Consider the following 55,135-nt stretch of genomic DNA (forward strand, 5'->3'; position numbering starts at 1 on the left):
TGACGAGCTTTCGCCCGCTCAAGGCCGTACGCAGAAGGTCCGACTGGCTGGGCTTTTCCTTGCCGCTCAAGGTCCACGGCGGGGTCGGCTGCGTCTTCGGCTTGGGCGCGCTTTGCCCAGCCGAGCCCGCGCCCGCTCCTCCGGCGAGACCATAAAGACCCAGCAGATAGCTGTTGTTGATCACCGCCACGAAAGCCTCCGCGGGCCAGCTTGTCTCAGGCGCGGTAACGAATTGTTTAACCGCCCCACGCAACCGGCTAGCGCCAGCCACAGTTCCACTTCGTCTACAGCCTGATGTGGAGATGTTTCATGTCGCGCGTACGCTGGCTTTTGATGCGGCTGATCAGCCTGTACGGCTTGATGCCGCGCCCCTCTCCGCCCCGCCGACGGCCGCCCGTTCTTTTGGGAGACTGGCCGCCCCGACGGATAGGCTAACGCCTTAGCCCTTGAACAGCGACAGGATGATCTGCGGCGCCTGGTTGGCGATCGACAGAGCCTGGGCGCCGAGCTGCTGCTGCACCTGCAAGGCCTGAAGCCGCGCGCTTTCACGCGCCATGTCCGCGTCCACCAGATTGCCGACGCCGACTTCCAGCGAATCCATCAGCTTGGTGACGAACAGCGTGTGCTTTTCGATCTGCTTGGACTGAGCGCCCAGCTCAGCCAGCTTGCCGCTGGCGCTGGTCAGAGCCGTCTCGACGGCGTTGAGCGCCCACTCTGCGTCCGCCTGCTGGAGAAGGTTAGGGAACACGCCGCCAGCCAGCTCAAGCCCCAAACCCTCTAGGCTTAGATCCTGCCGGTTCATGGTGATGGTCTCCGACGCGTCCGCATTGGCCAGGAAGTCCAGCGGCGTCAGCCCCGCCGGCGTGGCGGGTCGCGTTCCGCCTACCTTGCCGTTCAGGATGTTTTCGCCGTCAAAGGTGGCGTTGTCGGCGAACGACTGCAAAGACTTCAGCAGCGACTGAAATTCATCGTTGTAGGCCTTGCGCGTCGCATCCGACGCTGACGGGTCGGCCGCCGCCGTGGCCTTCTGGCGAAGCTCCACCAGGATGTCGGAAATCTGCTGACCGGCCGCCAGGGCCACATCGGCGACCGATGTGGCGCGGTTCAGGCTGGTTTTGACCGATTCCAGCGCATTCATGTCGGCGCGCTGGTTCTGCGCGATGGCCCAGGTGGCGGCGTTATCCTTAGCGCCCTGGACCTTCAGCCCGGTGTTCACTCGGCTCTGGGTCACCGCCAACTTGGAGTTGGTGGCGTTCAGGTTCTGAAGCGCGATAAGCGCCGACGCATTGGTGATTACGCTGTTGGTCATGGCCATTCTCGCCTCAGATCCGATTCTGGCGAGTAGTAGTGACGCTGATTCCTGAGCGTATGGTTAACGGCGCAGCAACGCCTGTTAACGCCGCCGCCTTCCGTCGCCCAGACCGCCGCTCAGATCTCGGTCTTGATGATCTTGCCCACGTCATAGGCCGGGCTCTGACGCAGCTTCAGGACCTCTTCACGAGGGAACTGGCGAACCACCTCCCCGGTGACGCGATCCAGGGTCTTGTAGACGTACCCGGTCGACTCGCGCTCGATCGTCAATCGGTAACGACCTGCGTCGTCGTTATCTTTCTGCGCCCCCTGCACAGGTTGCTGCGCCTCGACAGCCCCGCCCTGCGGTTCGCGATCGAGGTAGGTTACGCTGGACACTCCCACGACATTGTCAGCCATATCCCTTCGCGCGGACCTGCCGCGCCTCCCGTATCGAGCGACACGAGAAAGGGGCGAACCTTGCGGCCCGCCCCCTTCCTAATCGCGCCGGATTAGCGGAACAGGCCCAGCAGGATCGAGCTGGACTGGTTCGCGATCGACAGCGCCTGCACGCCCAGCTGCTGCTTGGTCTGCAGAGCCGTCAGGCGAGCGCTTTCCTTGGCCAGGTCGGCCGCCACCAGGTTGTCGACGCCGACTTCCAGAGCGTCCTGCAGCTTGCCGACGAAGACGTTCTGACGGCCCAGCGACTTGGACTGGGTGCCCAGCGTCGCCAGGTTCGCGGTGAAGCCCTCAATCGCCGTCTGAACAGCGTCAGCGGTGGCGTAGGTGCCAGCCGTGACGCCCGAGGTGACAGCGGCGGCGAAGCCCACGTCATAGGTCGCGGTCGAATCCAGCCCCGTGCGGACGGTCGTGACCGTGCCGTCGAACAGATTGATGCCGTCGAACTTGGCACCGTCGATAGCCGAATCGATTTCTTCCACCAGCGCGTCATAGTCCGCCTGATAGGCCGTCTCGGCGGCGCTGCCGGTCTCGACGGTTTCCAGGGCGACGGCGATGCCCTTCAGTTCCTTGAAGGCTTCGACGACGGTGTCGCCGGCCGCCAGGGCGACGTCCACCAGCGATTGACCGCGCGAGACGGAGTTCTTGACGGCGTCCAGCGAGGCGATGTCAGCGCGTTGGTTGGTGGCGATGGCGAAGATCGCGCCGTTGTCTTTGGCGGTGGCGACCTTGAAGCCCGTGTTCACGCGGTTTTGCGTGACGTTGAGGTCACGGTTGGTCGCGTTGAGGTTTTGCAGCGCAACGAGGGCGCCAACGTTCGTGTTGATGCTGTTAGCCATTTTGGCTGTCCTTTGTCTTCAGACGATGTCCGACGCCATTTTGGCTGCCGGGAGCTTTCTGCTCGGAAAGACATGTCGCAAGAGGCGGACCAACACAGCGCCGCCTGCTCCAGAGGCCATCGCATTGATTCTTCGATCTTAAATTCTGGAAACCATACGAAAACACCCGGCACTTCCTGCCCCTAGAGGACGCGAGCGGCAATAAATGCCGGGCGACCCGGCAGAACTTGCCGCCCGGCCCCTCGGCTTGGGCGAACTCACGGGCGCGAACGCACCCATTCGTCGATCAGCGAGCGTTCAGCCTGAAGCGTCTCCACCGCCAGCCGCCGCGCCGCGTCGCAAGCGAGGATCTGCCCGCCGCGCCGGACATAGGCCGCCTCCAGATCCGCCGTCGCGGCCGTCTCGGGCAGCACAGCCAGGTCACAGGGCCGCGTCACGGCGTCAGGAAGGATCAGACGCGGCGGCGCAACCAGCGACGGCGGGCGCGAGGCGGCACAGCTCGCGGTCATGATCACGCAGGCGCTGAGCGCGAGCGGGGTCCAGAGGGGTATCGGCGTCATCGGCGGTCCTCGCTCGGGTTTCGGCCGTCGCGGTCGCCCGCGCCACGGCCTCGGCTTGCTGGTGAAAGGCGTCCAGAGCCTCGACCTGACGACCGCGCGCCGCGGCCTCCAGCGCGCGGGCGGCGGTCTGGGCCTCGGCCTGATCCGCGCGGCGCTGAACCGCCTCAAGACGGCGCGCCTGCAGGTGCAGCGGATCCCACCGCACCCCCAGACCTCGCCCGAGGATCAGCATCAGAACCACGACCAGTCCGAACGCCGCCAGCCAGCCCAGCGGCGTCAGGGTGCGAAGAAGGCCGCCGTTCATGGGTAGGCTCTCCGGTCCAGTTCGAAATGCGGACCGTCGCGCAGGCGCGGCCAGTCGCCGCCCCAGATCAACCGCACGCCCCGGGTTTTCGCCGCCGCCTTAAAGGCCTCGGCGATGCGCGGATAGAGCGGCCAGTCCCAGCGGACCTGCCCATCGACCCAGGCGGCCACATCGACCGCGTGCCCGGTCAGGTGCCGCGAGTTCAGCGTCCGGCTGGCCCCCGCCCGCACCAGTTCCGCCTGACGCGCCGCCGTGCGCAGGCCCTCGGAGACCATGAAGTCTACTGGCGTCAGCTCGATGGCCGCTTCGACGACCACGACCAGATCGGGATGCACCCCCTGCAGCGCGGCGCGGGAGCGCTGCGAAAGCCGGAAGCTCATGGCCGCCCGCCCGCGCGCAGGCGCATCATATTGACGATCTGCTGGGCGCTGGGCGCCACCAGATAGAGCAACAGCATCAGGGCGATCAGTCCCATCAGCCCATCAGCGATGCGCGGCAGGTCCGAGGCTTCCGCCCGGTTCACCGCCAGCCGCAGCAACAGCCACAGGGCCAGGCTGGCGCCATAGACATAGATCCGCCGCCACAGCCAGCGGCCCTCGGCCAGATCATGCGTCGGTTCTTTCGGGGTCGTCATTGGTCGTCCTCCGGGTCAAAGGGCGCGGCGGAGACCCGCCAATCGGCGCCCAGATGGTCGAAACAGTCGTCGGCGCTGAGCCGGTCAGGCGCGGACCAGGTCTCCTCATCCGGCAATTCGGGCAGAGGAGGCGCGGCCTCGTCCCACGGCTCCACGGTCTGGATGATGCGATGCAGGCGCTGGGGCATGACGTCACCCGATCGCCGTCAGCCGGACCACGCCGGGCGCGCCCGCGCCGCCTGCGCCCGCCGCCGTCACGCCCGCGCCGCCGCCGCCGCCGCCCCCGCCGTAAAAGCCCCCGTCGCCCCCGGCCCGCCCGGCTCCGGACGCCTGAGCGCCGCCCCCCGCGCCGCCGCCGCCCGCCCAATGCAAATCGTTCAGAGGCGCGGTCTGTCCGGCGTTTCCGGCTCCAGACCCGCCCGCCCCGCCGGTCGCCTTGACCGCCAACAAGCCCCCATCGCCCCCGGCGCCGCCCGATTGGACGACGTTGGCCCCGCCGACGCCGCCGCCGCCGCCGCCGCCGCCCGGTCCGTCGGGGCGCGCGGCGGACTGGCCCGCCATCCCCGTCGCCGTGACCGAGGAAGCTCCGCCCGCATTGGATGCAATCAGGCCGCCGCCGCCGGCGCCGCCAAGCCCCGACGCGGACGCGCCTCCGGCCCCGCCGCGCCCGCCCTCGCCGGTCAACAGCGTCACGGAGCCTAGGGCGATGCGGCTGTCCCCGCCCGACGCGCCTGCAGCGCCCGAACCAGAACCACCGCCCCCGCCTGCGCCAACGGAGATGCTCAATCCGGCGCCGAGCGCCTCGACAGGCCAAAGGGCGCTCATCACCCCGCCTGCGCCGCCGCCGCCGCCGCCGTGGCGGCTGGTCCCGGCTGGACCGGACAGCCCGGCCCCGCCGCCTCCGCCGCCGCCGACGCACACGGCCTCGACCCAGCGCGCCCACTCAGGCGGCGACCAGGCGCCGCCGGTCGTCAGCGTCGTCGTCTCGCGCCGCGTCGCGCCCTTGGCGAACCAGGCGCGGCCGGTGTGGCGGTCGGCCATCAGCACCTCGCGCCAGGCGCCGCCGTCCGGGCTGACCTTCAGCCGCAGGTCGTCGTCGCCGATCAGGCCCAGTTCGGCCCGGCCGCCCCAGCCGCTCTGGAACAGCAGGGACAGCACGTCCGCCGATGCCTGCTTGTTGAAGGTGAAGCGCAGATCGCCGTCGCCGCCGCTCTCGTTTTCTAGGGCGGTCCACAGGGCCTTGTTCGCCCGCACCGTCACCACGTTCGTCGCGTCCGCCGTGGCGTTGACGCCCAGGCGGGTGATCTGCTGCAGTTCGTCCGGCGTCGCGGTCTGAAGCGGCGTCCAGTCGCCATTACGGCGCACGACGATCTCTTCACTGTCCAGAACCACGGCCAGATGCCCGTCCGGCGTGGCCACGACCGTCCAGCCGCCCATCTCGTGACGCATCAGCGCCCCCGCCGCCCGGCCCGACCAGTCATCGCCCGTCGCGCCTTCCGGCAGGATGTAAAGGTCGCCGTCCGACGCGCTTGCCGGCTGGACCGCCGTGGTGCGGCTGACCACCGCCGTCTGGGTCAGGGCGTCCAGAAAGGTCAGCGCCTCGTTCAGGGTGACGTGCTTCTGCAGCTGTCCGGCCGCCAGATAGGGCAGGCCCAGCCGCGCGCTGGCGTCGATGCTCATGTTCAGTCTCCGTGGATCAGGAGACGTCAGTCTGTGCAGCCGCCCGACGCAGGCGGGTCGATCGGGCCGGGAGCTCGCCAAAGCCGGGAATTTTCAGGGATCGGCGCCTCCGGTCGCGATAGCCGCGCCGTTTCTGCGCGCGCAAAGGCCGCCTCGACAGCGCCCGGATCGGCGGCTAACCGGATCAGCCCTCTCCCGCCGTTCGCGATCTGCTGCATGACCCTGTTTCAGGCCCTGACGCGCCTGGCCGCCTTGGCCGTTCTGGCGCCGCCCGCCCTGGTCGCCGTCTCAGCGCTCAGCCGTATCGGGCACCGGCTGCCGGATCTGCTGACGCAGTTCACCGCCCCGGCCCTGATCGCGACGGGGGCGGCGTGCGTGGCCTTCCTGCTGCTGAGGCTGTGGGACATGGCGGCGCTGGGCGCAGTCATCGCCGGGCTGCTGCTGGTGGCGGTCTGGCCGCAGTGGGCGCCGCCGCGCGGGACGCCTGCCGATGGCGCCACAACGCTCACCCTCTATTCCGCCAACCTGTGGGCCCGGAACAATGATGCGGACGCGATCGCCCGCTCCATCGCCGCCGCAGACGCGGACATCGTCATGCTGATCGAGCTCGGCGACGGCCCCAACGCCCGACTGGACGAGGTTCTGGCGGGCTATCCCCACCGCGTCGCCACTCCGCGCAAGGATCGGCCCAGCGGCGCGGCGCGTTCAGTGATCGCCTCGAAACGGCCGCTGCGCCGCGTGCGCGACGCCGACGGTCAGGGGCTCGCCGCCCTAGTCGCCGAGGCCGAGACGGCGCTGGGCCCGATCAATCTGATCGCCGTCCACATGACCCGCCCCTGGCCCTTCCAGCATCCTTACGGCCAGATCAGCCAGGCCGAGCGGCTGGCCGGATTGCGCCACGGACTGACGGGGCCGATCGTCATCGCGGGGGACTTCAACAGCGTCTCCAGCGGCCGCATCGGCCGTCAGATCAAGGCGCAAGCCGGCCTGATCCCCGCCCCCGCCTGGCCCGGCACCTGGCACGCCATGCTGCCGTCGGCGCTGGGGATCACCATCGACCATGTATGGCGCTCGCCCGATCTGGCGCTTTTGGACCGGCGGCTGGGCGACAGGACCGGCTCGGACCACCGCCCCGTCATCGTCGAGCTTACGCGGGCGACGCAATAAGCGCCTTCAGCCGCGCCTCATGACCGTGGTCGGGGAAGTCGTCGGCGATCCAGCCGTCTTCAAAGGCCTTCAGGACGCGCCCTGTCTCAGGCCCCGGCTTCAGACCCATTCGCGCCAGATCACGCCCGCCGACCGGCAGCTTCGGCGGCGTCCAGTCGGCCGCGAGGGCCAGAAACGCCTGCATCCTCGCCGCCTCGCCGCCCGCCGCCCAGGCGCGCCTTACGCGATCCTCGAACGCCTGTCGCCCCTCGCGCCAGATGACGGCGCGCGCCTGGGCGTCGTTCATATCCGGGTCGAGCGGCGCGCGGGCGGCGGCGATCAGCCGGTCCTTCTGGGCGTTGGACAGCCGCAACCGGTTCGCCGATGCGCGCACCGTCTCAACGTCCGCCGGCAACAGGGCCGACAGTCGCAGCACCGGGTCCGGGCTGACGCCGACCATCGCCTCGAACAGCGTCACGCTATTAGACGGCGGCAAGATACGGCCCAGGACCCCGGCATCCTGCATCAGCCGCACCGCCAGGCGCGGATCGGGCGCGGCCAGCAGCTTGAGCACCTCCTTCGACACGCGTTCGGCCGAGAGCCGCTCGACCCCTTCGACCAGGGCGGCGCAGGCGGCCACGGCCGCCGCGTCCGGCGCGCCCCGCCCGTACCAGGCGAAGAAGCGGTAGAAGCGCAGAATGCGCAGATAATCCTCTTCGATGCGCTGTTCAGGCTCGCCGACGAAGACGATCCGCCCCGCCAGAGCGTCGTCATAGCCCGCGCCCGTCGGATCCAAGATCACACCGTCGGAGTCGGCATAGAGGGCGTTCAGGCGGAAATCCCGCCGCGCCGCGTCCTCGGCCCAGTCGTCGGTGAAGGCGACCGTGGCGCGCCGCCCGTCGGTCGAGACATCGCGGCGCAGGGTGGTGATCTCGAACGGCTGGCGCTCTGATATGGCCGTGACCGTGCCGTGCTCCATGCCAGTCGGCACGCTCTTCAGGCCCGCCGCCTTCAGCGCCCTGACCACCGCCTCGGGCGTCAGCACCGTGGCGATGTCCACATCGTCGATCGGCGCGCCCAGCACGGCGTTGCGTACGCAGCCGCCGACGAAGCGGGCGCAGTCCGCCCCGCCCGCCGCCGCCAGAGCCCCCATCACTGCACGCGTGGCGTCGGCCGTCAGCCAGTCCTGCCCCTCAAGGACGCGGCTCATCCCACGCGCTCGCTGGCGTCGGCCTCGGCGGCCCGGTGCGGCGCGGCCTCCTCGCCGTACAGCCGGTTGAACAGCCCCTTCAGAATGCCCGCCGTCGCGCCCCAGATGTAGCGCTCGCGATAGGGCATGGCCCAGAACCAGCGGCGCGGCCCGTTCTCCTGATCATAGTAGTCGCGGCGATGGTTCACCGGATCCATCAGGAAGTCCCACGGCGCCTCAAACACCTCGGCCACCTCGGCGGGCGACGGGGTGACAGCGGGCGGCGCGGTCAGCCAACCGACCACCGGCGTCACCAGAAAGCCAGTGCCCGTCTCATACGGATCGCCCAGCCCCAAGGGCTCGACCACGGCCGGGTCCAGCGCAATCTCCTCCCACGCCTCGCGCAATGCCGCGTCCAGCGCCGTCTCGCCCTCATCCAGCCGCCCGCCCGCAAAGGCGATCTGCCCCGTATGGCTGGCCAGACTGTCGGATCTGCGGGTCAGCAGGACGCTGGGCCCGTCGTCACGCGCGATGATGGGGATCAGCACCGCCGCCGGTCTCAGCTTGACCTGCGGCCGACTGAGATCGGGGTTCAGATCATAGTCGGACCGCACCGCCACACGCTGCGCGGACCAGTCTGACACCGAGTCCAGCCGCCGTTGCAGCCGGGCCTTCAAACCGGAACAGGTCAAAGCCCCGCCCCTTCCGGGCCCAGCGGGAACGTCACCCCGCCCGAGCGCACGGCCAGGCGTCCGTCCGCCTCCTGCGCCCGCTCGACCAGTTCATAGAAGACCGGCCGCGCGATCCGCGCCCACAGATCGCCGCGCACATGGACGCGCGGAGCAGGCTCGCCCGTCGTCGCATCCGTCTCGACGATGATGGCGTGGTCAGGACCGGCGGCGGCCTCGTCGCCCTGATCCGTGGTGAAGATCAATGCCTCGCCCTCTTCGCGCACGGCCACGGCGCGAAACGGCAGGTCCTCGACCGCGATCTTCAGTTTCTCGACCGGCGTGACCAGATGATAGCCGTCCGGATCCTTCCTCAGCACCGTCGAGAACAGCCGCATCAGCTCGGCCCGGCCGATGGGCGATCCTTCATGCATCCACACGCCGTCGGCGCGGATCAGGATGTCGATCTCGCCGCAATGGTCAGGATGCCACAGATGCACGGGCGGCAGCCCCCTGCCCGGCGCCTGCCGCGCGGCCTCGGCCACGCCTGTCAGACCCGAGGATGTCGGTGGGTTCGTCATGTCTGAACTATGGGATGCGTCGCCCTGCAAAGGAAGGCCGCGCCCGGCTCAGACGTCGGGTCGGACCGCTCCGACCGGCGCAGCTGCGGTAAAGGGCAGCCACATGACCCGGCGCTGATCCACCGGCCCCGGCAGCACGGCCTCCGGCGCCGGTTGAAACCCGAAACGCGAGAAATAGGGCGGATCGCCGACCAGCAGGATGCCGTCCAGTCCTAGTGTCTTCCCCTCTTCGATGCAGGCGCGCACCAGTTCGCCGCCCAGGCCGGTGCTGCGGCTGGCCTTGTCCACCGCGATCGGCCCCAGAAAGACCGAGCGCGCCTCGCCCGTCAGGATCGACCACAGCCGGACCGAGCCGATCAGGCGGCCGTCTTCATGCAGGCAGAAACCGGCCGCCAGCGGCGCCCGCTCGCGCAGACGCTCGGCCGTCTTGGCGAAGCGGCCGGGGCCGAAGGCGGCGATGACCAGGGCGTCGACCGCGGCCGCATCGGCCGGCGTCTCGCGCGTAATCGACCCCGCGATCTGCGGGTCGTCTGAAGAAGCGGAGGCGGGCGCGGCGTTCATGCGCGGCCCCTAGTCCCCCACGCCCGTCGAATCAATCGCGATCTTCGGCGCAACCGCGAGAAATCAGCCCAGTTTGGAGAAGTCCGGAGCACGCTTCTGGCTGAACGCCATGAAGGCCTCCATCGCCTCAGGGCTGCGCATCTGCGAGCCGAAGGCCTCAGCCTCCCGCTGCATGACCGTCCACAGCACCTCGGCGTCGCGCATCAGGGCCTTGGTCTTGCGGATGGAGTTGGGCGCCCGCGCGGCCAGCTTGGCCGCCAGATCCGCCGCCGTCGTCTCGACCTGATCGGCCGGAACCGCGCGGTTGGCCAGCCCCCAGGCCAGCGCGGTCTTGCCGTCGATGGCCTCGCCCAGGGCGAAGAGCTCGAACGCCCGCTGATGACCGATCGTGGCGCCCAGCAGCAGCGACGACGCCGCCTCCGGCGCCAGGGCCAGGTTGACGAAAGGAACGGACAACAGAGCGTCCTCGGCCACCACCACCATGTCGCAGTGCAGCAGCAGCGTCAGGCCGATGCCCACTGCCCGGCCGCGCACCGCCGCCACGGCGGGCTTGTCCAGTTCAGCCAGCGCCTTCAGGAAGCGGAACACCCCCATCTCGACCAGATCGCCCTCGGTCTGGCCCAGGGAAATGAAGTCGGCGATGTCGTTGCCCGCCGAAAAGGCATCGCCCTCGCTGCGGAACAGGATGACGCGCACGGCGTCGTCGGCCTTCGCCTTCTCTGTCGCATCGGCGAGCGCCGTATACATGGCCTGGGTAATGGCGTTCTTCTTGTCGGCGCGGTCGAAGACGACCGTCAGGACGCCGCCTTCCAGATGGGTCCGAATATGTTCGCTCATTGGCCTGTCTCCGAAAGGCTCCACCAGTCCACGCCGTCCCCGTCCCGCACGCGGCGGACCCGTCCCTGGCGTTCAAGATAGTTGAGGTGCGCCAGCGCCTCGCCGGTCGCCATGCCCAGCACGGCGTCGCTGACTGGCCGCGCGAACAGGGCGCCGAACACGTCCACGGCGCGGCACGGCGTCCGCAGAGTCTTCTCCAGCCGCTTCAGCGCCACTTCATGCCCGCGCATCAACGCCTCAAGCCGCAGGGTCACGCCATAGAACGGCTCTCCATGCGACGGCAGCACCAGCAGATCATCCGGCAGCCGTTCTTTCAGGCCCGCCAGCGACCGCAGCCAGTCGCCCAGCGGATCGGCCAGCGGCTCCGTCGGCCAGATCGAGATATTCGAGGAAATGCGCGGCAGGATCTGATCGCCCGCGATGAAGACGCCGTCCTTCTCACGCCATAGACAGACGTGTTCGGGACTGTGTCCCTCGCCGACCACGACGCGCCATTCGTCGCCGCCAAGGCTCAGGACCTCGCCGTCCTGCACCCGGCGATAGTCGCGCGGGAAATCCGGAACCATGCGGCTGAAACCGCCATATCCGTCGCGCCAGCGCGTCACCTGCTCATCCGACCAGCCCGCCGCCCGATAAAAGGCCTCGGCGCTCGCCGGAGGCCCCAGGGCCTCGTCGCCGATCAGCAGCCGCGCCGTCACATACTCCGTCCGCGACATCAGCAGCGGCGCGTCGAACCGCTCGCACAGCCATCCCGCCAGCCCGATGTGATCCGGGTGCATATGGGTGCAGATCACGCGCGTGATCGGCCGCCCGGCCAGCATGCCCGTCAGAGCCTGTGTCCACCTCTCACGCGACGCCTCCGTCGCCAGCCCGGCGTCGACGACGGCCCAGCCCTCGCCATCCTCGATCGCGTAGAGGTTGATGTGGTTCAGCGCCATCGGCAGCGGCAGGCGCAACCACAGGACGCCAGGGGCCACGACAGTCGCCTCGCCCGGTGCGGGCATCGGAAATGCGGGATAGGTCAGACCGCGTTCCGTGCGGGTTCCTGCAAGGGTTTCGCCGTCAGACAAGTCCGTCTCCAATCGCAACTATGGTTCTTATGACGGAATCCAGGTCGCGTCTATTCTTGACCCGGGGGCTTAGCGCGGTCAGGGATATGCAACTTTCTCAAGGAGCGCCCTCGTGTCCCGTAATGCTCGTACTATGATCGCTGTGACCGCGGCGGTCCTGATCTCCGGCCTGACCTCGCCCGCTTTCGCCCAGCGCTCTACCCAGGATCAGGACGGCGTCCGGGTCACCGAGGCCCAGAGCCGCACCTCGCGCAACCGCGAACGCCAACCGCGCAACCAGCCCAAGCCGCCCAGCGCGGAAGAAATTCAAGCCGGCGCCCAGGCCGTGCTGACGGCCACCAACACCGACTGCCAGATCACCGAGGCCACGCTGCGTGGCCAGTCCGCGGCCAAGGAGTCGCTGTACGAAGTCTCGTGCGCCTCCGGTCCGGGCTATCTGCTGCTGACCTCCACGCCGCCGCAGGCGACGGATTGCATGGTGCTGGCCTCCTCGGCCGAGCAGGCCCGTGCGCGCGACCCCAACGCCGATGTCGGCTCGCAGTGCACCCTGCCCGCCAACGACAACGCCATGGCCGTCTTCACCGCCTACGCCAAGGAAGCGGGCGTGGCCTGCACGGTCGACCAAGGCCGCATCGTCGGCGCCAAGTCGGGCGGCGCGGTGGTCTATGAAATCGGCTGCGCCGGCGTCGACGGCGCCCAGATCAACAAGGCCGGCGCCGGCTGGGAAGTCGTGGACTGCCTGGAACTGGCCTCGGCCGGTTCGACCTGCCGCTTCACCACGCCGCAGGAACAAGCCGCAACGGTCAAGGCCATGCTGGCCGGATCGGACGCCGCTTCGTGCGACGTGACCCAGGTCCGCTACATGGGCAAGAACGCCAACGGCGCCTTCTATGAAGCCGCCTGTAACGGCGCCGACGGCCTGATCGCCCGCGTGAACACCGAAAACGCCGTGCAGCAGGTCTATCCCTGCGCAACCGCCTCGCAGATCGGCGGCGGCTGCAAGCTGACGACCACGCCCCCGGCCGCGACGCCGAACAGCTGATCTTTGGCATCAGACTGACGTTTCAGACGCCGCCGGAGCGATCCGGCGGCGTCTTTGTTTTGTCCGCCCCTCTTCCCGAAAGCAGCGGCTCACCTTAGCCTTGCGTCCCATGCGCATCGCCACCTGGAACGTGAACTCGGTCAACGCCCGCCTGCCGACGGTGCTGGAGTGGATTCAGGCCGCCAATCCCGACGTCGCCTGTTTTCAAGAGATAAAATGCGTGGACGAGAAGTTCCCGCGCGAGGCCTTTGAAGACCTGGGCTACAACGTCGAGACGCACGGCCAGAAGAGCTACAACGGCGTCGCCCTGCTGTCGAAATTTCCGCTGTCGGACGTGCGCCGCGGCCTGCCCGGCGATGATGCGGACGAACAGGCCCGCTACATCGAGGCCCTGATCGAGGCGCCCCGACCGATCCGCGTCGCCTCCATCTACCTGCCCAACGGCAATCCCATCGGCACCGAGAAGTTCACCTACAAGCTGGCCTGGTTCGAGCGGCTTCAGAACCACGCGCGCGAGCTGCTGACGCTGGAAGAGCCTTTGGCCCTGTGCGGCGACTACAACGTCATCCCCGAGGCCGAGGACGCCAAGAACCCCGCCGCCTGGGCCGAGGACGCCCTGTTCCAGCCGCAGAGCCGCGAGGCCTTTCGCGCCCTGAAATGGCTAGGCCTGGCCGATTCCCACGAACTGGGTCGCGAGCCGCCGGGGACCTTCACCTTCTGGGACTACCAGGCTGGCGCCTGGCGCCGCGACCACGGCATTCGCATCGACTTCGCCATGCTGTCGCCCCAGGCCGCCGACCGCTTCCGCGCCATCGAAACCCACCGCGACGCGCGCGACATGGATAAGCCCAGCGATCACGTGCCCGTCGTCGTCGACCTGGATCTGGAGGCCTGATCCATGGGCGACACGTTCAGGGCCATTCTGCTTATCGCCCTGATCGCCGCCTTCCTGACCACCAGCGTCCTGCTGTTTTCCTGGTGGATGGAATCCGAGCGGCGGCTGCGACGCGCGATGACCAAGGCGCTGGGAGCGCCGGCCGACACCCTGGCGCTTTCGCCTTATGAAGGGCGCGCCGCTGGGCTCGACCTTGAGGGCGGCCAACTTGTCGTCCTGTGGAACCGAGGCGCCATGGGGCTGGTCTACGCCTTCGAAGAAGTGTTGGGGGCCGAAATCATCGTCGACAGCCATCTGGTCGCCCGCGTCCTGCGTGGCCAGAGGCGCAAGGAGATCGACCTGGACGCGCCCGACGCAGAACTGGTCGTGCTGCGGCTGATCTTCAGCGACCCGCACAACGCCGAGTTTGAGATCGCCCTGTGGAACGGCACGCACAACGCGCCCGCCTCGGAGGCCGAAAAGACCAGCGGCGCCCGTTCGCCGGGCGAGGGGCTGCGGCTGGGACGGCGCTGGTTGTCGCACGTCGAAGCCGTGATGCAACGCTGATCGCCCTTCACGGCTTGAGTCCGGGCGGCTAGAACCCCTCGTCCCTCCTTTGCTTCTTTCTTCAGGAGCCCCCGTGGCCCGCCTTTTCGACGCCTACATCATCGCCAACTGGACCGCCGCCGAGGGCAAGAAGCTGGGCGAACACACCCTGTGGGTCGGCGTCGCCAAGCGCGACGTGCGCTTCCGCCTGTATGCCGAGACCCACAACGTCGCCACGCGCGCCGAGGGCGAGAAGCTGATCGCCGACCTGCTGGCCGAACACCGCAAGCGCGGCGACCGCGTGCTGGTCGGCTTCGACTTCGACTTCGGATTCCCGGCCGGAACCGCCGCGCGCCTGAAGCTGGACGGCCGTCCGTGGGACGCGATGGGCAAGTTCCTGGCCGCCAACATCGTCGACAAGGCCGACAATTCGAACAACCGCTATCAGGTCGCGGCCAAGATGAACCGCCTGATGACGGACGAGCCCTGGCCCTTCTGGGGCGCGCCCGCCAGCCAGGCCCAGCGCTGGCTGACCACGACCAAGCCGCCCGAAGGCGCCAGCGCCGACATCCCCGAGTTCCGCGCCACGGAACTGGCCGCGCGCAAGGACAAGCTGCCGCCCAAGAGCGTCTGGCAGATGCACGGCGCGGGCGCGATCGGCGGCCTGACCCTGGTGGGCGTGCCCATGCTGCGCCGCCTGCTGGACACTCTGGGCGCCTCGGCGGCCGTCTGGCCCTTCGGCACCGGCTGGCGCGAGTTGACCGAGGCCGACATCGCGCCCCTGTCGGCGATCGTCGTCGAGGTCTGGCCGCTGATGTTCGAGGCCAAGCGCGGCGTGAGCGCCGAAGGCGTCAAGGAGTACAAGACCCAGGCTCAGGTCCGCGCCGCCGCCGAAGCCTTCGCCCGCATGGACGACTCCGGGGCCTTGCAGAAGGCCTTTGCGCCGCCTGCGGGCGCGGACGACGCCCTGATCGCCCAGGTCGAAAACGAAGAAGGCTGGATTCTGGGGGTCTGAGTCTTCCTTCTCCCCTTGTAGGAGAAGGTGGGCGCCGGAGGCGCTCGGATGAGGGGTGTCAGCGCATCGGTTGGGAAAGCCGTACTGACGCCCGCTCATCGAATTTCGAGAAGATGGAGTCGGCGCCCCTCATCCGTCAGGTTCCGCCTGCCACCTTCTCCTACAAGGGGAGAAGGAAACGTCAGCCGATCAGCACCCGCGCCGCCGCGCGCGCCTCGTCGGTGATCTCCGCGCCCGACAGCATCCGCGCGATCTCTTCCTGACGCGGGCCTTCTTCCAGAACCTCGATGGAGGTCCGCGTATGACCCTCCACATCCGCCTTGCGGACCTTCCAATGCGCATGACCGCGCGCCGCGACCTGCGGGCTGTGGGTTACGACCAGCACCTGCGCGCCGCGCGACAGGCGTTGCAGGCGCCCGCCCACGGCCTCGGCCACGGCGCCGCCGACGCCCTGATCCACCTCGTCGAAGATCATGACCGGCTGGCGCTGGTCTTCGCGGCTGGCCAGCGCCGCCTTCATCGCCAGAGCAAACCGCGCCAGCTCTCCGCCCGAGGCCACCGTATCCAGCGGGCCGAAGGCGGTCCCGGCGTTGGTCGCCACCTCGAACCGCACCGTCTCGACGCCCAGCGGGCCGCGACGTCCCTCGATCGGTTCGAGCGTCACGCGGAAACGGGCGCGCTCCAGCTTTAAGGGGCCAAGCTCGTCCATGACGGCGGCGACCAAACGATCCCCCGCCGCCTCGCGCGCCGAGGTCAGCAGCAGGGCGGCGACGTCATAGGCTTCGATTGCGGCGGCGACGTCGCGGCGAGCCTTGGTCAGGGCCTCCTCCCCGTCCTCGATCAGGCGCAACTGCTCGCGCAGGCGCACCCGCAGCGCCGGCAGGGCGTCGACTGTCGTGTTCAGCTTGCGGGCCGTGGCGCGCAGGGCGAACAACCGCTCCTCCGCCTTGTCCAGACGACCCGGTTCGAAGTCGAAGGCGTCAGCGGCGGCGTCGACGCAGGCCACAGCCTCGGTCGCCTCGACCAGGGCGCGGTCCACTGCTTCAGCGGCCTGGGCCAGTTTGACGATGATGGGGTTGTCGCCCTCGGCGCCCGCCTGCGCGGCGCGCTGGCGCGCGTGTTCCACTGCACGCAGGGCCGAAGCCAGACGCTGGCTCAACTTGTCCCCGCCCAGCAGGTTGCGCGCGTCGGCCAGGTCGGCGACCGCCTTTTCCGCCGCACCGAGGATGGCCCGTTCACCCGCCAGTTCCGTCTCTTCGTCCGGCTTGGGGTCCAGGGCGTCGAGATCCGCCAGATTCAGCGCAATTTCCTCAGCCTTGGCCGCCGCCTCGGCGGCGGAGGCCTCAAGCTCGTCCAGATGGGCCTGCGCCGCCTTCAGGCGCTCGGCCGCCCCCGCCACGCCTGTCAGCTGCGGCTGCAGCCCTCCGTAGTTGTCGAGCAGGGTCCGGTGCGTCTTCCAGTCCAGCAGGCCGACCGTCTCATGCTGGCCGTGCACCTCGACCAGCAAGGCGCCGATCTCGCGCAGGGCCGTAACCCCGGCAGGCTGATCGTTGACATAGGCGCGGCTGCGGCCGTCGGCAGACACCACCCGGCGCAGGATCAGTTCCTCGCCCGGCGCAACCTCAAAGCCGCGTTCGGACAGCAGGGCGATCAGGGCTTCATCGTCAGGCGCCGTGAAAACAGCCGTGGCCGAGGCCTGTTTGGCGCCGTTGCGCACCAGTCCGGCGTCGGAGCGCGCCCCCAGCGCCAGGCCCAGAGCATCAAGGATGATGGACTTGCCCGCCCCCGTCTCGCCCGTCAGCACGGTCAGGCCGTCCTCGACCTCCAAGTCCAGGGCGTCGACAAGAACGATGTCGCGGATCGAGAGCGTGGTCAGCATGGGCGATCTGATTCGAGGTTTCGCCGCATCCTAGCCGGAAACAGAACAGGAACGCAGCGACTTAATCACCGCGCGCCTGTTTTGCTGAGACCGGATCAGGCGCCGCCGGGGATCAGGCGTTGCAGCCAGGATTCGCGCTTGCCCTCAGGCTTGACGTCAAGGCCCTGACCCCGCTCGTTCAGCAGGGCGTAGGCCTCGGCGTACCAGGGGCTGCCCGGATAGTTGTGGCCCAGGACGGCGGCGTTGCGCGTCGCCTCCTCGGTCAGGCCCAGGCTCAGATTGACCTCGACCAGGCGATAAAGGGCCTCAGGCGTGTGCGAGGTGCGCTGGAAGGCATCGTTGTTGATCACCGCCTTATAGCGGTTCAGGGCGCCCAGCGGCTGGTTGGCGCGCTGATAGAAGCGGCCCACGGCCATTTCCTTGCCGGCCAGCTGGTCATTGACCATGTCGATCTTGACCCGCGCATCGGTGGCGTAGGTCGACCCAGGATAGCGGCGCACCACATCGCGCAGCCCCGCCAGAGCGGCCTCGGCGTAACCCTGGTCCCGGCCCACGTCGACGATCTGCTCGAAGTTGCAGACGGCCTTCATGTAGAAGGCGTAGCCCGCCGAGGGATTGCCGGGGAACAGGGCGATGAAGCGGTCGGCCGCTGCGATCGCGTCCTGATAGGCGTTGTTCTGATAATAGGCGTAGACCTGCATCAGGATCGCCCGGCGCGCCCATTCCGAATAGGGGTGCTGGCGCTCGACTTCCTGGAAATAGTCGACGGCGTCCATCCAGCGCCTGGACTGCAGCCGCTGATAGCCTGTGTTGTACAGGGCCTCGACCGGACGCTCTTCATAGGCCAGGCGCTGGCGGGGCTTGGTGCCCGAGCAGGCCGAGACCGTCAGGACCGCCGCAGCCGCCGTCAGCAGGATCAGGCCGGACCGGGATTTCGAAGCGAGCCGAGTGTTCGAAGCAGGCAAGTGCGACCTCATCAAGATGCCTTCGGGACGCGGACACGCGACACGCGCCCTCGTTAGCAGGATGCGTCCTCTATAACAGCGCCCGCGTCCAAGCCAATCGGCTGAAATCGAAGATACGTCCGGAACACGGCTGGACGCCGCCCCGTTCGCCGCCTAGAGAGCGCGTCCAGAAACGCCTTCGCGACTATTGGCGGGGCGATGACGGCGAAAGGATGACCGGTCAATGAAGCTGCTCGCAGGCAATTCGAACCGGACGTTGGCTCAGGCCATTGCGGCCCACCTGGACATGCCGCTGACCAAGGCTCAGGTGAAGCGTTTCGCGGACAATGAAGTGTTCGCCGTCGTCGAGGAAAACGTGCGCGGCGAGGATGTCTTCATCATCCAGTCGACCTCCTATCCGGCCAACGACAATCTGATGGAAATGCTGATCATGACCGACGCGCTGGTGCGCGCCTCGGCCAAGCGGATCACGGCCGTCATGCCCTATTTCGGCTACGCCCGTCAGGACCGTAAGACCGGGGGCCGCACCCCGATCTCGGCCAAGCTGGTCGCCAATCTGATCACCCGCGCGGGCGCCGACCGCGTCCTGACGATGGACCTGCACGCAGGCCAGATTCAGGGCTTCTTCGACATCCCCACCGACAATCTGGTGGCCACGCCCGTGCTGGCGCAGGACATCAAGGAAAACTATCCGCGCGGCGACGACCTGATGATCGTCTCGCCCGACGTCGGCGGCGTGGTGCGCGCCCGCACCCTGGCCAGCCGCCTGGACGCCGACCTGGCCATCGTCGACAAGCGCCGCCCCAAGGCGGGCGAGAGCGAGGTCATGAACATCATCGGCGACGTCGAAGGGCGCCGCTGCATCCTGTTCGACGACATCGTCGATTCGGGCGGCACGCTGGTAAACGCTGCCAAGGCGCTGATCGACCGCGGCGCCACCGAGGTTTCGGCCTATATCAGCCACGGCGTCCTGTCCGGCCCGGCGGTCGACCGCGTCACCAACGGCCCGCTGAAGGAGTTGGTGATCACCGACTCCATCGAACAGCCTGACGAAGTTTTGAACTGCCCCAAGATCCGCCGCGTGTCCGTGGCGCCGCTCATGGGCGAGGCCATTCGGCGCATCGCCAACGAAGAGTCGGTCTCCAAGCTGTTCGATTAAGGTTCGGCTAACCATTCCCTCGGCGATATAAGGGCGAATAGTCTAAGGCGTCACGCGCCTCGGACAGCCCTCCAAGTGCGTATCGCTTATTTCAAGGGAAGACCGCCGATGACCAAGGCCTTCTTGCGCCACGGCCTCTCTGTCGCCGCCGTCGCCGCAGCCGCCGTTCTGGCCAGTTGTTCGACGCCGGAACCGGAAGCGCCCCCGCCGCCGCCTCCCCCGCCGCCGCCTCCGGCTCTGGCGCTGAATCAGAGCGTGGCCGAGGCCGCATCGGTCTATGTCGCCTTTGTGCGCGAAGTCCGCTCGATCCAGGCCGGCTTCCCTGACGCCGAGACCATTCAGGCCGCCGTCCGCAGGGGCGCCGCCGTCGAAGCGGGCCAACTGTCGCGCGGCATGATCGCCTATGGGGCCATTCTGGCTCTGCAGTCGCCCGAATACGTGGCTGGAGTCCGCCAGTACGCCGTCGATCCGGCCCAGCGCCAACAGATGGTGGCGCGAATCGTCTCCGACCCGGCCTACGCCGCCACCCTGCCCGGCGCCGAATCAGCTGCAGGCCTGATCGCCAGCACCATGGGCAAGGACGCTGAAATGATGACCGCCCTGGCCGAAGCGGTCGAGACGGACGCCTATACGATTCAGGAGCGCACGGACCCGCGTCGTCGCTGGGCCACCCAGCCGGTCGCCGACCGCAATGGCCGGCTGGAGAGCGCCAAATCCCTGTCGGCCGTGCCTCGCCTGCCCTCGGCCGAGGACAGCGCCCGCCTGTTCGCCGCCGCCAACAGCGGCTCGGGCCTGAACCTGGCCGCCGCTCAGCGCGGCGCGCCCTTCACCCCGGCCATCGTCAACTCCCTGGCCATTGCGGCCCTGGCGGCGCTGGGCGCGGCGGGCGAAGACGCCAAGGCGAACACCGACGCCCTGACGACCGAATCGAACAATGAGTTCTGCATCAACATGTCCAAGCTGATGCTGTTCCAGTGCCTGGCGGCGGCCAAGCCGAACTATGAGGACATCTTCTGCGCCGGTCGCCACATCGTGCGCGACATGGCCCAGTGCACGGCCCAGTACACGGGACCGATGCCGACCATCACCGTGGCCGTGCCGCCTGCGGGCGCGCCCACGCCTATGGCCCAGGCGCAGAACCAGTCGGGGCCGACGCCTTCGCCGCGCGGTTGAGGCTGAATATCGCTGCGGGCTGAGCCGGGGCGGTTGCGTCCGCCCCGTGTTCCGTGTAATAGCCCGCCCTCTTGAATTCGAAGGGTTCATGACCCCGCCGCGCGGGACCCGGTTCCGCGCAGGCGTTTACTTGTATTGAAGGCGAGCCCGATGGCCGAGATCATTCTGAACGTTGATGTCCGCGAAAACGTGGGCACCGGCGGCGCCCGCGCCGCGCGTCGCGACGGGGCTGTGCCCGGCGTCCTGTACGGCGGCGACAAGGCCCCGGTGGCCATCTCCGTGAACGAACGCGAGTTCCGCAAGTCGCTGTACACCGGCAAGCTGATCGGTCACCTGGTGACCCTGAAGCACGGCAAGGAATCGCAGCCGGTCATCGCCAAGGACATCCAGTTCGACCCGGTCACGGACCGCCCGCTGCACTTCGACCTGATGCGCGTCGGCGCCAAGGAAGAGATCAAGATCGAAATCCCGGTCGCCTTCGTCAACGCTGACGAAGCTCCCTACACCCGTCAGGGCGGGATGCTGGAAGTCGTGCGTCACACCGTCGAGATCCTAGTCCGCGCCGACCGCATCCCGGCCGAACTGATCGTCGACTTGAAGGGCCGCGAGATCGGCGAGAACATCCGCATCTCGGACATCCAGCTGCCGGAAGGCGCCACGCCGGTCATCACCGACCGCGACTTCATGATCGCCGCGATCAAGAACTCGGCCGCTGGCCAGTCGGACGCCGGCGACACCACCGCCGAAGGCGAAGCCGAAGAGGCCTGATGTTTCTTCCCCTATCGCCCTGCGCGCGACGCAGGGCTGGGTGAGGGGTTCGAACGACAAGACACAGCCCCGCCGGGTTCGCCCGGCGGGGCTTTTCTTTGCCTGAAGCACGGGGCATGAGGACCGCATGATCATCATCGCAGGCCTGGGGAACCCCGGCGCCAAATACGAAAAGAACCGCCACAACATCGGCTTCATGGCCGTGGACGAGATCGCCAGCCGCTGGCGCTTCGGCCCCGCGCGCGCCAAGTTCCAGTCCATCGTCGCCGACGGCGAGGTCGAGGGGACCAAGGTCCTGCTGATGAAGCCCCAGACCTATATGAACGAGAGCGGCCGGGCCGTGGGCGAGGCGGCGCGCTTCTACAAGGTGAAGCCCGAGCACGTCATCGTCTTCCACGACGAGATCGACCTGGCGCCGGGCCGCTTCCGCATGAAGAAGGGCGGCGGCGCCGCGGGCCAGAACGGCGTGCGCAGCCTGATCAGCCACCTTGGCGCCGACTTCCGCCGCGCCCGCATGGGCATCGGCCATCCCGGCGAGCCGCAGCTGGTCATGCACCACGTCCTGGGCGACTTTCACAAGGCGGATAAGCCGTGGCTGGACGCCCTGCTGCAGGCCTGCGCCGACGCCCTGCCCTTCGCGGTGAAGGGCGACGATGAACGCTATCAGGGCGAGGTCATGCGCCTGGCCCCCGCCCCGAAGTTCAGCCCCAGGCAGGCGGCGCGGGGGGAGTAAGCGCAACGCCTCTCCCTCCCCTTCATGGGGAGGGTGGTCGCGCAGCGACCGGGTGGGGAGGGCATGGTGATCGGTCCTCAGCGCCTAAATAGCCTCGCCGCGCCCACCCGACTTCGGCCTTGCGGCCTCAGCCACCCTCCCCATGAAGGGGAGGGAGAATCACGGCCTCAATCCGTCGTCGTCCACGTCGCCTTCAGCGTCGCCGCGCCGTTGGCAGGCACGCTCAGCGTCCAGACCGGATAGCCGGTGTCGTCCACCCGACTGCGCACCGACTGACTGCGGAGGCGGAAACCGCGCTGCATGGCGGCGTCAGCGACCAGTTCCACGGTGACGTCCTCGGAGCGGGCGTTGGTGACCGTGGTCTCGATTTCGGAACGCTGGGTCGTCACCGCCCCCCGTCGAGAACTGCCGCTCTTCACCAGCCGCGTCTGCACCCGCACGTCGGGCGATTGGCCGAAGTTCAGCCGCACCGGCAGACCCACGCCCTTGTCCTCGAATCGGTCCTGACCAGCCAGCAGCACGCCGCCCGCGCCAGCCGGCTGCATCACCGCCACCGAGCCGCCCGGCAGGGCCACGCCGAGCCCCGCGCGCGTCTCATTGCGCAGCTTCAGGACCACGCCCATCGGATGGGATTCTTCGTCTGCGTTCAGCAGTCCGGCGCGATAGACCCGCTCATAGACCACGCCGTCGCGCTCCAGAAAACGCACCTGTTTGGTCTGGCGCGCTGCGACGGTCGTCGGTTCGGGCAGGGAGTAGATCTTGTAGTCGCCGAGTTCGCCCTGACGGGCGATCCGGCTGCCGGTCACAACCACTTCATCCAGCGCCTCATTGGCGACCATCCGCAGCATGGGAGCAGAAGGCGCCGGAGGCGGCGGCGGCGGAGGTGGCGGAGGAGCCCCGCCATAGCCCGCGAACTGTCCCGATCCAAACGTCGTCGTGCCCTGCGGCCAGCACTGATTCTGCTGATAGCGAACCAGCGGCTCGACGGGCGTGGTGCCTGCGTCTTTCCGCAGCGTGCCCGCCACCACCTGCACCGGCGCGTCGGGGAAGCCCGTGCCGCCGAAGTTAGCCAGCGTCACCCACCCCGTCAGGTCCAGCGTGCCGTCCGTGGGGTTCAGACGCGCCACATAGTCGGCCGACCACTGCAGCCCCGTGGTCAGATAGGCCAGCGTCACCGTGTGCCGCCCGGCGCGCTCGGCCCGCGTGCGCACCGACAGGGTCGGCTGATCGCCCAGCCCCTCGGGCACGCGGTCGAACACGACCCGCTCGGTCAGGCCTGAGCAGTCCAGCGCCTCGAACTGGCCGTCGATCTCCAGCACCACGCCTTGCGCGCCTGCGCGGATAACGGCGGCCTTTTCGACCTGTTCGCCGGTCGCAGGGTTAGTGCGGACGACACGCACCACCTCGCCCACCGACTTCTCCATCAGGCTGGACGGCGACAGCAGGTCAAAGTCGGCGTTGCGCTCGACCACATGGGCGGGCAGCCCCTCCAGCACCGCGCTCTGGGGCACGACGCCGGTGGCCAGTCCGCGAAAGCGGATGATCCCCTCCCCGGCGGGCAAATCGACGGTGCGCGTCTCGACAATCAGGGCCAGTCCCTGCCGGTCCAGCTGGCTCCACGGCTGCCGCGACTGTTCCATCAGGGCGACCGTATCGACCGGCCGGTCGCGATAGATCACCACCGTCGCCCCATCCGGGCGCGCGGACACGCTCTCCGTCTGCGCCCAAGCCGTGGGGGCCAGAAGGCTTAGCGCCGTGGTGATCGCCAGAAGGCGGCGCATGAGATCAGCCGCCCGTGGTGATGGTCGCGGTCAGCTTGGTCTCGCCGTTGGCGGGCACCGGCACGCGCCAGACGACAGTGCGCGCATCGCGCATCTCGCCCGTAATGCTCTGCTCGCTCAGTTCGGTGTCGCGGCCCAGACCGCGCTGGCGCACCTCGACCGTCACCGGCTCGGGCCGAGCGTTGCGGACGGTGTACTCCATCGCATAGCGGGTGCGGGAATAGTCCACGAGGCGTCGGGAAACCCGCTCGGACGACACCAGGCGCGGCTGCACCGTCACGTCGAAGGCGTCGCCGGTCGTCACCACGATCTCGGACCCGGCGGGCGAGTGGTCGACCTGGCTTTCGCCGATGAAGCGCGGCTCGCCCGCCTCATCCTTCACATAGACGCGGATCACGCCCGCAGGCAGGGCGCGCGCGGCGGCGCCTGATCCGTTGGCGAAGATGACCCCGACCTCGGCCGCGATCGGCTGTTCGGCGGTGGAGAAGCCGTTGATGACCCGCAGATAACGCTTGGTCGCCGGCACGCCGGCCGCGTCGATCAGTCCGACCTGCTTGGTCTGATTGTTGGCGACGGTGACGGCCTCAGGCAGCGGATAGACATAGACATCGGCCAGAGCGCCTTCTCCGCCCGTCTGGGTTCCATTGCCGCGCACGCTGCCGCCGCGAACCGGCTGGCGCGGATTATAACCGCCGCCCTGATTGCCGATCAGATTGACGTCGCCCGCCACTACCCGCGTCTGGGCGTTGCTGAAGGTCGCACCGGAGTTGTTGGTCAGCGTCACCCAGCCGGTCAGATCCAGCTTGCCCGCCTTCTCATCGAACCGGGCGACATAGTCCGCCTTCCACGTCAGGCCCGAGGTCAGATAGGACAAGGTCGTTTCGCGCCGCCCGGCCCCTTCGGCGTCCAGGGTGACGCTGAGCGTCGGGCGTGGGCGCAGGTTCTGCGGCACCCGGTCGAAGATGACGCGCGTCGGCACGCCGTCGTCGCGCAGCACCTCGATACGGTCGCCGATCTGCAGCACGACGCCCTGATTCGCCGCAAGGACACGCGCGCGCTCTGTCGTTTGCGCCCCCGAGCCGGGGTTGGTGCGGACGATGCCGATCTCATTGCCGACCGCGCTTTCCATCAGCTTGCCGGGCGTCAGCAGGTCATAGTCGAAGTTCTGCTCGACCACCGACAGACCCCGCCCCGACAGGCCGACCGTCTCGGGCCGGATGCTGGCGGAAACGCCCGGAAACTCCTGACGCGAGCGCCCGGCGGGCACGTTCAGGTTCCGCACATCCTCCACCAGGGCGATGTTCTGATTATAGACCGTCAGAGAGACGCGGTCGGGACCGCCCGGTCCCTCCTCCACCTGTTGCGCGTTTGCGGGCGCCGCGAGAAGCAGGGCGAGAGCGAAAGGTCCGATGGCGCGGATCATGCGTGTCCTCGATGGCTGTTCGACCGCCACGCTGGCACGGGTAAAGCGGCATTGTCGAGGCGCCGCGCGACCGTCGGCCGCTCCGCACGGTCTGGCTTCCCCGCATGGGAAGGTTTAAGGGGCCTGCATCGTGACCCGCTCTCAGGCAGAAAACTGGTCGACCTGGCGCTCGCTGGCCTTCCTGGCCGCGACGTTCGCCATCGTAATCGGCAGCCTGATGCCGTTTGCGGCTCTGGCCGCCTCCACGCCCGGCCAGCCCATCGTCATCTGCTCGGCCGACGGTCCCCAGACCATCCAGTCCGGCGGCGTCGACGGCCCGATCAAGGCGGAGATGGGCGCCAAATGCGCCGCCTGCGTCATGCCTTTGCTGGCCGCCCTGCCTGCGCCGCCTGCGCCGGAGCCGTCGCCGGTCGTGCGTCTGTCGCAGGCCGTCGTCTACGCCCCCTTCATCGCCAGCCCGCCGCCTCCGGCCCGGGCCCCGCCGCGGCCGCCATCGCGCGCCCCGCCTCACGCCTGAAAACCAGAACCTCTGCCGCCTCGCCCGCGTCCAATAGCGACGCCTGCGACTGCACCTCTGTTTTCAGGACTTCAGTTTCATGTTTCTCAAGACCGCTGCGGCGCCGTGCGCCCTGCTGATCGGCGCCTGCCTGGCGCCCTCCCTCGCCTTCGCCTACGACCTGCCCGGCGCTGACAGCCCCACCGTCGTCGACAGCATCATCGTCACCGGCCGCCGCAACGCCGAAGATCCTGCCGTCGTGGCCGAGGCTCGCGACCGTCTCAGCCGCACCCCCGGCGCCGTCGCCGTGGTGTCGGCCGAAAGCTATTCCGACCGCTTCGTGCAGGGCTTTTCCGACACCCTGCGCAATGTCCCCGGGGTGCTGGCGCAAAAGCGGTTCGGCGAGGAAAGCCGCCTGTCCATCCGCGGCTCGGGCATCGCCCAGGGCTTCCACCAGCGCGGGGTCCTGTTCGCCCAGGACGGCGTGCCCTTCGCCGACGCCGACGGCTTTTCCGACTTCCAGAGCGTGGACTCCCTCAGCGCCCGCTATGTCGAGGTGTGGAAGGGCGCCAACACCCTGCGCTTCGGAGGCGCGCAGTTGGGCGGAGCGATCAACCTGGTCACCCCCACCGGCCGCACGGCGAACCAGCGCGCCCTGATGCAGGTCGAGGGCGGCAGCTACGGCTTCGTGCGCGCCCACGGCGCCGTCGCCGAAACCTATGGCGACTGGGACGTCTACGCCGCCGCCACCGCCATGCAGGGCGACGGCTGGCGCGACCACAGCCGGCAGTCGCAGGGGCGCCTGACCGTCAACGCGGGCCGCTCGTTCGGCGAGGACCGCGAGGTGCGCCTGATCGCCCAGGCCGCCGACATCAAACAGGACATGCCCGGCTCCCTAACCCTGAAACAGGCGCTGGAGACCCCGCGCATGGCCTCGGCCAGCGCCCTGTCCGGCGATCAGGCCCGCGACCTCACAGTCAAGCGGCTGACGCTTCAGACCCGCTGGCGCTTCAATGACTCCACCCTGTTCGAGGCCGCGATCTGGGGCTGGGAGAAGTCGCTGTATCACCCGATCTTCCAGGTGATGGATCAGGACAGCACGACGCGCGGCGCCTTCGCCCGCATCGACTGGACCGGCCAGATCGGCGGCCTGCGCGCCGACGCCTTCTACGGCTTCTCATTGCGTGACGGAGAGGTCGAGGCCCTGCGCTATGTGAACCTGGCGGGCCAGCGCGGCGCCAAGACCGCCGATGCGCGTCAGGACGCCTCCGGCCTGGACGTCTTCGCCGAGGGGCGGCTGTTCCTCACCGACCAACTGGCCCTGGTCGCGGGCGGATCGTGGGGCCGCGCCACGCGCGACTACGCCGACCGCATGACGCCGGCGAACGACGACAGCATCGACTACGACTGGTTCTCCCCGCGCCTGGGCCTGCTGTGGGAAGCCGAGGACGGCGCCCAGGTCTTCGCCAACGTCACCCGCTCGGTCGAGCCGCCGACCTATGGGGCCCTGGTGCAGGCGCCGCTGACCGGCTTCACCCCGGTCGAGGTCCAGGACGCCTGGACCGGCGAGATCGGCACGCGCGGTCGTCGCGGGCCTCTGGCCTGGGATCTGGTCGCCTATCGCAGCCGGATCGAGGGGGAGATGCTGAACTTCATCACCGGCCCCGACATTCCCGCCGCCACCTTCAACGCCAAAAAGACCATCCACCAGGGGATCGAGGCCGGGCTGGACTGGACCCTGCCGGTCGAACTGGCGGACGGATCGCTGATGCTGCGTCAGGTCTATAACTGGAGCGACTTCCGCTTCGACGGCGACGCGCGCTGGGGCGACAACCGCCTGCCGGTCGTGCCCGAGCACCAGTACCGGGCCGAACTGACGTGGCGCCACCCGACGGGTGTCTTCGTCACGCCTTCGGTCGAGTGGCGGATCAGCAGGCCCTATGTCGACTACGCCAATACGATGAAGGCGCCCGACTATGCGGTGCTGGGCCTGACCGGCGGCTTCAACATGGGCCCGAACGCCTCGATCTACATCGACGCGCGCAACCTGACCGACAAGCGCTACGTCGGCGAGTTCTCGGCCGTGACGGACGCCCGCACGACACAGACGGCCGTCTTCTTTCCCGGCGAGGGCCGTTCGGTCTTCATCGGCATGCGGTTGGCCTACTGATGACCGCCCCTCTCAACAACAAGGCGCCGGACGTAATGTCCGGCGCCTATCGGGCCGTCTGGCGCTGGCATTTCTACGCCGGAGTGCTGGTCATGCCGTTCCTGATGCTGCTGACGCTGACGGGCGGCCTGTATCTGTTCAAGGATGAGATCGACCACGCCGTTTATCGCTCCATGATTCAGATTGCCGCCAGCGCTCAGCAAGCTGATCCCGATCAATGGCTGAGCGCCGCCGCCATTGCGGGCGAGGGTCGCGCGGCGAACGTCATCGTCCCCGCCCGCGCCGATCAGGCCGTGCGTGTCCGCGTGGACCGTCCCGACGGCTCTCAGCGCACCGTCTTCGTCGACCCTCACACGGCCACTGTCACCGGCGTCACCGCCTATGGCGGGGTGACGGAGACCATCAAGAAACTCCACTCCCTCAGCCTGTTCGGCGGCCCGATCGGGACGGGGCTGAACATTCTGGTCGAGATCGTCGCGGGCTGGGCCATCATCCTGTGCGCCACCGGCCTTTACCTGTGGTGGCCGCGCCGCCGCGCAGGCGCCGTGCTGAAGCCTAGCGAGACGGACGCCCGCCGCCGTCCCTTCTGGCGCGACCTCCACGCCTTGACCGGCTTCTACGTCGGTGGGGTGATCATCTTCCTCGCCGTCACCGGGATGCCGTGGTCGGCCGTCTGGGGCGATCAGTTCATGGGCGTCATGCGGAGCACGGGTCTGGGCCGCCCGCCCGCGCCCGCCGCCGCCAGCCCCTGGAGCCACGCCAAGCCTCACGACGCCCCGGCGGGCGTGGGCTGGACGCTGGAGAACGCCGTCCTGCCCGCCGATGATCACGGCCACGCGCACGGCCCTTCAGCCCCCAGCCTGACGCGCGTGCTTCAGACGGCGCACGAACAGGGGCTGCCGCGCCCATTCACCGTCAGCATCCCCCAGTCGCCCGATCTGGCCTGGACCGTCGCCCGCCAGACCCGCAAGGCCGAGGACGCCCGCAGCCTCTATGTCGACGGCGTCAGCGGCGCGGTGAAGGCCGACCTGCGCTGGAGCCAGTTCGGCGTCATGGCCAAGGGCTTTGAATGGGGCATCGCCGTCCACCAGGGCATGCAGTACGGCTGGATCAACCGCATCGCCATGCTGATCGGCTGCCTCGCCGTCTGGCTGCTGGCGATCAGCGGCCTGATCATGTGGTGGAAGCGCCGCCCGCCCAGCCTGTCGCGCCGCCGCTCCGGCGCCCCGCCCGCTCCGCCCGGCCCGCGCGCGAGAATCGCCGTGCTGTGCATCGTCATCCCCCTATCCATCCTCTATCCCTTGACGGGACTGAGCCTCGTGGCCGCCCTCCTGCTCAACCGAGCGGTGCGTGCGCTCACCGGGTCCAAGCCCGCCGCAGCCTCTTGATAAGGAGCTTCCACATGAAACGTCTGTTCGCCCTGACCGCCCTTTCAGCCGCCGCCCTGGCCCTGGCCGCATGCGGCCAGCCCGCCGAGAAATCGACCGAAGCCGCCAAGGATGCAGCCGTCGCCCCCGGCACGGTCCAGGTCGCCGACGCCTGGTGCCGCCCCACGCCCAACGGCGCAAAGGTCGGGGGCTGCTACCTGACCCTGACGGCCGGGTCCGACGACCGTCTGGTCAGCGTCTCCACCGCCCTGGCCCAGTCGGCCGAGGTGCATGAGATGAAGATGGAGAACGGGATCATGAGCATGGCTCATCTGCACGACGGCCTGCCCCTGCCCGCCGGAACGCCGGTCGAGCTGAAGCCGGGCGGCAACCACATCATGCTGATGGGTCTGCGCGATCCTCTGGTCGATGGCCGGATCGCCTCCTTCACCCTGACCTTCGAAAAGGCCGGTCCGATCAGCGTTCATGCGGCGATCAAGCAACCGCCGGTGGTCGATTCGGAGGAGTAAGCCTCTCTCTTGAAGGCGCAAGCCTGACAAACCGGCCCGAACCGGCTAAAGGCTCGCGCTCACGAGGAATACAATGGCCCTGAAAGTCGCGATCGTCGGCTTGCCCAACGTCGGCAAGTCCACCCTGTTCAACGCCCTGACCAAGACGGCGGCGGCCCAAGCGGCCAACTATCCGTTCTGCACCATCGAGCCGAACACCGGCGACGTGGCCGTGCCGGAGCCGCGCCTGAACGTCCTGGCCGGCATCGCCGGGTCCAAGGAGATCATCCCCGCGCGGATCACCTTCGTCGACGTGGCCGGTCTGGTGCGCGGCGCGTCCAAGGGCGAAGGCCTGGGCAACCAGTTCCTGGCCAACATCCGCGACTGCGACGCCATCGCCTTCGTCGCCCGCTGCTTCGTCGATGACGACATTACCCACGTCGAGAACCGCATCGACCCGATCTCGGACCTCGAGATCATCGAGACCGAGCTGATGCTGGCCGACCTCGAAAGCCTGGAGCGTCGCCGCGTCCAGATCGAGAAGCGCGCCAAGGGCGGCGACAAGGAATCCCAGCTGAACCTCAAGCTGATCGACGCCGCGCTCGAAAAACTGCGCGACGGCAAGCCCGCGCGTCTGGCCGAGGTGTCCAAGGAGGACAAGAAGGCCTGGGACATGCTGCAACTGCTGACCGCCCTGCCCGCCCTCTACGTCGCCAACGTCGAGGAAGGCTCGGCCGACAAGGGCAATGAACTGTCCGACCTGGTGGCCAAGCGCGCCGCAGAGGACAACGCCAACTCGGTGGTGATCTCGGCCCAGATCGAGTCGGAAATCGCCGTCCTGGACGACGAGGAGCAGAAGGAGTTCCTCGAGACCCTGGGTCTGGAAGAGCCCGGCCTGAACCGCCTGATCCGCGAGGCCTACAAACTGCTGGGCCTGCAGACCTATTTCACGGTCGGCCCCAAGGAAGCGCGCGCCTGGACCATCCCCGTCGGCGCCACCGCGCCGCAGGCGGCGGGCGTGATCCACACCGACTTCGAAAAGGGCTTCATCCGCGGCGAAACCATCGCCTTCGACGACTATGTCGCGCTGAAGGGCGAAGCGGGCGCCAAGGAAGCGGGCAAGATGCGCGCCGAAGGAAAGGCCTATATCGTCAAGGACGGGGATGTGATGCATTTCCTATTCAACAACTAGGGCATTTTCTCAGGGCGGTTAGAAAATCTGACCGCCCTGATAGAATTGCTGCAAACTTATGCCCTTGCGGGTATCGCCAAAGCCCTGGATGAATCAGCCGACTGACGCTGAAAATTCTCCAGGGAAGCCATGAAGTTCGATACCCTCGCCGTGCATGCGGGCTATGCGCCCGATCCGACCACCAAGTCGGTCGCCGTGCCCATCTATCAGACCACCAGCTACGCCTTTGACGACACGCAGCACGGGGCCGACCTGTTCGACCTGAAGGTGGCGGGCAACATCTACACCCGCATCATGAACCCGACGTCCGATGTGCTGGAGCAGCGTCTGGCGGCGCTGGAAGGCGGGGTCGCGGCCCTGACCGTGGCCTCGGGCATGGCGGCCATCACCTATGCGATCCTGACCATCGCCGAGGCCGGCGACAACATCATCGCCACGGGCGCCCTGTATGGCGGCACCTATAACCTGTTCGCCCACACCCTGCCCCAGTACGGCATCGAGGTGCGCTTCATCGACGCCGACGACATCGCGGCGGTGGCGGCCAAAACGGATGCCCGGACCAAGGCGGTCTTCTGCGAGTCCATCGGCAATCCGCTAGGCAATGTGGTGGACTTCGCCGCCCTGGCCGACGCTGCCCACGCGCAGGGCCTGCCGCTGATCGTCGACAACACCGTGCCCACCCCCTACCTGACCCGCCCGCTGGAGCATGGCGCCGACATCGTCGTCCACGCCCTGACAAAATATATTGGCGGGCACGGCACCAGCATCGGCGGCGCCATCATCGACGGCGGGACCTTCCCCTGGGCCGAGCACAAGGAGCGCTTCGCGCGCCTGAACACGCCCGAGGTCAGCTATCACGGCGTGATCTATACCGAGGCCTTCGGCCCGGCGGCCTTCATCGGCCGAGTGCGGACGGTGCTGCTGAGAAATACCGGCGCGGCCATCTCGCCGTTCAACAGCTTCCTGATCCTGCAGGGGCTGGAGACGCTGGCCCTGCGCATGGACCGCCACGTCGAGAACGCCACCGCCATCGCCCAGTGGCTGAAGGCCCACCCCAAGGTCGACTGGGTCAACTATGCCGGCCTGCCCGAGCACAAGGATCACGGCCTGATCCAGAAGTATTTCGGCGGCAAGGCCTCGGGTCTGCTGACGTTCGGGGTGAAGGGCGGCCGTGACGCAGGCGCCCGCTTCCAGGACGCGGTCAAACTGTTCACCCGGCTGGTCAACATCGGCGACGCCAAGTCGCTGGTCTGCCACCCGGCCTCGACCACCCATCGCCAGCTGTCGCCAGATGAACTGAAGAAGGCCGGCGTGACCGAGGACACCGTGCGCCTATCCGTGGGCATCGAGCACATTGACGACCTGATCGCCGACCTGGATCAGGCGCTGGCGGCGGTCTGACCGTCAAAGGCTGACATGAGAAGGCCCTCTGCCCGGCAATGGACAGAGGGCCTTTCTTCTTGCGCGTAAGCCGCCTCTAGCGCCGCGCGGCAGCGCTGCGGTCGCGGACCTGACCAAACTCAGACGTCGGCTTCCAGGTCGGCCACTCGTCGCCGTTGGCGAGCTCTAGACCCAGGCGATACAGCAGGGTCAGATTCTCGACCGCCGAGCGCAGATCCCAGTCCGCCGACCATTCGTCGCTGGGACGGTGATAGTCGGCGCCGAACTTGGCCTTCCACGCCGCCAGTCCCGCCTCGCGGCCGCCCTCGACCCAGTCCACGCCGTGCCAGGGCATCAGGGCCGGGACGCCGGCACGAGCGAAGGGGAAGTGGTCGGAGCGATAGTAGAAGTTCTGCTGCGGCTGGCCGTCGTCGGAGACATAGCGGCCCTCCTTCTCGGCCAGAGCCTGCAGGTCGTCCTCAAGGCTGTTCTGCCCCTTGCCGAAGATGGGCACGTCCTTCGTCGGGCCGCTGAGAGGCAGCATGTCGATATTGATGTCGGCCACCGTCGTCTCCAGAGGATAGACCGGATCGGCGACATAGGCGTAGGCGCCCAGCAGGCCCATTTCCTCCGCCGCCATATGGGCGAAGACGATGCTGCGTTTCGGCGCCGGGGCGGCCTTCAGCTGACGCGCCATCTCGACCACGCCGATGGTGCCCGAGGCGTTGTCCCAGGCGCCGTTGAAGATCTTGTCGTCGCCGGCGGCGTTCTCATTGACGCCGACATGGTCCCAGTGGGCCGAATAGATGATGGCCTCGTTCGGGCGCTCGCTGCCGGTGATGCGGGCCAACAGATTGTGGGTGCGCAGGATTTCGACCGTCTCCTCGGCCGAGGCGGTGATCCGCACATCCAGCGGGAAGGCGCGGAAATCGCCGGTCTGGAGCCGGGGCTTCAACGTCGCAAGATTGACGCCCATTTCAGCCGCGATATCACGGTTGACCGCGCCGCTGAGCGTCAGTTCGGCCGAACCGGGCGTCAGGGTGCGGGTGCGCGTCGCCCCGCCGGTTTCGCGTCGCCAGGCGGCGGCGCCCGCGTCGCCGTCGATGACCGTCAGCACCGCGACCGCGCCGCGCCGCTTGGCCTCGTCGGCCTTATAGGCGGCGGACTGATAGTTGGTGGCGTAGGGGCCGTTGAACAGTTCGCCGTCCGGCTCGCCCGCCACGACCAGCACGACCGCCCCCGTCACGTCCAGATCGCCATAGTCGTCCCATCCCCGTTCGGGCGCGTGGATGCCGTAGCCGGCGAAGACGACGGGCGCGTCGATCACCTCACCAGCCGCTGCGTCGTTCATCGCGCGCAGGGTGAAGTCCGCGCCCGCGATCAGGGCTCGCCCCTGAGGCATGGCGCCAGACCAGATCAGCGTCGGCTGGCCCTTGGGCGTCAGCCGCTTCAGGTCGATGACCTGCAGCCATTGGCCGTCAGGACCGCCCGGCTCCATCCCCATGGCTTCGTACTGGGCCTGCAGCCAGTCCAGCGTCTTCTTCTCGCCTTCTGTGCCCGGATAGCGGCCCTGGAAGTCATCGGCGCTGATGATGCGGATCTCATCCGACAGGCGCTGGGCCGAGAAGTCCTGAGCCGACACGGCGCCCGCGACGAGCAGCAGAGCCGCAGCGGCGACGCCGCGAATGAAACGATGATGCATGGCGATTCCCTTGGCCTCCCCCACGAGGCTCTTGCGCACAGTCATAGGGCGGCCCCTTGCGAGGCCGCCCCTTACATTTTCGTCATGTTCGTCTCGAAAGACGGATCAACGGCGCTGAGCGGCGCTCTTGGCGCGCTCGGGACCGAACTCCGAACCGGCCTTCCATTCGGGCCAGTCGCGGCTGTTGGCCAGGCCCTGACCGACCTTGAACATGACCTCCAGGTCCTGAAGCATGCCGGCGTAGTCCCAATCGGCCTCCCACTCGTCCGCCGCCTGGTGGTAGCGGTTGGCGCGATAGTCGGCGGCCTTGGCCTGACGCGGCTCGATCGGCGCGTCGACGAAATCGCCGGTCGAGGACAGATAGGCCATCGGCACGCCCTTCTTGGCCAGCGGGAAGTGGTCCGAGCGGAAGTAGATGCCCGCGGCGGCCCCAGCATCGCCGACGAAGCCGCGTCCCTGCGCCGCCGCCGCCGCGATCACCGGCTCGTCCAGCTCCGAATGGCCGTAGCCGGTGACGCCCAATTTGTTCATGCGGCCGAACACGGCCGCGGAGTCCAGATTGAAGCCGCCGACGGTCTTCTCCAGCGGGTACAGCGGGTTTGCGGCGTAGAATTCCGACCCCAGCAGGCCGCTTTCCTCGCCGGTGAAGCTGATCATGACGATGGTGCGTTCCGGCTTCGGTCCGGCCGACCACTGACGCGCCAATTCCAGCAGGCCCGCCGTGCCCGAGGCGTTGTCGATGGCGCCGTTGAAGATGCGGTCGCCATTGGCGTCCGGCTCGCCCATGCCGATGTGGTCCCAGTGGCCGGTGTAGAGGATAGTCTCGTCCGGGCGGGTCGAGCCTTCCAGCTTGGCCACGACGTTGTGGGTGACGATGCGGTGGGTCTTCACGTCGAAGCTGGCGTCAACCGTCGCGCCCTTCAGCTCGACCGGCTGGAAGTCGCGGCTGCGCGCCTTGATCTTCTCCTGCTCGAAATCGAGCCCGGCGCGGCGGAACAGATCGACCGCCAGATCGCACTGGATCCAGCCCTCCATCGCCACGCGTTCAGACGCCGGATCAGCGCGCACGATGTCGAACTGCGGCACGCCCCAGGAGTTGGCGACCGTGGTCCAGCCGTAGGACGCCGGCTTGGTCTCGTGCACGATCAGCACGCCCGCAGCGCCCTGACGCGCGGCTTCCTCGAACTTGTAGGTCCAGCGGCCGTAGTAGGTCATGGCCTCGCCGCCGAAGGTGTTCAGCGACGGGTCTTCAAAGTCGGCGTCGTTGACCAGGACGACGACGACCTTGCCCCGCACGTCGGTCTTGAAGTCGTTCCAATCACGCTCGGGCGCGCTGATGCCGTAGCCGACGAAGACAAGCGGCTTGTCCTTCAGGTCGACCGCAGCGCCCGGCAGGCGTGTCGTCATGGTGACTTCCTGACCCTGCGTCAGCGACTGGCTCCAGTCGCCCAGCTTCAGCCGCCCCGCCACGTTGGAAACGGCGAAACGGTTCAGCCCGACCGCCTGGGTCCAGCCGCCGTTCTCGCCGCCCGGCGCGAAGCCAGCGGCGGCGTACTGGCGGCTCAGATAGTCGATGACCTTCTGCTCGGCCGGGGTGGCGATGCCGCGCCCCTCGAAGCTGTCATCCGACAGGACGCGGATGTCTTCGGAAATGCGCGCGGCGTCGAAGGCGGGCGTGGTCTGGGCCTGGGCGGCGGCGGACGCGCCCAGAGCGGCGGCGAACGCCAGAACGGCGACGGAAGACGAGATACGCATACAGGTTCACCCCTCGAAGAATTCGATGACGGGACCGTAGTCAGCCGGACCGCGGGTGTCGACCGCCGACAGGCGCCGACCGGCCATGAAAAAACCCGCCGGATCGCTCCGGCGGGTTCGTTTCGTTTCGATCTGACGCGCGCGGCTCTTAGTGAGCGACGCCCTTCCAGATGCGGCGGTAGCTGGCGTAGGTCACGCCCGCGAAGGCCAGCAGGAAGATCAGCACGCCGAAGCCCATCTGCTTCCGCTCGACCATCTTCGGCTCGGAAGTCCAGGCGATGAAGGCGGCGACGTCCTTGGACATCTGGTCCACGGTCGCCTCGGTGCCGTCGTCATAGGTGACCTGACCGGCGCTCAGCGGCGGCGGCATGGCGATGAAGCCGCCCTTGGGCACCTCGCCCTTGCCGGTCCAGAACGGCGTCATGTCGCCGGCCATATAGGGGTTGTAGTGCTGGGTCTCGGTCATCTTCAGACCCGCCGGCGGAGCCGAATAGCCCGACAGCAGCGAGTAGATGTAGTTGGCGCCGTCGTGACGGGCCTTGGCCATGACCGACAGGTCCGGCGGCATGGCGCCGCCGTTGGCCGCAGCCGCCGCCGTCGCATTCGGATAGGGGTTGGGGAAGCGGTCGGCCGTGGTGGCGTCACGCATCAGGGCCTCGCCCGTTTCCGAGTCGATGTCAGCAACCTGGATTTCCTTGGCCAGAGCCTTCACGACCGGGTTGTCGTTCGGGTTCGGATACTTAGGGTTCCAGAACGGCCCGTGCTTGTCGCCCAGGTTACGGAAGTGCACCAGGTCCATGCCGTGGCAGGAGGCGCAGACCTCCTTGTAGACCTTGTAGCCGCGCTGCAGCTGGCCTTGGTCGAAGGTGCCGAACGGCCCGGCAAAGCTGAAGCCGCCGTCGCGCGGATGCTTGGCACCCCCGGCGGCCATCGCCGGAGCGGCGATGGCGACCAGGCCGACAGCGGCCGTCACAGAGACAAGGATCTTGCGGAAGGACACGGTCTTTTTCTCGTTGCTCATCATCGCGCTCACGCCTTCTCGGCTGCGGTCGACGGGAGCACGGGCTCCGAGATCGTCGCCGGGATCGGCAGCGGCTTCTCACGCAGGCCGATGACCGGCATCAGCACCAGGAAGAAGACGAAGTAGTAGGCCGTGAACAGGCGGGTCAGCCACAGGTAGGAGTTCAGCTGGCCGTCGATCAGGTTGAAGCTGGGCATGCCCGGGACCACCGGAGCGTCCGGCAGCTGCGCGCCGCACCAGCCCAGGCCGAAGCAGACGAACAGGAAGATGATGAAGAAGGTCTTCATCGTCGGGCGGTAGCGCATCGAGCGCACCTTGGACGTGTCCAGCCACGGCAGGACGAACAGGACGCCGATCGCCGCGAACATGGCCACCACGCCGCCGAACTTGTCGGGGATGGCGCGCAGGATCGCGTAGAAGGGCAGCATGTACCACTCAGGCACGATGTGCGCCGGGGTCTGCAGCGGGTTGGCCGGGATGTAGTTGTCGGCGTGACCCAGGGCGTTCGGCTGATAGAAGACGAAGACCGCGAACAGGATCAGGAAGAGGATGATCGCAAAGCCGTCCTTGACCGTGAAGTACGGGTGGAAGGGCAGCGTGTCCTTGGCCTGACGGTCCTTCGGGATCAGGATGCCGACCGGGTTGTTCTGACCGGCGGCATGCAGGGCCCACAGGTGCAGCACCACGCAGCCGGCGATGACGAACGGCAGCAGATAGTGCAGCGAGAAGAAGCGGTTCAGCGTCGCGTTGTCGATCGCCGGGCCGCCGCGCAGCCAGATCAGGATCGGCTCGCCGACGACCGGAATGGCGCCGATCAGGTTGGTGATGACCTCAGCGCCCCAGAAGGACATCTGGCCCCAGGGCAGGACGTAGCCCAGGAAGGCGGTGGCGATCATCAGGAAGAAGATCACACAGCCGACGATCCAGATCATCTCGCGCGGCGCCTTGTAGGAGCCGTAGTAGAGGCCCCGCAGCATGTGCAGATAGACGGCGATGAAGAACATCGACGCGCCGTTGGCGTGCACGTAACGGATCAGCCAGCCGCCGTTGACGTCGCGCATGATGCGCTCGACCGAGGCGAAGGCCATGTCGACGTGCGGGGTGTAGTGCATGGCCAGGACGATGCCGGTGATGATCTGGGTCATCAGGCAGAGCGCCAGGATGCCGCCGAAGGTCCACCAGTAGTTCAGGTTCTTCGGGGTCGGCAGGTTCGCATAGTCCATGCCGAAACGGATGATCGGCAGGCGCGTGTCCATCCACCGCTCAACAGCGGTTTTCGGGACATAGGTGGATTCGTGATCGCTCATGGTTCCTCTGTCCGTCCTCAGCCGATCTTCACGCGGGTGTCGGACATGTATTCGTAGTTCGGCACGATCAGGTTCAGCGGCGCCGGGCCCTTACGGATACGCCCCGAGGCGTCGTAGTGCGAACCGTGGCACGGGCAGAACCAGCCGCCGTACTCACCGGCGTTGAAGGTCGGCACGCAGCCCAGGTGGGTGCACGAGCCGATGACCACGAGATACTTCTCGTGACCGGCCTTGGTGCGCTCGGCGTCGGTCTCGGGAGGGGAGCCGACGGCGCCCTCGTCGATGACCTTGGTCAGCTCGGCCGGGGTGCGATAGCGCACGAAGACCGGCTTGCCCTGCCACTTGATGACGACCTGCTGGCCTTCCTGAACCTTGGTCAGATCGAACTCGATCGACGCCAGGGCCAGGGTGTCGGCCGCCGGATTCATCTGGTTGATCAGCGGCCACGCCACCATCACGCCAGCGCCGGCCGCAGCCGCACCTGCCGCAATGTGGATGAAGTCGCGGCGGGTGGCGTCGCCACCCCCGTGTTGGCCGTCAGGCCCGTCAGCATTCACGACCGATTCGGCCACGCGTTTCACCTCTGCATCGCCGGTCGTCCGCCCCAAGATGGAACGTCAACCGAATGGAACCCTTTGTGCGAAGGCAAACCCCTGCCCGTCCGGCCCTGGTTTCGGCTGCTTCAGACAAGTCGCGAAAGCGATTTGCGAAACAGTCGCAACAAAAGCCGCGACAAGGCCCCGCCCCGCGCGTATGAGGGCCTTAGAATGCGTCTCGCCCTTTTTCAACCTGACATCCCCCATAATGTCGGCGCCTGCATCCGTCTGAGCGCCTGTTTCGGCGTGGAATTGCACGTCATCGAGCCCACGAGCTTTAATTTCGACGATCGGGCGATGAAGCGGGCGGCGCTGGATTACGGACCCCTGTCCCATATGACGCGCCATGCCGACTGGGAGACTTTCCAGCGCGACCGCGCGCCGGGTCGTCTGGTGCTGTTCACGACGCGCGCGGCCGAGCCGCTGACGGATTTCGTGTTCCAACCCGACGACGTCCTGCTGTTCGGCAAGGAGAGCGCCGGGTCGCCCGACTACGTCCACGCGGCGGCCGATGCGCGAATCTATATTCCGATCCGGCCGGAAGCCCGGTCGCTGAACCTGTCCGTCAGCGCCGGGATCGGCCTGCATGAGGCGTTGAGGCAGATGCAGGGCTTGCCGAGACGATAAACGCCACGCCTCTCCCTCCCCATTAAGGGGAGGGAAAAGTCAGAGTGCGGTTTTACTCCGGCGCGCCGTCGTCCGGCAGTTTGGCCAGGCTGGGCCGCTCAGCCCGCTTGGACTCAGCCACCCGCTCCACCGCCCGCATGACGCGCAGCAGGTTCTCGCCCGAGATCTTGCGGATATCCGCCTCGCTCCAGCCACGGCGCATCAGTTCGGCCAGCAGGCGCGGATAGCCGTCCACCCCCTCCAGGCCGACCGGCAGGCTGTCCACCCCGTCATAGTCGCCGCCCAGGCCCACATGGTCGATGCCGGCCACGTCGCGAACGTGCTGGATGTGAGCGATGACGTCCTCCATCGTCGCCTTGGGCGCCGGGTTGGCGGCGTTCCAGGCGTCCATGCCCGCCTTCACCGCAGCGGGATCGCCGGGGTTGAGAGCACTGAGCCGCGTCATCTCAGCGGCGCGCGCCGCGCCCGAGGCCCGCACGGCCTCGCTGATGAAGCCCGGCACGAAGGTCACCATCACGATGCCGCCGTTGCTCGCCATCTGGCGCAGCACCGCGTCCGGCACATTGCGCGGATGGGCCGTCACCGCCCGCGCCGAGGAGTGGGAGAAGATCACCGGCGCCGAAGACACCCGGATCGCATCGACCATCGTGTCTTCGGACACGTGGCTGAGGTCGACCATCATACCCAGACGGTTCATCTCCCGGACCACCTCTTCGCCGAAGGCGTTCAGTCCGTTCCATTTGGGGGCGTCGGTGCCGCTGTCGGCCCAGGTGGTGCTCTTGGAGTGGGTCAGCGTCATATAGCGCGCGCCCGAATCATAGAACTCGCGCAGCAGGCCCAAGGAATCGTCGATGGAATAGCCGCCTTCCATGCCGATCAGACTGGCGATCCTGCCCGCGCGGTGGATGCGGACCAGGTCATCGGCGGTCGTGGCGATCTCGAAAGTCTCAGGATAGGCGGCGGCGATGCGCTTGACGGTGTCGATCTGCTCGAAGGTGGCCTTGGCGGCCTCGACCGGCGCCATGCTGGCCGGGACGTAGACCGACCAGAACTGACCGCCCACGCCCCCGGCGCGCAGACGCGGAATATCCGTATGCAGGCGCGTCGATCCCGACAGATTCGCATTCAGATCAACGCCGTGCGGGTCGTTCCCGAAGCCCTGGCGCAAGGCCCACGGCAGGTCGTTGTGTCCGTCGATCAGCGGCGTGCGCTTCAGGATCTGCGTCACGCGCGCTTCTTGCGGCTGGGTTTGAGCCAGAGCCGGTCCCGCCAGAACGGCGATGGAGGCGGCAGCCAGCAGACTGGCGCGCAGTCCGGCGTTCAGGGCGATGCGGATCATGGGTTCCCCTCTTTGATACTTGGCCCGCCCGGGCGCCCTCGGCGCTGCTTCTTGCGGGTGCGGCAGGCTGGCACAGCCGGACCGCAGAGGGAACCGTTCGTATACCGCCTTACGCCAGCGGATTGTGATCTGGATCAAGGCCCCCTGCCCCCGCCTGCGGCATCAGGCCGTCGTCCGCGCACCCCGCCGGACTGTTCAGAAAGGCCGCGTCATGGTTGAAGCCCTCATGATCCAAGCTGACCCCGCCCTGATGATTGAGCGCCGCGAGCGCGCCCGCGTCTGGTTCGAGACCCTGCGCGACAAGATCCACGCCGGTTTCGAGGCGCTGGAAGACGCCGCGCCCGCCGAACTGTTCGCCGGAGACGCCGGCCGCTTCGTCCGCACGCCCTGGGATCGCCCCGAAGGCGGCGGCGGCGTCATGGGCATGATGAGCGGCCGCCTGTTTGAAAAGGTCGGCGTCCACTGCTCGACCGTTCACGGAACCTTCCCCGCCGACTACGCCAAGAAGGTGCCGGGGGCAGAGGAAGACCCGCGCTTCTACGCCACCGGCATCAGCCTGATCTGCCACCCGGTCAGCCCGCGCGTGCCCGCCGTGCACATGAACACCCGCCTGATCTCGACGACCAAGACCTGGTTCGGCGGCGGCGGCGACCTGACGCCCGTGCTGGACGCGGACCGGCGCGACGACCACCCGGACACTGTGGACTTCCACGCCGCCATGAAGGGCGCCTGCGACGCTTTCGACCCGGCCTGGCACGCCAAATACAAGCAGTGGTGCGACGAATATTTCTTCCTGCCGCACCGCAACGAGCCGCGCGGCACCGGCGGCATCTTCTACGACCACCACGACAGCGGCGACTGGGAGAAGGACTTCGCCTTCACCCAGATGGTCGGCGAGGCCTTCCTGAAGGTCTATTCAGAGATCGTCGCCCGCCGGATGCACGAGCCCTGGACCGAGGCCGAGCGCGAGGAACAGCTGATCCGTCGCGGCCGCTACGTCGAGTTCAACCTGCTGTACGATCGCGGGACCATGTTCGGCCTGAAGACCGGCGGCAATGTCGACGCCATCCTCAGTTCCATGCCGCCCGTGGTGAAGTGGCCCTGATCCGCACGGATCAGGCCGGAACCTGATCCGCCTCCTGCATAACGGCCGCCTCGATCGCCCGGGTCAGTGCGGTCACGGTCAGGGGCTTGGTCAGGTGGCCGTCAGCGCCCGCCGCCCGCCCGGCCTCGACGTGTTCCTGCAGGGCGTTGGCGGTCAGCATCAGCACGGGCGTGCGCGGGGCATCCGTCGCCCTCTCATGCTCGCGGATGGCGGCGGTCGCGGTCAGGCCGTCCATGACCGGCATCTGCATGTCCATCAGCACCAGATCGAACCCGCCCTGTCTGAAGGCCTCCAGCGCCTCGGCGCCGTTCTCAACGCTGACCAGATCGACGGGCATGGCCTCCAGCATGACCTGAACGACCAGACGGTTGGCCGGGTGATCGTCCGCCAACAGAATCTTCAGGCGCTCATGGCGCGCGATGGGTCGCGCGGCGGGCGCAACAGTCGGGACCTCAGCCTCAAGCGCAGGCGGCAGAGACAGTTCGAACCAGAACCGCGCGCCTCCATCCGTCGGCGATTCGCAATCCAGACGCCCGCCCATCAGCCGCACCAGATCGGCCGAAATCGCCAGCCCCAGGCCGCTGCCCCCGAACCGGCGGGTGATCGATCCATCCGCCTGCTGGAAGCGATGGAAGATGCGCTGCTTGAACTCTTCGTCGAAGCCGATCCCGGTATCCGAAACCACGAACGAAGCCCGCCCCTCCGCGGCGCGGCGCGCTTCAAGCCGCACCTGACCGGTTTCGGTGAACTTCACGGCGTTGCTGACCAGGTTGGTCAACACCTGCCGCAGGCGCACCGCGTCGCCGATGAAGGCGGCGTCGAGATCGCGGTCCAGCTCCAGCGTGAGCGCGACGTCCTTCTGCATGGCCATCGGCGTCCATAAGGCCATGATCTCCCGCAGCATGACGCCCAGATGGAAGGGCGCCGGGTCCAGCCTGATCTCTCCGGTCTCAACCCGAACCGTGTCGAGAATATCCGACAGCAACCGCTCCAGAGTGACGCCGGACGACCGGATGATGTCGACCAGTTCGCGGTCCTTGGGCGCCAGGTCCCGCCGCGACAGCACGTCGGTCATCGCCACGACGCCGTTCAGGGGCGTGCGGATTTCATGGCTCATATTGGCCAGGAATTCGCTCTTGGCCTGATTGGCCTCTTCGGCCCGGCGCTGGGCGGCGCGCAGACGCCGCGACTGGCGCCGCTGCCAGATGACGACGAACAGGGCTGACAGAACGAACAGCAGGCCGATGCCCATGATCCAGTTCTGGCCCCGGATGACCGCGCGCTGAAGCTGGGTGTTGGCGCGCGCGGTCTGGAGCTGGCGGCGACGCTCGGCCAACTGTTCCTGCATGTCGCCGGTGACCTGATGGATGCCGGCGCTGAAGCGCTGCGCCGCCTGCACGGCGCGGCGCTGTTCATAGTCGCGCAGCACGTCAAAAGCCTCGGCCGTGCGCCCGGACGCCCTCAGCACTTCCGCCTCCACCAGGCGTTCGCGCGGGTCGACGATACCTTCCGGGGCCAGCTGGCGCAGGCGCTCCAGATCACGCCGGGCGCCTAGGATGTCGCCCGTCCGCGCCCGCGCCACGCCGCGTAGGGGCAGGATGTCGAGCGCCAGGAAGGCCTTGCGGTCGATCAGAGCCTCATGAGGCGCCAGACATTGCAGAATCCTGGCCGATGAATGACGCATATCGGCCACCGCAGCGCACAGGGCGGCGTCATAGGCGTGAATGGCCGGGATGCCCGCCCGTTCAGCCAAGCGGTGGTGCGCCGCATAAAAATGCTCGGCGCGCGCCAGGTCGCCGACCTGCACCGACATCCGCGTCAGATTATACAGGCTGTCGAAATCGGGGCGGGGATAGGCCGGATTGGAGTAGTCGATCTCAAACCGACGAAAGGCCGCAGCGGCGCCGGACACGTCGTTGAGCTTCATCAACCCCATGCCGGTCATTTCCCACACCCCGGCGCGGGCGGTGTTGGCGAAGGGATCATGAACCGGGATTTCAGCTTCGACCCCAGCGAGCAGGCGCAGCCCCTCGCCCACCTGATCCTGATCCATGAGCGACAGCGCGAAGAGCCGCGCGGCGTGCGCCTTGACGAACCAGTCGCCGGTCGTCGCCGCCACGCCCCCCATATCAGCGGCGACGGCCAGGTCGCCCTGGTCATAGCGCGCGGTCAGCCTATTCAGCCGCGCGATCTCAAGATAGCGCCGGTCGTCCGCCGCCCTGGCCTGCGCCTCCAGTCGACCGTTCCACAGGGCCGCCCGCTCAAAATCACCCTGATTCAGAAAGGTCCAAGCGACGTGATACAGGCGATTCCGTCCCTCACGGTCGTTTCGCTTGAGCGCCTGACGGCCAAAAGCCTCAAGGGCGTCGAAGTTCGTGCGCATCGCCCGCTGCTCGACCGCGCGAGCCAGTTCGATCGCCGCCGGAGGCGGCGACGCCTCGGCCTGCATGGGCGGCTCGGCGACGGCGACCGAGGCCGCCGCAACGCCCGCGAGAACGAAGCCCCTGAACAAAACACGGCGCCTCAACATCTTCCTCCCGCCTGACTTGGGCGTGACAGTGGAGGCGAGATATTGAGCAAGGCTTATCGCCCCGCCGCAATCAGGCCTTATTTTCCTCTGCGTTCGATACGCCCAGATATTTGCGGATCCAAGCGCCCAGTATCGCCCTGTCGTTGGGCTGCTTCAGGCTGGCCTGCGCCTCGTCAACCAGATGCTCGGCGATCCGCCCGCGCCGTCCTTCGGTCAGGGCTGCGGCGAAGGCGGGGTCAAACTCGGGATGGCACTGAAAGCTAATGGCGTCGTCCCCCCAGGCCACGCCAGCATGGGGCGTGAAGGGGCTGGCCGCGATCACTCGCGCATCGTCCGCCAGTGCGATCACCTGATCCTGGTGCGAGGCGGGAATAGATAAGGTCGCAGCGGGCGGCTGCATCCATGTCTCGTCGCCCGTGACCTCATAGGCATGAAGCCCGACGCCCCAGCCGCGCCCCGACTTTTCGACCCGCCCGCCGAACGCCTGAGCCATGATCTGATGGCCGAAGCAGATGCCGGCCAGACGCGTCCTGCCCCGCGCATCGCGCAGCCACTGCGCCAGCGGCTCGATCCACGGCAGGTCCTCATAGACGCCCGCCGCCGAGCCGGTGACGATGACTCCGGCGAAGGCCGCAGGGTCATCCGGCAGTTCGCCTGCCTGAACATCAAAGCGGCGCGTGGCCACGCCATCGCCCAGCAGCGCGCGGAACTGATCGACATAGTCGCCGTATCGGGCGGCCAGATCCTCTGGCGGTCGCCCGGTCTCAAGAATGGCGATGACGTTCATGCTCGGTTCTCACTCCCGCAGACGCACGATGAAGGAGGCGTCAGCCCCTGGATTGGGGTAGAAGATCAACCAAGGCAATGGGACGAACCGTCATGACCGCTACCGATGATCCGGTCGTGCTGATCAACATCTTCAAGTGCGACCAGCGCCACCTGGACGAACTGATCGAGCGCCTTGCGGCGCTGGCGAAGGTGCAGTCCGAACTGCCCGGCTTTGTCTCGGCGACCCTGCATCGGGGGCTGAACGGCCGCGTCGCCGCCAATCACGCGGTGTGGGCCAGCGCCACAGACTGGAAGGCCATGACGCGCCACCCCCAGGTCGTCAACGCCATGGATCCGATCCTGGCCATCGCGACCTTCGAGCCTCACCTCTATGAACCAGGCGAGGTGACGACCGGCTAGCCGGCGCGCCAGATCTCGGCGCGCGCCCCCGCGTCGCCCAGCGCCTGAACCGTCCAGCCGCAGATTTCAGCCGCCGCCGCTTCGGCCCCCGACGGCGCATTGACCACCGTCATCGCGCAGCCGTTCATCTTCATCGGATTGTTCAGCGGCCGCAGGCGCGCCTCGGCGACCAGCACCCGCGACAACCCCGCCTGCTCCAGCCGCCGGATGAAGCCGTCGAACGTCTCCAGATCCTTCAAGGGCGTCCAGATCGCGACGCACGCCGTCGGATCCGCGCGCACCACAGCCGCCGCCGTCTCGGCCGAGCGGACATAGTCGTCAGGCCGCTCGAACGGCGGGTCGATCAGCACGAGCGGACCCTTGACGCCCCTGGCCGCGCGCACCGCCTCTTCATAGCCGTCGCCCGCCTGTCCCTGCGCGTTCGGCCACGCGGAGAGCGCCTCATTGAGCAGGGCCTCAATCGGCGGATTCAACTCAAAGCCGCGATAGGAATCCTCGGCCCGCAGCGCCCGCGCCGTCAGCACCGGCGAGCCCGGATAGAACCGCACGCCGCCTTGAGGATTCAGCGCGGCCACTTCAGCGGCCAGCGCCTCGATCAACGGAGGCCGCGCTTCGGCGGTCATCAGCCGCGCCACCCCGGCCTCGGCCTCGCGCGAACGCTGGGCGTCTCCCGACAGATCATAAAGGCCCGCCCCCGCATGGGTGTCTAGGACCGTCACCGGCCCCCTGCTCTGGCGATCCTTCAGCAGCCACAGCACCAGGGCGTGCTTGACCAGGTCGGCGAAGTTTCCGGCGTGAAAGCTGTGACGATAATTCATGCCGCTCCGTCCCTCGCCCGCGCCCTCAGGTCAAGCCATCGGCGCCCCGGTGAAGGAACCGCGTGACGCCGCCGCCGTTGCGATATGCCGCTTGAGAAGAGCCACGATGATCGAACGCCCGGCCCCGCCCGACGAGGACCACGCCCCCCGCGCCGCCGCCCGGGCCCTCCTGGCCGTTGGCGGACGACATGGGCGCGGCAGAGTGAAGGTCGGCGCGTGACGTCTCCCCATCCCGCCCCGCCCAAAGGGTTGACCTGGTGCAATGATGACAGCCCGGGCCTGACGCGCCGTCGCTCCGGTCGCGGCTTCTGCTATCGGGATGCGGACGGAGGCCTGATCCGGGACGCCGCCACGCTGGACCGCATCCGCAGCCTGGCCATCCCGCCGGCCTGGACCGATGTCTGGATCTGTCCGCGCGCCACCGGCCATATTCAGGCGACGGGGCGCGATGCGCGCGGGCGCAAGCAGTACCGCTATCATCCTGACTGGACGGCCCATGCGGCCGAGAACAAGTTCGAGCGCCTGCCCGCTTTCGCCCGCGCCCTGCCCCGTCTGCGCAAGCGCGTCGAGGACGACCTGTCCCGGCGCGGCCCGTGCCGGGAAAAGGTGCTGGCCACCGCCGTGCGCCTGCTTGAGATCACCCTGATCCGTGTCGGCAACGCCCAGTATGCGCGCCAGAACCGCTCCTATGGCCTGACCACCCTCAGCAAGCGGCACCTCGAAATGGACGGCGCCGCCCTGACCTTCGCCTTTCGCGGCAAGAGCGGGATCGAACACAGCGTCAGCCTCCGCGACAGGCGCCTGGCCACGGTCGTCCGGGCGCTGCGCGACCTGCCCGGCCAACAGCTGTTCAAGTACCGCGATGCGGACGGCGCCCTGCATCCCGTCACCTCGGACGAGGTCAACGCCTATATCCGCGAGGCGGCGGGAGAGGAGTTTTCCGCCAAGGACTTCCGCACCTGGGCCGGCACGGTGTCCGCCGCCCGCGCCCTGCGCGACGCCGAGGCCCCGACCTCGGCGGCCGACGCCAAACGCAAGGTCACGATCTGCATCAAGGCTGTGGCGGGTCTGCTGGGCAATACGCCGACCGTCTGCCGCTCGTCCTACGTCCACCCGGCGGTCGTCGCCCTGTTCGAACAGGGTCAACTGGCGCAAAGCCTGCCGAAGTCAGAAGCGGATTCTTTCGAGACCGCCCTGATCAAGCTGCTGGCGGCCTGAACCAGGCCGCCCCCGCTTCAGTCGGCCCAGTTCAGGACGACCTTGCCGGACTGGCCCGACTTCATGGCCTCAAAGCCGGCCTCGAAGTCCTGATAGGGCATCTGGTGGGTGATCAGCGGGGTCAGGTCCAGACCGGCCTTCAGCAGACCGAGCATCTTGCGCCAGGTGGTGAACATCTCACGCCCATAGACGCCCTTGATGGTCAGGGCCTTCAGGATGATCGCGCCCCAGTCCGTTTCCATCGGTTTGGACGGAATACCCAGCATGGCCATGCCGCCGCCCATGATCAGGGTGTCGACGCACTGTTTGAAGGCGATGGGCGAGCCCGACATCTCCAGCGCCACGTCGAAGCCGACCTTCAGGCCCAGCTCGTGCATGACGTCGCGCAGATCTTCCTTGGTCGTGTTCACCGTGCGCACGCCCGGCGCGACCTTTTGCGCAAGTTCCAGGCGGAAGTCATTGATATCCGTCAGAACTACCGTGCGCGCGCCGGCATGACGCGCCACCGCCGCCGCCATCATGCCGATCGGACCGGCCCCGGTGACGATCACATCCTCGCCCAGCAAGTCGAACTGCTGCGCCGTGTGCACGGCGTTCCCGAACGGGTCCAGGATCGAGCCGATCTCATAGGGCACGTCGTCCGGCAGTTCGATGACGTTGAAGGCCGGCGCCACCACATACTCGGCGAAGGCGCCTTGACGGTTCACGCCGATGCCGCGCGTGTCGGGGTCCAGGTGGAAGTGACCCGCGCGGGCCGCCTCGGAGTTCAGATCGATCACGTGCCCCTCGGCCGAGACGCGCTGGCCGACCTTCAGGCGGCGATCCACGTCCTTGCCGATGGCGACGATCTCGCCCGAGAATTCATGGCCGGTGATCATCGGCACGGGCACGTTTTTCTGAGACCATTCGTCCCAGTTCCAGATGTGGATGTCGGTGCCGCAGACAGCGGTGCGGTGCACCTTGATCAGCACGTCCTCGTCGCCCGCGACGGGGATGGGGGCGTCGATCAGCTCCAGCCCTTCGGCCGGTTTCGTCTTGGCCAGGGCCTTCATGGTGTCGGTCATGGTGGGTGCTCCCGTTGCTCGGCTTCAGCCGCTAGGCCGCCTTGGCGCCGACCGCAAGCGGTCGAGTGCGAAAAGCATCAACGGCGGCGATCCACGAGCACCCGGGATAACAACAGTCGAGCTTAGCTGTAAGACATGCCATGAATCAGCTAGCTATCGCTCGCTCACACGCCGACCTCATCTCCGGCGGCCTTGTCCACAAGGATCAGTTCGTCGCCCATGCCGCGTTTCCTCAAGTCGCCTGCCGTTCAATATCTGGGCCTGTTCGCCCTGTTGGCCATCGCCCTGTTCAGCGCCCTGGCGACGCCCTGGGCCGAGCGGCTTTTCGTCCAGCCCTTCACCCAGCTTCTGGTGGATATCTGCGCCGCCGTGCTTCAGCCGTTTGACGGGCGCGTTCAGGCGCAGGGCGACATCCTGCGCTTCAGCGACGGACAGGGCGCCGTTCAGGTGCTGGCTGGCTGCAATGCGGTCGAGGTCTGCGCCCTGCTGACCGCCGCCATCCTGGCCTTTCCGGGGCGGCTGCGCGACGGAGTGATCGGCGCCGTCGTGGGGGTGGGCGCGCTGCAGCTGGTGAACCTGCTGCGGATCATCAGCCTGCTCTATCTCTCGCGCGGGTCGGAATCGCTGTTCGAGTTCTTCCACCACTACGTCTGGGACGCGATGATCGGCCTGGAGGGGCTGCTGGTCTTCTTCTTCTGGACGCGGTGGCAGGGGCGTCAGCCGGCCAAGGCCGCCGCCAAGGAGACTGTCTGATGACCGGCTGGCTGCAAACACTCGGCGCCCGTACGCCGGAAGAGGCCGCACGTCGTCGCTTCGGCCTGTGGTCGCTGGTGATGTTCCTGCTGCTGCTGCCGCCCTGGTGGCTGTGGGGCGCGGACCTGGCCACGGCTGCGCTGCGGCCGCTGGCGAGTTTGGTCTTCCCGATCTTCGGCCTGTCGGGCGAGATCATCACCCGCGCCGATGGCGGCTGGGGCGTCGGCACGCGCCTGACCTCGGACGGCGCGCCGGTGGTCTACGAGGTGGCCCACACCGCCATCCGCCGACTGCTGCTGGGCGTTCCGCTGGCCGTCGCCTTCCTGACGGCGCCCCCGCGCACTGATCGTCCGCTGAGAGCGGCTCTGATCGCGGCGGCGGTTCTGACCGCGCTGTTCCTACTGTCGCTGGTCTGTCTGATCTGGGGCGAGCTGGCGGCGCAGCTGAACCCCGAACTGGCGCCCCGCAGCGCCGGGACGCTGTCCTCGCTGGATCAGCCGCCGCTGCATCCGATCGCGGCCCAGGTCGCCATCGTCGGCCGCTATATCGGCATGTCAGTAGCGCCGCTGATCGCCGCTATCCTGCTGTGGGCGGCGCTCAATCCAACAGGCCGGTCGGTCGTCATGGCCGACGACAGCCTGAAGGACTGAACCAGCTCCCTGAGCTTACGGGGTCAGATGACCCCCAGCTCCTTGCCCGCCTGAGTGAAGGCCGCGACGGCCGCGTCGATCTGCTCAAACGTATGGGCCGCCGACATCTGGGTGCGGATGCGGGCCTGACCGCGCGGCACCACCGGGAAGCTAAAGCCGATGACGTAGACGCCCAGCTCCAGCAGGCGCGCCGCCATGTCCTGCGCCAGCTTGGCGTCGCCCAGCATGACCGGGATGATCGGGTGCTCGCCCGGCAGCAGGTCGAAACCGGCCTGCGCCATCGCCGAGCGGAAGCGCGCGGCGTTAGCGAACAACTGGGCGCGCAGCTTGTCGCCTTCCTCGCCCGCAGCGATGCGGATGGCCTCCAGCGACGAGCCGCACACGGCGGGCGCCAGGGCGTTGGAGAACAGATAGGGCCGCGCGCGCTGCTTCAGCAGCTCCACGACGTTTGAGCGGGCGCAGATGAAGCCGCCCATGGCCCCGCCCAGCGCCTTGCCGAAGGTGCCGGTGACGAAGTCGACCTCGACGCCGCAATGGGCAAACGAGCCCTTGCCCTTGTCGCCCAGGAAGCCGGTCGCGTGGCAGTCGTCGACCATGATCAGGGCCTGATACTGGTCGGCCAGGGCGCGGATCTGATCGATCTTGCCGATGTAGCCGTCCATTGAGAAGGCGCCGTCGGTGGCGATGATGATGTTGCGGGCCCCGGCAGCGCGCGCCTCCTTCAGCTTGGCCTCCAGATCGGCCATGTCGGAGTTGGCGAAGCGGTAGCGCTGAGCCTTCGACAGGCGCACGCCGTCGATGATCGAGGCGTGGTTCAGGCTGTCCGAGACGATGGCGTCCTCGGCCCCGAACAGCGGCTCGAAGATGCCGCCATTGGCGTCGAAGGCGGCCGCGAACAGGATGGCGTCCTCAAAGCCGAGGTAGTCGGCGATGGCGCGCTCCAGCTCCTTGTGGATCTCCAGCGTGCCGCAGATGAAGCGCACCGACGCCGTGCCCGCGCCCCACTTCTCCTGCGCCTTGATCCCGGCCTGGGTGACGCGCTCGTCGCCGGCCAGGCCCAGATAGTTGTTGGCGCAGAAGTTCAGCACGTCGCGGCCGTTGACGGAGATCACCGGCCCCTGGCGCGAGGCGATCACGCGCTCGGGCTTGGTCAGCCCCTGAGCGTCGATATCAGCCAGCTCGGCGGAAACACGGTCGTAGAATGCCTGGTTCATATTCTGGGTCATGCTTGCTCCGCTACGCTGAATCTCGGCAGGTTTGAACCCCTAGCCTGCGGCGGGCGCAGCCGCCTGAGCCGAGGCCTCGGCCACGGGGCGCAGGGGGCTGACCTCAACCTGCCCGCCGCACGGCGTGAAGGCCAGCGGCAGGGCGATGGCCGTGGCCGCCCCCGGCGCCGTGACCCGCACCGTCTTGGCCGAGGGACAGGCCGTCTCGCCCTTGTCCTCGTGCGGGATGACGGTCCAGGCCAGATCGAACCAGGCGGCCTGTTGCGGACGGATTTCGACCGGCGTCGGCGCGCGCCCCTGCGCGAAATAGTTGCCCGGCGTCTGGACCGCCCGAACGCCCGTCAGCAGCCTGCCGTCGCCGTCCAGCAGGCTTACGGACGGATAGCCCGTGACCGTGCAGGCGGTCGCGCCTGTATTCCTCAGCGCCAGAGTGGTCACGCGGTGGCCCATGCCCGCATCGCCGCCCTCGACCGCCAGACGCAGGGTCTCAGCAGCGCAGGGCGCGCCGGCGGGCGGCGGCGCCACCGCCGCGACCGGGCGGCTGCAGCGTTCGATGATGACGCCGTCCGCCTGATCCCCCTGCCCTGCGGTCTGGCCCATACGGCTCAGCGTGCCGCTCTCCGTCTCGCCGCGGCTGGCCGTCCACCACCCCAGCCCCTGCCCGGCATAGCGGGCGCCGCTGGCCGAAACGACATTGGTCAGAGCATAGTCCTTGCCGTCGTAGGAGACGCGGGCGGTCTGGGCGTCGGGATAGGCCACCACGACCGTCCTGCCGCTTTCGCAGGCATAGCCGACGGCGGCCGCATCCTGGGCCGCCGGGGCCTCGATCGGCGAGGTCGGCTCGGCAGGCTTCTCCTGCGAACAACCGGCGGCCAGAAGGCCCAGCCCGGCTGTGACGGCGATAGTCTGGAACCCGGCGGATCTGGTCATGGCGGCCCCCTTGAAACAGCGACCCTGCTGCAACGTCGAGGGCTTGTGAAGGCTCCGGCGGGATGAAATCGTCGCGAAGGGCGGTTGCGTAATGATATACTATAACATATCAAGCCTCCCATCATTGTAACGGGGATGCGTGATCATGCGTTTTCAGACCTTCCTACTGACCGCCGCGAGCGCGGCCGCCCTGGCCAGCCTGGGCGCCGCTGCGCCCGCCTTCGCCGAGGATACGCTTCAGCGTCAGTCGCAGGCCGATCCGCATGATCACGCCCCCACCGCCGCCGACGCCTATGAGGTGGACGAGGTCGTGGTGCGCGCCCTGCCCCTGGGCCGCGCGGGCGACGACGTGGGCTCGCACGTCGCCCTACTGAGCGGCGACGACCTGGTCCACCGGCGCCAGTCGACGCTGGGCGACACCCTGAACAGCATTCCCGGTGTCAACTCCGACACCTTCGGCGGCGGGGCCAGCCGTCCGGTGGTGCGCGGCCAGACCTCGCCGCGCGTCAAGGTGCTGAGCGAGGGAGCGGGCCTGATGGACGCCTCTGAAGTGTCGCCCGACCACGCCGTCAGCGGCGAGCCGCTGCTGCTGGAAGGCGTCGAGATCCTGCGCGGCCCGGCGGCCCTGCTTTACGGCGGCGGCGCCATCGGCGGCGCGGTGAACCTGCTGGACAAGAAGATCCCGACCCGCGTCCCGGCCAACGGCGGCGAGGGCGTGGCCGAATACCGTCGCGGCTCGGTCGACAATGAGGAAGCCGGCGTGGTCGGCATGACGGTCGGGGCCGGAAACTTCGCCCTGCGCGTCGAAGCGGCGGCGCGCAAGTCGGACGATTACAAGGTCCCGGGCTGGGACGAGCCGCGCCTGGACGGCTCCTATAATGAGACCTCGACGGCGACTCTGGGCGCCTCCTGGATCGGCTCGCGCGGCTATCTGGGCGCGGCCTTCACCGAACAGACCAGCCGCTATGGCCTGTCCGGACACACCCACGAGTACGAGGGCTGCCACCCGCACGGCGACCACCTGCACTGCGGCGGCGGTCACGACCACGGTCACGACGACGATCATGGCCACGGCGACGACGATCACGGCCATGAGCACGAAGACGATCACGACCACGCCGCCCCCGAGGTCCGCCTGAAGAGCCGCCGGGTCGATCTGCGCGGCGAACTGCGCGATCCGCTGCCGGGCATTGAGAACGTACGTCTGCGCGCCGGTTACACCGACTATGAGCACAGCGAGCTGGAAGAAGGCGTCGTCGCCACGACCTTCACCAACAAGGGCTATGACGGCCGGATCGAGGCCCAGCATCGCGAGATCGCCGGCGTCCGCGGCGTGGTCGGCCTGCAACTGAGCAAGAGCGACTTCGCCGCCGTCGGGGACGAAAGCTATCTGGCGCCCAGCACGACCAAGAACACCGGCCTGTTCGTGATGGAGGAATACGAGATCGGCCTGTGGCACCTGGAGGGCGCCCTGCGTCAGGAATGGCAGGAGGCCTCGGCGCTCGGCCTGCCCGACGTCGAGCACAAGCCCTTCTCCGTCTCCGGCTCGGCGGTGTGGCACTTCACCCCCGGCTGGTCCGGCGCCGTATCGCTGTCGCGTTCGCAGCGCGCGCCCTCGGCCCAGGAGCTCTATGCCGACGGCGTCCACCTGGCGACCAACACCTATGAGATCGGCGGTTCCGATCTGAGCGTCGAGACGGCCAACTCGATCGAGCTGACCCTGCGCAAGACCGAAGGCTCCCTGACCGGCTCGGTCAGCGCCTATCACTATGTCTATGACGACTACATCTTCGCCCGGACGCTGGACCAGTACGAAGACTTCCGCCTGATCCGCTACAGCCAGGCCGATGCGACCTTCACCGGCATCGAAGGCGAGCTGACGCAACAGTTCACGCCATGGCTGTCGGGCACGGTCTTCGGCGACTACGTCCAGGGCGAGCTGAAGGGCGACGGCGGGAACCTGCCGCGCATCCCGGCGGCGCGGGCGGGCGTGCGTCTGGCCGCCTTCCAGGGACCGTGGTCGGGCGACGTCGAATACAGCCGCACCTTCAAACAGACCGACATCGCCGCTTTCGAGACCGAGACGCCGGGCTACGACATGGTCAACGCCACGATCGCCTATGACGTGGATCTGGGGCCTGTCCGATCGCAGATCTTCCTGCGCGGGACCAATCTGCTGGACGAGACGGCGTTCAACCACGCCTCCTTCCTGGCCGAGACGGTGCCCCTGCGCGGGCGCAACCTGACGGTCGGCGTGCGCGCTCGCTTCTAAGGCTCTTCGCCACCGCAAAAAACAAGGGACGGGATCCGACGGATTCCGTCCCTTCGTCCGTTGGACCCATGTCGGTTCGGACGGGACTAAGCCTCTTATTACAGGAGTTTAATCTCAGAGCGCGATCGCGCCCACTTTCGGCGCACATCGTTCTCTACCTGGGCCGATGCGGTGGATGAGACAGGGCGTCCGCCGCGAACGTGCCTATTTCCCGGTTGCCTTTAGGACTCGACATGTCGCCAGTCGCTTTGCTGTTCGCCCTCGCCTCCCTGTCTCCTGCCGACACGGCGGCGGCGTCCTCCTCCCCCGCCCAGGCTGCGCCCGCCCAGACCGCAACCCCTGTGCCGCAGGAGGAGATCGACGACGACGCCTATGACCTGGGCACGCTGGAGGTCGTGACGACCGCCCGGCGCGGCGCAGCCTTGGGCGATTACGAGCCGGAACTGGTCCTCGACGAAGAACAGATCAAGGCCTACGGTGCCAGCAGCATTGAGGAACTGATGACCCTGCTGGAGCCGGTGACGCGCAGCTCGCGCGGCGGCTCGCCGGTTTTCCTGGTCAACGGACGGCGCATCTCAGGCTTTCGCGAAATTCGCGGCATCCCGCCCGAGGCGATCGAGCGCACCGAGATCCTGCCCGAGGAAACCGCCCTGTCCTACGGCTACAGCGCCGATCAGCGGGTCGTGAACTTCGTGCTGAAGGCCGACTTCCGCTCCGTGACCATGCAGGCCAGCGCGCGTCGTC

The 55,135-nt window shown here is 67.9% G+C and carries 55 protein-coding genes (2 of these 55 cut by a window edge); 23 read left to right on the forward strand and 32 right to left on the reverse strand.

The genetic code is table 11. The annotated features are described in order from the left end of the window. The 10 genes from DA69_RS07015 to DA69_RS15015 form a co-directional block, all read right to left on the reverse strand. Positions 1 to 190, reverse strand: the 5' end (the start) of a protein-coding gene (locus tag DA69_RS07015) for a transcriptional regulator (RefSeq protein ID WP_167349644.1). The gene continues 2,522 nt to the left of window position 1, outside the view; 190 of the gene's 2,712 nt are visible here — the first part of the coding sequence; its start codon is at positions 188 to 190; its stop codon lies off the left edge, out of view. 249 nt (positions 191 to 439) lie between these two features. Next, positions 440 to 1,309 carry a flagellin gene (locus DA69_RS07020; RefSeq protein ID WP_025976665.1) on the reverse strand — a complete coding sequence of 290 codons (870 nt, stop codon included), beginning with the start codon at positions 1,307 to 1,309 and terminating at the stop codon, positions 440 to 442. Between the two features lie 119 nt (positions 1,310 to 1,428). Then, complete coding sequence (locus tag DA69_RS07025; protein ID WP_025976664.1) at positions 1,429 to 1,710, reverse strand: flagellar protein FlaG; 282 nt, start codon at positions 1,708 to 1,710, stop codon at positions 1,429 to 1,431. Between the two features lie 92 nt (positions 1,711 to 1,802). After that, positions 1,803 to 2,588 (reverse strand): flagellin, encoded by a 786-nt coding sequence (locus DA69_RS07030; RefSeq protein ID WP_025976663.1) that lies wholly within the window; start codon positions 2,586 to 2,588, stop codon positions 1,803 to 1,805. A gap of 257 nt (positions 2,589 to 2,845) precedes the next feature. Next, positions 2,846 to 3,025, reverse strand: coding sequence for a hypothetical protein (locus DA69_RS07035; RefSeq protein ID WP_029972390.1), 180 nt, complete (start codon positions 3,023 to 3,025; stop codon positions 2,846 to 2,848). A gap of 4 nt (positions 3,026 to 3,029) precedes the next feature. Next, positions 3,030 to 3,452 (reverse strand): hypothetical protein, encoded by a 423-nt coding sequence (locus DA69_RS07040; protein ID WP_029972388.1) that lies wholly within the window; start codon positions 3,450 to 3,452, stop codon positions 3,030 to 3,032. Further along, the gene (locus DA69_RS07045; protein WP_025976662.1) at positions 3,449 to 3,832 is read right to left on the reverse strand and encodes a M15 family metallopeptidase; all 384 of its coding nucleotides are present in this window, start codon (positions 3,830 to 3,832) and stop codon (positions 3,449 to 3,451) included. Before DA69_RS07045 ends, DA69_RS07040 begins: the two co-directional genes overlap by 4 nt. After that, positions 3,829 to 4,086 (reverse strand): hypothetical protein, encoded by a 258-nt coding sequence (locus DA69_RS07050; RefSeq protein WP_003166816.1) that lies wholly within the window; start codon positions 4,084 to 4,086, stop codon positions 3,829 to 3,831. Before DA69_RS07050 ends, DA69_RS07045 begins: the two co-directional genes overlap by 4 nt. Next, the gene (locus tag DA69_RS07055) at positions 4,083 to 4,274 is read right to left on the reverse strand and encodes a hypothetical protein (protein ID WP_025976661.1); all 192 of its coding nucleotides are present in this window, start codon (positions 4,272 to 4,274) and stop codon (positions 4,083 to 4,085) included. Before DA69_RS07055 ends, DA69_RS07050 begins: the two co-directional genes overlap by 4 nt. A 4-nt stretch (positions 4,275 to 4,278) precedes the next feature. Beyond that, positions 4,279 to 5,766: a DUF2793 domain-containing protein gene (locus DA69_RS15015; RefSeq protein ID WP_064108281.1), complete on the reverse strand. Its 1,488-nt coding sequence runs from the start codon at positions 5,764 to 5,766 to the stop codon at positions 4,279 to 4,281. A gap of 216 nt (positions 5,767 to 5,982) precedes the next feature. Here DA69_RS15015 and DA69_RS07065 point away from each other — a divergent pair, with 216 nt between their 5' ends. Continuing rightward, positions 5,983 to 6,933 (forward strand): endonuclease/exonuclease/phosphatase family protein, encoded by a 951-nt coding sequence (locus DA69_RS07065; RefSeq protein WP_025978073.1) that lies wholly within the window; start codon positions 5,983 to 5,985, stop codon positions 6,931 to 6,933. Here DA69_RS07065 and DA69_RS07070 read toward each other — a convergent pair. The 6 genes from DA69_RS07070 to DA69_RS07095 form a co-directional block, all read right to left on the reverse strand. After that, on the reverse strand, positions 6,914 to 8,122 hold the full coding sequence (locus tag DA69_RS07070; protein WP_025978074.1) for a CCA tRNA nucleotidyltransferase: 1,209 nt from the start codon (positions 8,120 to 8,122) through the stop codon (positions 6,914 to 6,916). The two genes, DA69_RS07065 and DA69_RS07070, sit on opposite strands and share 20 nt — an antisense overlap. Beyond that, entirely contained in the window at positions 8,119 to 8,793 is a 675-nt protein-coding gene (locus DA69_RS07075; RefSeq protein ID WP_025978075.1) for a CoA pyrophosphatase, read from the reverse strand. Before DA69_RS07075 ends, DA69_RS07070 begins: the two co-directional genes overlap by 4 nt. Next, positions 8,790 to 9,350, reverse strand: a complete 561-nt coding sequence (locus DA69_RS07080; protein ID WP_025978076.1) for a DUF1285 domain-containing protein — start codon at positions 9,348 to 9,350, stop codon at positions 8,790 to 8,792. The genes DA69_RS07075 and DA69_RS07080 overlap by 4 nt, the downstream gene beginning before the upstream one ends. A gap of 48 nt (positions 9,351 to 9,398) precedes the next feature. After that, positions 9,399 to 9,911: a GNAT family N-acetyltransferase gene (locus tag DA69_RS07085; protein ID WP_025978077.1), complete on the reverse strand. Its 513-nt coding sequence runs from the start codon at positions 9,909 to 9,911 to the stop codon at positions 9,399 to 9,401. Between the two features lie 63 nt (positions 9,912 to 9,974). After that, positions 9,975 to 10,748, reverse strand: a complete 774-nt coding sequence (locus tag DA69_RS07090; RefSeq protein ID WP_025978078.1) for an enoyl-CoA hydratase — start codon at positions 10,746 to 10,748, stop codon at positions 9,975 to 9,977. Next, positions 10,745 to 11,818, reverse strand: coding sequence for an MBL fold metallo-hydrolase (locus DA69_RS07095; RefSeq protein WP_051582124.1), 1,074 nt, complete (start codon positions 11,816 to 11,818; stop codon positions 10,745 to 10,747). The genes DA69_RS07090 and DA69_RS07095 overlap by 4 nt, the downstream gene beginning before the upstream one ends. Positions 11,819 to 11,951: 133 nt before the next feature. Between DA69_RS07095 and DA69_RS07100 the strand changes: the two genes are divergently transcribed. The 4 genes from DA69_RS07100 (at position 11,952) to DA69_RS07115 (ending at position 15,295) form a co-directional block, all read left to right on the forward strand. Beyond that, positions 11,952 to 12,860, forward strand: coding sequence for a hypothetical protein (locus tag DA69_RS07100; RefSeq protein WP_025978080.1), 909 nt, complete (start codon positions 11,952 to 11,954; stop codon positions 12,858 to 12,860). 109 nt (positions 12,861 to 12,969) lie between these two features. After that, on the forward strand, positions 12,970 to 13,755 hold the full coding sequence (locus DA69_RS07105; RefSeq protein ID WP_025978081.1) for an exodeoxyribonuclease III: 786 nt from the start codon (positions 12,970 to 12,972) through the stop codon (positions 13,753 to 13,755). 3 nt (positions 13,756 to 13,758) lie between these two features. Further along, positions 13,759 to 14,301 carry a hypothetical protein gene (locus DA69_RS07110; protein WP_025978082.1) on the forward strand — a complete coding sequence of 181 codons (543 nt, stop codon included), beginning with the start codon at positions 13,759 to 13,761 and terminating at the stop codon, positions 14,299 to 14,301. 73 nt (positions 14,302 to 14,374) lie between these two features. Next, a complete protein-coding gene (locus DA69_RS07115; RefSeq protein ID WP_025978083.1) occupies positions 14,375 to 15,295 on the forward strand; it encodes a hypothetical protein in 921 nt (306 codons plus the stop codon). Positions 15,296 to 15,476: 181 nt separating this feature from the next. On the opposite strand, the gene recN is transcribed toward DA69_RS07115, so the two are convergent. After that, entirely contained in the window at positions 15,477 to 17,174 is a 1,698-nt protein-coding gene (gene recN, locus DA69_RS07120) for a DNA repair protein RecN (RefSeq protein WP_025978084.1), read from the reverse strand. Between the two features lie 95 nt (positions 17,175 to 17,269). Further along, the gene (locus DA69_RS07125) at positions 17,270 to 18,151 is read right to left on the reverse strand and encodes an outer membrane protein assembly factor BamD (RefSeq protein ID WP_025978085.1); all 882 of its coding nucleotides are present in this window, start codon (positions 18,149 to 18,151) and stop codon (positions 17,270 to 17,272) included. A gap of 211 nt (positions 18,152 to 18,362) precedes the next feature. Here DA69_RS07125 and DA69_RS07130 point away from each other — a divergent pair, with 211 nt between their 5' ends. The 4 genes from DA69_RS07130 (at position 18,363) to pth (ending at position 21,972) form a co-directional block, all read left to right on the forward strand. Then, positions 18,363 to 19,298 carry a ribose-phosphate pyrophosphokinase gene (locus DA69_RS07130; RefSeq protein WP_025978086.1) on the forward strand — a complete coding sequence of 312 codons (936 nt, stop codon included), beginning with the start codon at positions 18,363 to 18,365 and terminating at the stop codon, positions 19,296 to 19,298. A gap of 108 nt (positions 19,299 to 19,406) precedes the next feature. Continuing rightward, positions 19,407 to 20,471, forward strand: coding sequence for a hypothetical protein (locus tag DA69_RS07135; RefSeq protein WP_025978087.1), 1,065 nt, complete (start codon positions 19,407 to 19,409; stop codon positions 20,469 to 20,471). Between the two features lie 150 nt (positions 20,472 to 20,621). Continuing rightward, positions 20,622 to 21,239 (forward strand): 50S ribosomal protein L25/general stress protein Ctc, encoded by a 618-nt coding sequence (locus tag DA69_RS07140; protein WP_025978088.1) that lies wholly within the window; start codon positions 20,622 to 20,624, stop codon positions 21,237 to 21,239. 127 nt (positions 21,240 to 21,366) lie between these two features. Next, the gene (pth, locus tag DA69_RS07145) at positions 21,367 to 21,972 is read left to right on the forward strand and encodes an aminoacyl-tRNA hydrolase (RefSeq protein ID WP_025978089.1); all 606 of its coding nucleotides are present in this window, start codon (positions 21,367 to 21,369) and stop codon (positions 21,970 to 21,972) included. Between the two features lie 167 nt (positions 21,973 to 22,139). Here pth and DA69_RS07150 read toward each other — a convergent pair whose 3' ends face one another. Both DA69_RS07150 and DA69_RS07155 read right to left on the reverse strand, forming a co-directional pair. Then, positions 22,140 to 23,753, reverse strand: coding sequence for a DUF4139 domain-containing protein (locus tag DA69_RS07150; RefSeq protein WP_025978090.1), 1,614 nt, complete (start codon positions 23,751 to 23,753; stop codon positions 22,140 to 22,142). A 4-nt stretch (positions 23,754 to 23,757) separates the two neighbouring features. Further along, positions 23,758 to 25,176 (reverse strand): DUF4139 domain-containing protein, encoded by a 1,419-nt coding sequence (locus DA69_RS07155; RefSeq protein ID WP_025978091.1) that lies wholly within the window; start codon positions 25,174 to 25,176, stop codon positions 23,758 to 23,760. A 130-nt stretch (positions 25,177 to 25,306) separates the two neighbouring features. Here DA69_RS07155 and DA69_RS07160 point away from each other — a divergent pair, with 130 nt between their 5' ends. From DA69_RS07160 to DA69_RS07185, 6 genes are all read left to right on the forward strand, one after another. Further along, a complete protein-coding gene (locus DA69_RS07160; protein ID WP_024353107.1) occupies positions 25,307 to 25,693 on the forward strand; it encodes a DUF2946 family protein in 387 nt (128 codons plus the stop codon). A gap of 79 nt (positions 25,694 to 25,772) precedes the next feature. Further along, entirely contained in the window at positions 25,773 to 27,842 is a 2,070-nt protein-coding gene (locus DA69_RS07165; RefSeq protein WP_025978092.1) for a TonB-dependent receptor family protein, read from the forward strand. Continuing rightward, the gene (locus tag DA69_RS07170; protein WP_025978093.1) at positions 27,842 to 29,230 is read left to right on the forward strand and encodes a PepSY-associated TM helix domain-containing protein; all 1,389 of its coding nucleotides are present in this window, start codon (positions 27,842 to 27,844) and stop codon (positions 29,228 to 29,230) included. The genes DA69_RS07165 and DA69_RS07170 overlap by 1 nt, the downstream gene beginning before the upstream one ends. 14 nt (positions 29,231 to 29,244) lie before the next feature. Beyond that, entirely contained in the window at positions 29,245 to 29,739 is a 495-nt protein-coding gene (locus DA69_RS07175; RefSeq protein WP_025978094.1) for a copper chaperone PCu(A)C, read from the forward strand. Positions 29,740 to 29,812: 73 nt separating this feature from the next. Continuing rightward, on the forward strand, positions 29,813 to 30,910 hold the full coding sequence (ychF, locus tag DA69_RS07180) for a redox-regulated ATPase YchF (protein ID WP_025978095.1): 1,098 nt from the start codon (positions 29,813 to 29,815) through the stop codon (positions 30,908 to 30,910). A 129-nt stretch (positions 30,911 to 31,039) separates the two neighbouring features. Beyond that, positions 31,040 to 32,311, forward strand: a complete 1,272-nt coding sequence (locus DA69_RS07185; RefSeq protein ID WP_025978096.1) for an O-acetylhomoserine aminocarboxypropyltransferase/cysteine synthase family protein — start codon at positions 31,040 to 31,042, stop codon at positions 32,309 to 32,311. A 76-nt stretch (positions 32,312 to 32,387) separates the two neighbouring features. On the opposite strand, the gene DA69_RS07190 is transcribed toward DA69_RS07185, so the two are convergent. From DA69_RS07190 to petA, 5 genes are all read right to left on the reverse strand, one after another. Next, complete coding sequence (locus DA69_RS07190; RefSeq protein WP_025978097.1) at positions 32,388 to 34,037, reverse strand: M28 family peptidase; 1,650 nt, start codon at positions 34,035 to 34,037, stop codon at positions 32,388 to 32,390. Positions 34,038 to 34,097: 60 nt separating this feature from the next. After that, positions 34,098 to 35,747 carry a M28 family metallopeptidase gene (locus tag DA69_RS07195; RefSeq protein ID WP_025978098.1) on the reverse strand — a complete coding sequence of 550 codons (1,650 nt, stop codon included), beginning with the start codon at positions 35,745 to 35,747 and terminating at the stop codon, positions 34,098 to 34,100. A gap of 148 nt (positions 35,748 to 35,895) precedes the next feature. Further along, positions 35,896 to 36,771 (reverse strand): cytochrome c1, encoded by an 876-nt coding sequence (locus DA69_RS07200; protein WP_025978099.1) that lies wholly within the window; start codon positions 36,769 to 36,771, stop codon positions 35,896 to 35,898. Between the two features lie 5 nt (positions 36,772 to 36,776). Then, positions 36,777 to 38,075, reverse strand: coding sequence for a cytochrome b (locus DA69_RS07205; protein ID WP_025978100.1), 1,299 nt, complete (start codon positions 38,073 to 38,075; stop codon positions 36,777 to 36,779). Positions 38,076 to 38,092: 17 nt separating this feature from the next. Further along, positions 38,093 to 38,647 carry a ubiquinol-cytochrome c reductase iron-sulfur subunit gene (petA, locus tag DA69_RS07210; RefSeq protein WP_025978101.1) on the reverse strand — a complete coding sequence of 185 codons (555 nt, stop codon included), beginning with the start codon at positions 38,645 to 38,647 and terminating at the stop codon, positions 38,093 to 38,095. A 195-nt stretch (positions 38,648 to 38,842) separates the two neighbouring features. Here petA and DA69_RS07215 point away from each other — a divergent pair, with 195 nt between their 5' ends. Then, positions 38,843 to 39,298 (forward strand): tRNA (cytidine(34)-2'-O)-methyltransferase, encoded by a 456-nt coding sequence (locus tag DA69_RS07215; protein WP_025978102.1) that lies wholly within the window; start codon positions 38,843 to 38,845, stop codon positions 39,296 to 39,298. A gap of 52 nt (positions 39,299 to 39,350) precedes the next feature. Here the strand turns inward: DA69_RS07215 and DA69_RS07220 are convergent, their stop codons facing one another. After that, complete coding sequence (locus tag DA69_RS07220; protein WP_029972647.1) at positions 39,351 to 40,637, reverse strand: dipeptidase; 1,287 nt, start codon at positions 40,635 to 40,637, stop codon at positions 39,351 to 39,353. A gap of 250 nt (positions 40,638 to 40,887) precedes the next feature. Between DA69_RS07220 and hemF the strand changes: the two genes are divergently transcribed. Next, the gene (gene hemF, locus DA69_RS07225; protein ID WP_419177568.1) at positions 40,888 to 41,742 is read left to right on the forward strand and encodes an oxygen-dependent coproporphyrinogen oxidase; all 855 of its coding nucleotides are present in this window, start codon (positions 40,888 to 40,890) and stop codon (positions 41,740 to 41,742) included. Between the two features lie 10 nt (positions 41,743 to 41,752). Here the strand turns inward: hemF and DA69_RS07230 are convergent, their stop codons facing one another. Both DA69_RS07230 and DA69_RS07235 read right to left on the reverse strand, forming a co-directional pair. Then, positions 41,753 to 44,254: a hybrid sensor histidine kinase/response regulator gene (locus DA69_RS07230; protein WP_025978105.1), complete on the reverse strand. Its 2,502-nt coding sequence runs from the start codon at positions 44,252 to 44,254 to the stop codon at positions 41,753 to 41,755. Positions 44,255 to 44,342: 88 nt separating this feature from the next. Then, positions 44,343 to 45,059, reverse strand: coding sequence for a type 1 glutamine amidotransferase (locus tag DA69_RS07235; protein ID WP_025978106.1), 717 nt, complete (start codon positions 45,057 to 45,059; stop codon positions 44,343 to 44,345). A gap of 92 nt (positions 45,060 to 45,151) precedes the next feature. On the opposite strand from DA69_RS07235, the gene DA69_RS07240 reads away from it, so the two are divergent. Next, entirely contained in the window at positions 45,152 to 45,460 is a 309-nt protein-coding gene (locus tag DA69_RS07240) for an antibiotic biosynthesis monooxygenase family protein (RefSeq protein WP_025978107.1), read from the forward strand. Here the strand turns inward: DA69_RS07240 and rlmJ are convergent. After that, entirely contained in the window at positions 45,457 to 46,278 is an 822-nt protein-coding gene (rlmJ, locus tag DA69_RS07245) for a 23S rRNA (adenine(2030)-N(6))-methyltransferase RlmJ (protein ID WP_025978108.1), read from the reverse strand. The genes DA69_RS07240 and rlmJ overlap by 4 nt on opposite strands. Positions 46,279 to 46,494: 216 nt before the next feature. Between rlmJ and DA69_RS07250 the strand changes: the two genes are divergently transcribed. Beyond that, positions 46,495 to 47,496 (forward strand): DNA topoisomerase IB, encoded by a 1,002-nt coding sequence (locus DA69_RS07250; protein WP_029972651.1) that lies wholly within the window; start codon positions 46,495 to 46,497, stop codon positions 47,494 to 47,496. Between the two features lie 17 nt (positions 47,497 to 47,513). Here DA69_RS07250 and tdh read toward each other — a convergent pair whose 3' ends face one another. Beyond that, positions 47,514 to 48,548, reverse strand: a complete 1,035-nt coding sequence (tdh, locus tag DA69_RS07255) for an L-threonine 3-dehydrogenase (protein ID WP_199683607.1) — start codon at positions 48,546 to 48,548, stop codon at positions 47,514 to 47,516. A gap of 231 nt (positions 48,549 to 48,779) precedes the next feature. Between tdh and xrtH the strand changes: the two genes are divergently transcribed. Then, positions 48,780 to 49,313 (forward strand): exosortase H, encoded by a 534-nt coding sequence (xrtH, locus tag DA69_RS07260; RefSeq protein WP_025978111.1) that lies wholly within the window; start codon positions 48,780 to 48,782, stop codon positions 49,311 to 49,313. Then, entirely contained in the window at positions 49,313 to 49,963 is a 651-nt protein-coding gene (locus tag DA69_RS07265; protein ID WP_025978112.1) for an exosortase H-associated membrane protein, read from the forward strand. The genes xrtH and DA69_RS07265 overlap by 1 nt, the downstream gene beginning before the upstream one ends. Positions 49,964 to 49,986: 23 nt before the next feature. Here DA69_RS07265 and DA69_RS07270 read toward each other — a convergent pair whose 3' ends face one another. Beyond that, positions 49,987 to 51,177 (reverse strand): glycine C-acetyltransferase, encoded by a 1,191-nt coding sequence (locus DA69_RS07270; RefSeq protein ID WP_025978113.1) that lies wholly within the window; start codon positions 51,175 to 51,177, stop codon positions 49,987 to 49,989. A gap of 51 nt (positions 51,178 to 51,228) precedes the next feature. Then, entirely contained in the window at positions 51,229 to 52,119 is an 891-nt protein-coding gene (locus tag DA69_RS07275; protein ID WP_025978114.1) for a DUF4232 domain-containing protein, read from the reverse strand. Positions 52,120 to 52,264: 145 nt separating this feature from the next. Between DA69_RS07275 and DA69_RS07280 the strand changes: the two genes are divergently transcribed. Next, the gene (locus DA69_RS07280; protein WP_025978115.1) at positions 52,265 to 54,391 is read left to right on the forward strand and encodes a TonB-dependent receptor domain-containing protein; all 2,127 of its coding nucleotides are present in this window, start codon (positions 52,265 to 52,267) and stop codon (positions 54,389 to 54,391) included. A 233-nt stretch (positions 54,392 to 54,624) separates the two neighbouring features. Continuing rightward, positions 54,625 to 55,135, forward strand: partial view of a TonB-dependent receptor gene (locus tag DA69_RS07285; protein ID WP_025978116.1) — the beginning only. It continues 2,243 nt past the right edge of the window; 511 of the gene's 2,754 nt are visible here — the first part of the coding sequence; its start codon is at positions 54,625 to 54,627; the stop codon falls past the right edge of the window.

The sequence above is a fragment of the Brevundimonas naejangsanensis genome (assembly GCF_000635915.2).
Classification (GTDB): Bacteria; Pseudomonadota; Alphaproteobacteria; order Caulobacterales; family Caulobacteraceae; genus Brevundimonas; species Brevundimonas sanguinis.

Excerpts from the sequence above, each read along its gene's own strand:
- DA69_RS07020 (WP_025976665.1), bottom strand. The coding sequence starts at position 1,309 with ATGACCAACAGCGTAATCACCAATGCGTCGGCGCTTATCGCGCTTCAG.
- DA69_RS07025 (WP_025976664.1), bottom strand. The coding sequence starts at position 1,710 with ATGGCTGACAATGTCGTGGGAGTGTCCAGCGTAACCTACCTCGATCGC.
- DA69_RS07030 (WP_025976663.1), bottom strand. The coding sequence starts at position 2,588 with ATGGCTAACAGCATCAACACGAACGTTGGCGCCCTCGTTGCGCTGCAA.
- DA69_RS07040 (WP_029972388.1), bottom strand. The coding sequence starts at position 3,452 with ATGAACGGCGGCCTTCTTCGCACCCTGACGCCGCTGGGCTGGCTGGCG.
- DA69_RS07045 (WP_025976662.1), bottom strand. The coding sequence starts at position 3,832 with ATGAGCTTCCGGCTTTCGCAGCGCTCCCGCGCCGCGCTGCAGGGGGTG.
- DA69_RS07050 (WP_003166816.1), bottom strand. The coding sequence starts at position 4,086 with ATGACGACCCCGAAAGAACCGACGCATGATCTGGCCGAGGGCCGCTGG.
- DA69_RS07055 (WP_025976661.1), bottom strand. The coding sequence starts at position 4,274 with ATGCCCCAGCGCCTGCATCGCATCATCCAGACCGTGGAGCCGTGGGAC.
- DA69_RS15015 (WP_064108281.1), bottom strand. The coding sequence starts at position 5,766 with ATGAGCATCGACGCCAGCGCGCGGCTGGGCCTGCCCTATCTGGCGGCC.
- DA69_RS07065 (WP_025978073.1), top strand. The coding sequence starts at position 5,983 with ATGACCCTGTTTCAGGCCCTGACGCGCCTGGCCGCCTTGGCCGTTCTG.
- DA69_RS07070 (WP_025978074.1), bottom strand. The coding sequence starts at position 8,122 with ATGAGCCGCGTCCTTGAGGGGCAGGACTGGCTGACGGCCGACGCCACG.
- DA69_RS07080 (WP_025978076.1), bottom strand. The coding sequence starts at position 9,350 with ATGACGAACCCACCGACATCCTCGGGTCTGACAGGCGTGGCCGAGGCC.
- DA69_RS07085 (WP_025978077.1), bottom strand. The coding sequence starts at position 9,911 with ATGAACGCCGCGCCCGCCTCCGCTTCTTCAGACGACCCGCAGATCGCG.
- DA69_RS07090 (WP_025978078.1), bottom strand. The coding sequence starts at position 10,748 with ATGAGCGAACATATTCGGACCCATCTGGAAGGCGGCGTCCTGACGGTC.
- DA69_RS07100 (WP_025978080.1), top strand. The coding sequence starts at position 11,952 with ATGATCGCTGTGACCGCGGCGGTCCTGATCTCCGGCCTGACCTCGCCC.
- DA69_RS07105 (WP_025978081.1), top strand. The coding sequence starts at position 12,970 with ATGCGCATCGCCACCTGGAACGTGAACTCGGTCAACGCCCGCCTGCCG.
- DA69_RS07110 (WP_025978082.1), top strand. The coding sequence starts at position 13,759 with ATGGGCGACACGTTCAGGGCCATTCTGCTTATCGCCCTGATCGCCGCC.
- recN (WP_025978084.1), bottom strand. The coding sequence starts at position 17,174 with ATGCTGACCACGCTCTCGATCCGCGACATCGTTCTTGTCGACGCCCTG.
- DA69_RS07125 (WP_025978085.1), bottom strand. The coding sequence starts at position 18,151 with ATGAGGTCGCACTTGCCTGCTTCGAACACTCGGCTCGCTTCGAAATCC.
- DA69_RS07130 (WP_025978086.1), top strand. The coding sequence starts at position 18,363 with ATGAAGCTGCTCGCAGGCAATTCGAACCGGACGTTGGCTCAGGCCATT.
- DA69_RS07135 (WP_025978087.1), top strand. The coding sequence starts at position 19,407 with ATGACCAAGGCCTTCTTGCGCCACGGCCTCTCTGTCGCCGCCGTCGCC.
- DA69_RS07140 (WP_025978088.1), top strand. The coding sequence starts at position 20,622 with ATGGCCGAGATCATTCTGAACGTTGATGTCCGCGAAAACGTGGGCACC.
- pth (WP_025978089.1), top strand. The coding sequence starts at position 21,367 with ATGATCATCATCGCAGGCCTGGGGAACCCCGGCGCCAAATACGAAAAG.
- DA69_RS07150 (WP_025978090.1), bottom strand. The coding sequence starts at position 23,753 with ATGCGCCGCCTTCTGGCGATCACCACGGCGCTAAGCCTTCTGGCCCCC.
- DA69_RS07155 (WP_025978091.1), bottom strand. The coding sequence starts at position 25,176 with ATGATCCGCGCCATCGGACCTTTCGCTCTCGCCCTGCTTCTCGCGGCG.
- DA69_RS07165 (WP_025978092.1), top strand. The coding sequence starts at position 25,773 with ATGTTTCTCAAGACCGCTGCGGCGCCGTGCGCCCTGCTGATCGGCGCC.
- DA69_RS07170 (WP_025978093.1), top strand. The coding sequence starts at position 27,842 with ATGACCGCCCCTCTCAACAACAAGGCGCCGGACGTAATGTCCGGCGCC.
- DA69_RS07175 (WP_025978094.1), top strand. The coding sequence starts at position 29,245 with ATGAAACGTCTGTTCGCCCTGACCGCCCTTTCAGCCGCCGCCCTGGCC.
- ychF (WP_025978095.1), top strand. The coding sequence starts at position 29,813 with ATGGCCCTGAAAGTCGCGATCGTCGGCTTGCCCAACGTCGGCAAGTCC.
- DA69_RS07185 (WP_025978096.1), top strand. The coding sequence starts at position 31,040 with ATGAAGTTCGATACCCTCGCCGTGCATGCGGGCTATGCGCCCGATCCG.
- DA69_RS07190 (WP_025978097.1), bottom strand. The coding sequence starts at position 34,037 with ATGACTGTGCGCAAGAGCCTCGTGGGGGAGGCCAAGGGAATCGCCATG.
- DA69_RS07195 (WP_025978098.1), bottom strand. The coding sequence starts at position 35,747 with ATGCGTATCTCGTCTTCCGTCGCCGTTCTGGCGTTCGCCGCCGCTCTG.
- DA69_RS07200 (WP_025978099.1), bottom strand. The coding sequence starts at position 36,771 with ATGATGAGCAACGAGAAAAAGACCGTGTCCTTCCGCAAGATCCTTGTC.
- DA69_RS07205 (WP_025978100.1), bottom strand. The coding sequence starts at position 38,075 with ATGAGCGATCACGAATCCACCTATGTCCCGAAAACCGCTGTTGAGCGG.
- DA69_RS07215 (WP_025978102.1), top strand. The coding sequence starts at position 38,843 with ATGCGTCTCGCCCTTTTTCAACCTGACATCCCCCATAATGTCGGCGCC.
- DA69_RS07220 (WP_029972647.1), bottom strand. The coding sequence starts at position 40,637 with ATGATCCGCATCGCCCTGAACGCCGGACTGCGCGCCAGTCTGCTGGCT.
- hemF (WP_419177568.1), top strand. The coding sequence starts at position 40,888 with ATGATTGAGCGCCGCGAGCGCGCCCGCGTCTGGTTCGAGACCCTGCGC.
- DA69_RS07235 (WP_025978106.1), bottom strand. The coding sequence starts at position 45,059 with ATGAACGTCATCGCCATTCTTGAGACCGGGCGACCGCCAGAGGATCTG.
- DA69_RS07240 (WP_025978107.1), top strand. The coding sequence starts at position 45,152 with ATGACCGCTACCGATGATCCGGTCGTGCTGATCAACATCTTCAAGTGC.
- rlmJ (WP_025978108.1), bottom strand. The coding sequence starts at position 46,278 with ATGAATTATCGTCACAGCTTTCACGCCGGAAACTTCGCCGACCTGGTC.
- tdh (WP_199683607.1), bottom strand. The coding sequence starts at position 48,548 with ATGAAGGCCCTGGCCAAGACGAAACCGGCCGAAGGGCTGGAGCTGATC.
- xrtH (WP_025978111.1), top strand. The coding sequence starts at position 48,780 with ATGCCGCGTTTCCTCAAGTCGCCTGCCGTTCAATATCTGGGCCTGTTC.
- DA69_RS07265 (WP_025978112.1), top strand. The coding sequence starts at position 49,313 with ATGACCGGCTGGCTGCAAACACTCGGCGCCCGTACGCCGGAAGAGGCC.
- DA69_RS07270 (WP_025978113.1), bottom strand. The coding sequence starts at position 51,177 with ATGAACCAGGCATTCTACGACCGTGTTTCCGCCGAGCTGGCTGATATC.
- DA69_RS07275 (WP_025978114.1), bottom strand. The coding sequence starts at position 52,119 with ATGACCAGATCCGCCGGGTTCCAGACTATCGCCGTCACAGCCGGGCTG.
- DA69_RS07280 (WP_025978115.1), top strand. The coding sequence starts at position 52,265 with ATGCGTTTTCAGACCTTCCTACTGACCGCCGCGAGCGCGGCCGCCCTG.